General features: G+C 33.9%; 60 protein-coding genes and 1 tRNA gene (2 of these 61 cut by a window edge). 19 read left to right on the top strand and 42 right to left on the bottom strand.

Features of this window, described 5'->3' with window-relative positions; all coding sequences use genetic code 11:
- The 5 genes from CW752_RS01605 to CW752_RS01585 all read left to right on the top strand — a co-directional run.
- Window positions 1-320, top strand: partial view of a hypothetical protein gene (locus tag CW752_RS01605; protein ID WP_101238049.1) — the 3' portion only. The gene continues 100 nt to the left of window position 1, outside the view; 320 of the gene's 420 nt are visible here — the last part of the coding sequence; its start codon lies beyond the left edge, outside the window; it ends in the stop codon at window positions 318-320.
- A gap of 131 nt (window positions 321-451) precedes the next feature.
- The gene (locus CW752_RS01600; RefSeq protein WP_034694493.1) at window positions 452-919 is read left to right on the top strand and encodes a nucleoside triphosphate pyrophosphohydrolase family protein; all 468 of its coding nucleotides are present in this window, start codon (window positions 452-454) and stop codon (window positions 917-919) included.
- 3 nt (window positions 920-922) lie between these two features.
- On the top strand, window positions 923-1,486 hold the full coding sequence (locus tag CW752_RS01595; protein ID WP_101238048.1) for a TlpA family protein disulfide reductase: 564 nt from the start codon (window positions 923-925) through the stop codon (window positions 1,484-1,486).
- 3 nt (window positions 1,487-1,489) lie between these two features.
- The gene (locus tag CW752_RS01590) at window positions 1,490-2,095 is read left to right on the top strand and encodes a DUF4230 domain-containing protein (RefSeq protein WP_101238047.1); all 606 of its coding nucleotides are present in this window, start codon (window positions 1,490-1,492) and stop codon (window positions 2,093-2,095) included.
- An 87-nt stretch (window positions 2,096-2,182) separates the two neighbouring features.
- Window positions 2,183-2,386, top strand: a complete 204-nt coding sequence (locus CW752_RS01585) for a hypothetical protein (RefSeq protein ID WP_101238046.1) — start codon at window positions 2,183-2,185, stop codon at window positions 2,384-2,386.
- Window positions 2,387-2,470: 84 nt separating this feature from the next.
- On the opposite strand, the gene leuB is transcribed toward CW752_RS01585, so the two are convergent.
- From leuB to CW752_RS01565, 4 genes are all read right to left on the bottom strand, one after another.
- Complete coding sequence (leuB, locus tag CW752_RS01580; RefSeq protein WP_101238045.1) at window positions 2,471-3,595, bottom strand: 3-isopropylmalate dehydrogenase; 1,125 nt, start codon at window positions 3,593-3,595, stop codon at window positions 2,471-2,473.
- Window positions 3,576-4,184: a 3-isopropylmalate dehydratase small subunit gene (gene leuD / locus CW752_RS01575; protein WP_101238044.1), complete on the bottom strand. Its 609-nt coding sequence runs from the start codon at window positions 4,182-4,184 to the stop codon at window positions 3,576-3,578. The genes leuB and leuD overlap by 20 nt, the downstream gene beginning before the upstream one ends.
- A gap of 184 nt (window positions 4,185-4,368) precedes the next feature.
- A complete protein-coding gene (gene leuC / locus CW752_RS01570; RefSeq protein WP_101238043.1) occupies window positions 4,369-5,757 on the bottom strand; it encodes a 3-isopropylmalate dehydratase large subunit in 1,389 nt (462 codons plus the stop codon).
- Between the two features lie 31 nt (window positions 5,758-5,788).
- A complete protein-coding gene (locus tag CW752_RS01565) occupies window positions 5,789-6,952 on the bottom strand; it encodes a 2-isopropylmalate synthase (RefSeq protein ID WP_101238042.1) in 1,164 nt (387 codons plus the stop codon).
- Window positions 6,953-7,101: 149 nt separating this feature from the next.
- On the opposite strand from CW752_RS01565, the gene CW752_RS01560 reads away from it, so the two are divergent.
- Window positions 7,102-8,649, top strand: a complete 1,548-nt coding sequence (locus CW752_RS01560) for a hypothetical protein (protein WP_101238041.1) — start codon at window positions 7,102-7,104, stop codon at window positions 8,647-8,649.
- A 795-nt stretch (window positions 8,650-9,444) separates the two neighbouring features.
- Here the strand turns inward: CW752_RS01560 and CW752_RS01555 are convergent.
- Window positions 9,445-10,419, bottom strand: a complete 975-nt coding sequence (locus CW752_RS01555) for a dipeptidase (protein ID WP_101238040.1) — start codon at window positions 10,417-10,419, stop codon at window positions 9,445-9,447.
- 419 nt (window positions 10,420-10,838) lie between these two features.
- Here CW752_RS01555 and thrS point away from each other — a divergent pair, with 419 nt between their 5' ends.
- Window positions 10,839-12,758 (top strand): threonine--tRNA ligase, encoded by a 1,920-nt coding sequence (gene thrS, locus CW752_RS01550; RefSeq protein ID WP_101238039.1) that lies wholly within the window; start codon window positions 10,839-10,841, stop codon window positions 12,756-12,758.
- A gap of 134 nt (window positions 12,759-12,892) precedes the next feature.
- Window positions 12,893-13,393 carry a translation initiation factor IF-3 gene (gene infC, locus CW752_RS01545; protein ID WP_172617123.1) on the top strand — a complete coding sequence of 167 codons (501 nt, stop codon included), beginning with the start codon at window positions 12,893-12,895 and terminating at the stop codon, window positions 13,391-13,393.
- A gap of 913 nt (window positions 13,394-14,306) precedes the next feature.
- Here infC and CW752_RS01540 read toward each other — a convergent pair.
- Window positions 14,307-14,870 carry a hypothetical protein gene (locus tag CW752_RS01540; RefSeq protein ID WP_101238037.1) on the bottom strand — a complete coding sequence of 188 codons (564 nt, stop codon included), beginning with the start codon at window positions 14,868-14,870 and terminating at the stop codon, window positions 14,307-14,309.
- A gap of 226 nt (window positions 14,871-15,096) precedes the next feature.
- On the opposite strand from CW752_RS01540, the gene CW752_RS01535 reads away from it, so the two are divergent.
- A complete protein-coding gene (locus tag CW752_RS01535) occupies window positions 15,097-15,663 on the top strand; it encodes a hypothetical protein (protein WP_101238036.1) in 567 nt (188 codons plus the stop codon).
- An 80-nt stretch (window positions 15,664-15,743) separates the two neighbouring features.
- On the opposite strand, the gene CW752_RS01530 is transcribed toward CW752_RS01535, so the two are convergent.
- From CW752_RS01530 to CW752_RS01515, 4 genes are all read right to left on the bottom strand, one after another.
- On the bottom strand, window positions 15,744-16,373 hold the full coding sequence (locus CW752_RS01530) for a response regulator transcription factor (protein ID WP_101238035.1): 630 nt from the start codon (window positions 16,371-16,373) through the stop codon (window positions 15,744-15,746).
- A 2-nt stretch (window positions 16,374-16,375) separates the two neighbouring features.
- The gene (locus CW752_RS01525; RefSeq protein ID WP_101238034.1) at window positions 16,376-18,583 is read right to left on the bottom strand and encodes a histidine kinase; all 2,208 of its coding nucleotides are present in this window, start codon (window positions 18,581-18,583) and stop codon (window positions 16,376-16,378) included.
- Window positions 18,584-18,702: 119 nt separating this feature from the next.
- Complete coding sequence (locus CW752_RS01520) at window positions 18,703-19,191, bottom strand: hypothetical protein (protein WP_228401564.1); 489 nt, start codon at window positions 19,189-19,191, stop codon at window positions 18,703-18,705.
- Window positions 19,192-19,308: 117 nt separating this feature from the next.
- Window positions 19,309-19,941, bottom strand: a complete 633-nt coding sequence (locus CW752_RS01515; protein ID WP_101238033.1) for a hypothetical protein — start codon at window positions 19,939-19,941, stop codon at window positions 19,309-19,311.
- A gap of 843 nt (window positions 19,942-20,784) precedes the next feature.
- On the opposite strand from CW752_RS01515, the gene rpmI reads away from it, so the two are divergent.
- The 4 genes from rpmI to CW752_RS01490 all read left to right on the top strand — a co-directional run bounded on the left by rpmI (window position 20,785) and on the right by CW752_RS01490 (window position 24,300).
- On the top strand, window positions 20,785-20,982 hold the full coding sequence (gene rpmI, locus CW752_RS01505) for a 50S ribosomal protein L35 (RefSeq protein ID WP_002979658.1): 198 nt from the start codon (window positions 20,785-20,787) through the stop codon (window positions 20,980-20,982).
- A 119-nt stretch (window positions 20,983-21,101) separates the two neighbouring features.
- Window positions 21,102-21,446 carry a 50S ribosomal protein L20 gene (gene rplT, locus CW752_RS01500; RefSeq protein WP_050020978.1) on the top strand — a complete coding sequence of 115 codons (345 nt, stop codon included), beginning with the start codon at window positions 21,102-21,104 and terminating at the stop codon, window positions 21,444-21,446.
- 251 nt (window positions 21,447-21,697) lie between these two features.
- Window positions 21,698-22,876: a M28 family peptidase gene (locus tag CW752_RS01495; RefSeq protein ID WP_101238031.1), complete on the top strand. Its 1,179-nt coding sequence runs from the start codon at window positions 21,698-21,700 to the stop codon at window positions 22,874-22,876.
- A 245-nt stretch (window positions 22,877-23,121) separates the two neighbouring features.
- On the top strand, window positions 23,122-24,300 hold the full coding sequence (locus tag CW752_RS01490; RefSeq protein WP_101238030.1) for a M28 family peptidase: 1,179 nt from the start codon (window positions 23,122-23,124) through the stop codon (window positions 24,298-24,300).
- Window positions 24,301-24,367: 67 nt separating this feature from the next.
- Here CW752_RS01490 and CW752_RS01485 read toward each other — a convergent pair whose 3' ends face one another.
- The 16 genes from CW752_RS01485 to CW752_RS01410 all read right to left on the bottom strand — a co-directional run bounded on the left by CW752_RS01485 (window position 24,368) and on the right by CW752_RS01410 (window position 39,508).
- On the bottom strand, window positions 24,368-25,396 hold the full coding sequence (locus CW752_RS01485) for an RNA ligase family protein (protein ID WP_101238029.1): 1,029 nt from the start codon (window positions 25,394-25,396) through the stop codon (window positions 24,368-24,370).
- 82 nt (window positions 25,397-25,478) lie between these two features.
- Complete coding sequence (hisIE, locus tag CW752_RS01480) at window positions 25,479-26,063, bottom strand: bifunctional phosphoribosyl-AMP cyclohydrolase/phosphoribosyl-ATP diphosphatase HisIE (protein WP_101238028.1); 585 nt, start codon at window positions 26,061-26,063, stop codon at window positions 25,479-25,481.
- Window positions 26,060-26,812: an imidazole glycerol phosphate synthase subunit HisF gene (hisF, locus tag CW752_RS01475; RefSeq protein WP_101238027.1), complete on the bottom strand. Its 753-nt coding sequence runs from the start codon at window positions 26,810-26,812 to the stop codon at window positions 26,060-26,062. Before hisF ends, hisIE begins: the two co-directional genes overlap by 4 nt.
- Window positions 26,805-27,527, bottom strand: coding sequence for a 1-(5-phosphoribosyl)-5-[(5-phosphoribosylamino)methylideneamino]imidazole-4-carboxamide isomerase (gene hisA, locus CW752_RS01470; protein WP_101238026.1), 723 nt, complete (start codon window positions 27,525-27,527; stop codon window positions 26,805-26,807). The genes hisF and hisA overlap by 8 nt, the downstream gene beginning before the upstream one ends.
- A complete protein-coding gene (gene hisH / locus CW752_RS01465) occupies window positions 27,524-28,108 on the bottom strand; it encodes an imidazole glycerol phosphate synthase subunit HisH (RefSeq protein ID WP_101238025.1) in 585 nt (194 codons plus the stop codon). The genes hisA and hisH overlap by 4 nt, the downstream gene beginning before the upstream one ends.
- A 2-nt stretch (window positions 28,109-28,110) precedes the next feature.
- Window positions 28,111-29,205, bottom strand: a complete 1,095-nt coding sequence (gene hisB, locus CW752_RS01460) for a bifunctional histidinol-phosphatase/imidazoleglycerol-phosphate dehydratase HisB (RefSeq protein ID WP_101238024.1) — start codon at window positions 29,203-29,205, stop codon at window positions 28,111-28,113.
- Window positions 29,206-29,223: 18 nt separating this feature from the next.
- Window positions 29,224-30,258, bottom strand: a complete 1,035-nt coding sequence (gene hisC, locus CW752_RS01455) for a histidinol-phosphate transaminase (protein ID WP_101238023.1) — start codon at window positions 30,256-30,258, stop codon at window positions 29,224-29,226.
- A 4-nt stretch (window positions 30,259-30,262) separates the two neighbouring features.
- Entirely contained in the window at window positions 30,263-31,537 is a 1,275-nt protein-coding gene (gene hisD, locus CW752_RS01450; RefSeq protein ID WP_101238022.1) for a histidinol dehydrogenase, read from the bottom strand.
- A gap of 176 nt (window positions 31,538-31,713) precedes the next feature.
- Entirely contained in the window at window positions 31,714-32,571 is an 858-nt protein-coding gene (hisG, locus tag CW752_RS01445; RefSeq protein WP_101238021.1) for an ATP phosphoribosyltransferase, read from the bottom strand.
- Between the two features lie 250 nt (window positions 32,572-32,821).
- Window positions 32,822-33,919, bottom strand: a complete 1,098-nt coding sequence (locus tag CW752_RS01440) for a glycosyltransferase family 4 protein (RefSeq protein WP_101238020.1) — start codon at window positions 33,917-33,919, stop codon at window positions 32,822-32,824.
- Window positions 33,916-34,692, bottom strand: a complete 777-nt coding sequence (locus CW752_RS01435) for a polysaccharide deacetylase family protein (RefSeq protein ID WP_101238019.1) — start codon at window positions 34,690-34,692, stop codon at window positions 33,916-33,918. The genes CW752_RS01440 and CW752_RS01435 overlap by 4 nt, the downstream gene beginning before the upstream one ends.
- Window positions 34,693-35,622: a glycosyltransferase family 2 protein gene (locus CW752_RS01430; RefSeq protein WP_101238018.1), complete on the bottom strand. Its 930-nt coding sequence runs from the start codon at window positions 35,620-35,622 to the stop codon at window positions 34,693-34,695.
- A gap of 3 nt (window positions 35,623-35,625) precedes the next feature.
- Window positions 35,626-36,795: a glycosyltransferase family 87 protein gene (locus CW752_RS01425; RefSeq protein WP_101238017.1), complete on the bottom strand. Its 1,170-nt coding sequence runs from the start codon at window positions 36,793-36,795 to the stop codon at window positions 35,626-35,628.
- A 30-nt stretch (window positions 36,796-36,825) separates the two neighbouring features.
- Window positions 36,826-37,638: a 2,3,4,5-tetrahydropyridine-2,6-dicarboxylate N-succinyltransferase gene (locus CW752_RS01420; protein WP_027375095.1), complete on the bottom strand. Its 813-nt coding sequence runs from the start codon at window positions 37,636-37,638 to the stop codon at window positions 36,826-36,828.
- Between the two features lie 84 nt (window positions 37,639-37,722).
- Window positions 37,723-38,295, bottom strand: a complete 573-nt coding sequence (locus CW752_RS01415) for a methyltransferase family protein (protein WP_228401562.1) — start codon at window positions 38,293-38,295, stop codon at window positions 37,723-37,725.
- A gap of 364 nt (window positions 38,296-38,659) precedes the next feature.
- Entirely contained in the window at window positions 38,660-39,508 is an 849-nt protein-coding gene (locus tag CW752_RS01410; RefSeq protein ID WP_101238057.1) for an AraC family transcriptional regulator, read from the bottom strand.
- 88 nt (window positions 39,509-39,596) lie between these two features.
- Between CW752_RS01410 and CW752_RS01405 the strand changes: the two genes are divergently transcribed.
- Window positions 39,597-40,787 (top strand): MFS transporter, encoded by a 1,191-nt coding sequence (locus CW752_RS01405; protein ID WP_101238015.1) that lies wholly within the window; start codon window positions 39,597-39,599, stop codon window positions 40,785-40,787.
- A gap of 179 nt (window positions 40,788-40,966) precedes the next feature.
- Here the strand turns inward: CW752_RS01405 and CW752_RS01400 are convergent, their stop codons facing one another.
- The 3 genes from CW752_RS01400 to CW752_RS01390 form a co-directional block, all read right to left on the bottom strand.
- Complete coding sequence (locus CW752_RS01400) at window positions 40,967-41,344, bottom strand: DUF2255 family protein (protein ID WP_101238014.1); 378 nt, start codon at window positions 41,342-41,344, stop codon at window positions 40,967-40,969.
- A gap of 317 nt (window positions 41,345-41,661) precedes the next feature.
- On the bottom strand, window positions 41,662-41,988 hold the full coding sequence (locus tag CW752_RS01395) for a LytR/AlgR family response regulator transcription factor (protein ID WP_101238056.1): 327 nt from the start codon (window positions 41,986-41,988) through the stop codon (window positions 41,662-41,664).
- A gap of 8 nt (window positions 41,989-41,996) precedes the next feature.
- Complete coding sequence (locus tag CW752_RS01390; RefSeq protein ID WP_101238013.1) at window positions 41,997-42,569, bottom strand: C40 family peptidase; 573 nt, start codon at window positions 42,567-42,569, stop codon at window positions 41,997-41,999.
- Between the two features lie 153 nt (window positions 42,570-42,722).
- On the opposite strand from CW752_RS01390, the gene CW752_RS01385 reads away from it, so the two are divergent.
- Window positions 42,723-43,364, top strand: a complete 642-nt coding sequence (locus tag CW752_RS01385; RefSeq protein ID WP_101238012.1) for a hypothetical protein — start codon at window positions 42,723-42,725, stop codon at window positions 43,362-43,364.
- A 42-nt stretch (window positions 43,365-43,406) separates the two neighbouring features.
- Here CW752_RS01385 and CW752_RS01380 read toward each other — a convergent pair whose 3' ends face one another.
- From CW752_RS01380 to CW752_RS01345, 8 genes are all read right to left on the bottom strand, one after another.
- A complete protein-coding gene (locus tag CW752_RS01380) occupies window positions 43,407-43,775 on the bottom strand; it encodes a hypothetical protein (protein WP_101238055.1) in 369 nt (122 codons plus the stop codon).
- A gap of 446 nt (window positions 43,776-44,221) precedes the next feature.
- Window positions 44,222-44,575, bottom strand: coding sequence for a DUF4280 domain-containing protein (locus tag CW752_RS01375; protein ID WP_101238011.1), 354 nt, complete (start codon window positions 44,573-44,575; stop codon window positions 44,222-44,224).
- Between the two features lie 13 nt (window positions 44,576-44,588).
- Window positions 44,589-45,170 carry a hypothetical protein gene (locus CW752_RS01370; RefSeq protein ID WP_133121632.1) on the bottom strand — a complete coding sequence of 194 codons (582 nt, stop codon included), beginning with the start codon at window positions 45,168-45,170 and terminating at the stop codon, window positions 44,589-44,591.
- Between the two features lie 95 nt (window positions 45,171-45,265).
- Entirely contained in the window at window positions 45,266-48,685 is a 3,420-nt protein-coding gene (locus CW752_RS16795; protein ID WP_185117547.1) for a phage baseplate assembly protein V, read from the bottom strand.
- Between the two features lie 277 nt (window positions 48,686-48,962).
- Window positions 48,963-49,036: transfer RNA gene (locus CW752_RS01360), tRNA-Ala, on the bottom strand.
- Window positions 49,037-49,236: 200 nt separating this feature from the next.
- Window positions 49,237-49,860, bottom strand: a complete 624-nt coding sequence (locus CW752_RS01355) for a protein-tyrosine-phosphatase (protein WP_101238009.1) — start codon at window positions 49,858-49,860, stop codon at window positions 49,237-49,239.
- Between the two features lie 28 nt (window positions 49,861-49,888).
- Window positions 49,889-50,362, bottom strand: a complete 474-nt coding sequence (locus tag CW752_RS01350; protein ID WP_101238008.1) for a DUF6428 family protein — start codon at window positions 50,360-50,362, stop codon at window positions 49,889-49,891.
- 57 nt (window positions 50,363-50,419) lie between these two features.
- The gene (locus tag CW752_RS01345) at window positions 50,420-50,746 is read right to left on the bottom strand and encodes an ArsR/SmtB family transcription factor (protein WP_101238007.1); all 327 of its coding nucleotides are present in this window, start codon (window positions 50,744-50,746) and stop codon (window positions 50,420-50,422) included.
- A 354-nt stretch (window positions 50,747-51,100) separates the two neighbouring features.
- Between CW752_RS01345 and CW752_RS01340 the strand changes: the two genes are divergently transcribed.
- Window positions 51,101-53,710, top strand: a complete 2,610-nt coding sequence (locus tag CW752_RS01340; protein WP_101238006.1) for a TonB-dependent receptor — start codon at window positions 51,101-51,103, stop codon at window positions 53,708-53,710.
- Window positions 53,711-53,852: 142 nt separating this feature from the next.
- Here CW752_RS01340 and CW752_RS16790 read toward each other — a convergent pair whose 3' ends face one another.
- The 5 genes from CW752_RS16790 to CW752_RS01325 all read right to left on the bottom strand — a co-directional run bounded on the left by CW752_RS16790 (window position 53,853) and on the right by CW752_RS01325 (window position 56,275).
- Window positions 53,853-54,020 (bottom strand): hypothetical protein, encoded by a 168-nt coding sequence (locus CW752_RS16790; protein WP_185117546.1) that lies wholly within the window; start codon window positions 54,018-54,020, stop codon window positions 53,853-53,855.
- Window positions 54,021-54,430: 410 nt separating this feature from the next.
- Window positions 54,431-54,556: a hypothetical protein gene (locus CW752_RS17055; protein WP_262496342.1), complete on the bottom strand. Its 126-nt coding sequence runs from the start codon at window positions 54,554-54,556 to the stop codon at window positions 54,431-54,433.
- 209 nt (window positions 54,557-54,765) lie between these two features.
- Window positions 54,766-55,266, bottom strand: coding sequence for a GNAT family N-acetyltransferase (locus tag CW752_RS01335; RefSeq protein ID WP_101238005.1), 501 nt, complete (start codon window positions 55,264-55,266; stop codon window positions 54,766-54,768).
- A 38-nt stretch (window positions 55,267-55,304) separates the two neighbouring features.
- On the bottom strand, window positions 55,305-55,784 hold the full coding sequence (locus CW752_RS01330) for a MarR family winged helix-turn-helix transcriptional regulator (protein WP_101238004.1): 480 nt from the start codon (window positions 55,782-55,784) through the stop codon (window positions 55,305-55,307).
- A gap of 2 nt (window positions 55,785-55,786) precedes the next feature.
- The gene (locus CW752_RS01325) at window positions 55,787-56,275 is read right to left on the bottom strand and encodes a GNAT family N-acetyltransferase (protein WP_101238003.1); all 489 of its coding nucleotides are present in this window, start codon (window positions 56,273-56,275) and stop codon (window positions 55,787-55,789) included.
- Window positions 56,276-56,374: 99 nt separating this feature from the next.
- Here CW752_RS01325 and CW752_RS17100 point away from each other — a divergent pair, with 99 nt between their 5' ends.
- From CW752_RS17100 to CW752_RS01315, 3 genes are all read left to right on the top strand, one after another.
- Window positions 56,375-56,530 (top strand): DUF5993 family protein, encoded by a 156-nt coding sequence (locus CW752_RS17100; RefSeq protein ID WP_410493626.1) that lies wholly within the window; start codon window positions 56,375-56,377, stop codon window positions 56,528-56,530.
- Between the two features lie 2 nt (window positions 56,531-56,532).
- The gene (locus CW752_RS01320; protein WP_101238002.1) at window positions 56,533-57,099 is read left to right on the top strand and encodes a disulfide bond formation protein B; all 567 of its coding nucleotides are present in this window, start codon (window positions 56,533-56,535) and stop codon (window positions 57,097-57,099) included.
- Window positions 57,100-57,194: 95 nt separating this feature from the next.
- On the top strand, window positions 57,195-57,671 hold the beginning of the coding sequence (locus tag CW752_RS01315; protein ID WP_101238001.1) for a BtrH N-terminal domain-containing protein. It continues 504 nt past the right edge of the window; 477 of the gene's 981 nt are visible here — the first part of the coding sequence; it begins with the start codon at window positions 57,195-57,197; its stop codon lies off the right edge, out of view.

Below are 57,671 nucleotides of genomic sequence, written 5' to 3'. Positions count from 1 at the left end.
TTATCTGTGGTGATTGCAATCATCAAAATACCGTTGAAATAATTCCATATCAATCCGGATATCCAATTATTCAGATGTATCACAATGATCAGGTGCTATCCAAAAACGAATTATTGAAAAACGGACTTGCTACTGAAACATCAACCGGAATGCAACACTTTGGAGAAATAACAGTCAATAATTTACCTACCTTATATTTTGGAACAGCTTGCTCAACCTGTCATTCAAAATATATTGGCGTGTTCAGCTATGGGGAAAAACAACCGGGATTGACTATATTAAATATTTCAGGAATATGGAAATATCAGGAATTGAAATAGCTTAACTTTCTGACTTTAAAGTCCACAATTTGAGATTGTGGACTTTTTTATATGAATTATTCGGTTTCCTGCATTAATACATTTTACAAATTACAAATCGTTTTCTATCTTTGTGGTAAATAAAAAAATTCATGGATAAAATTGATAGTTTGAACCAAGTAGCAGAATTCCATACTACTTTCAAAGCCCCTATTTTAGATACCCCACAAATCCCTTCTCCGGAAAGATGCAATCTTAGAGTAGAACTTCTACAGGAAGAACTTAACGAATTGAAACAAGCTATCGCTGATAACAATATCGTAGAGATTGCTGATGCACTTTGTGATTTACAATATGTTTTGAGTGGTGCGGTATTAGAATTCGGTCTTGGCAACAAATTTGTAGAGTTGTTCAACGAAGTTCAGCGTTCCAATATGTCAAAAGCATGCGATAATGAAGAACAGGCTAAGGAAACTGTTGAATTCTATAAAGAAAAAGAAGTAGAATCTTTTTATGAAAAGTCCGGAGAAAAATTCAATGTTTACAGACAGGCGGATCATAAAGTATTAAAAAACAAATACTACTCTCCTGCCGATTTAAAATCTATTATCGAAAAATAAAATATGAAAAAATTTATTACCAATATTGTTGCCGTTTCAAGTTTATTTTTGGCTACCCAGCAGTTTAATGCTCAAAAGACAGTAGTAAACCGTGAAGTTGAAACCCAAAAAGACGGCAAAATGCTTTTGGGCCATCAGCTGAAAGAGCAATTTTTAAAAGCTCCTTACTCAGATTGGTACGTGAAAGAGCACGATGACTACGCTCTTGATCAAAAAGCCATCAGTGAACTTAGAAAAGAAAGACTAGGTACCTATGACATCATTGTTTTTATGGGAACCTGGTGTGAAGACAGTCACAGAGACTTTCCTAGGCTGATGAAAATATTGGAAGAAGTAAGTTTTCCGGAAAGTAAACTTAGTATTATTGCCGTAAACCGTAAAAAGGAATCTCCTTCCGGTGATGAAGGGCTTTATAACATTCAAAAAGTGCCTACCATTATCCTGAAAAGATATGGAAAAGAAGCAGGAAGAATTGTAGAAATGCCAACTTCAGGATATATTGAAAGAGATTTAGCAGAAATCCTGAAAAAAAATGACTCTTCTGTCATCAAAGAAATTTTTAAATAGATTTTGAGAAATTATAAAGTAATCATACCGTTTATAGCAGGCGCAGGTGCCATGCTGCTTTTGTTTTTTGGCCTTAAATCTTGTTTTAATCTTGGCGGAAAGACGGAAAAGTCAGATTATTATATTCTGACCAACCAAATTTCCAGGATGAATAAGATGGTTGTAATGGAACAGAATACTTCCAGCATGCAGAAAACCAAAATGGGATATGAAGTATTCGGGAAAGAAGTGTCAAGCAATAGCATTATTACCTATACTAAAACCAATGCACAGGTTTCCTATGATCTTAATAAAATGAAGATTGAAGTGGATTCCATCAACAAAAAACTGGTCATTACTGATCTGCCGGATGCCGATATAAGAATTACACCAAGTGTGGAAATCCAGTCTTTGGATGATTCTTTTTTTAATAGAATTTCGGAGAAGGATATTAAAAATGTAACGGAGAAAGCCAAAGAAACGGCAATTAAGTCCATTGATCAAAATCAGTTGAGAAGTGAGGGTCGTAAACAATTAATGGAAAATCTGAATAATGTTTTTGTATTGGCAAAAGCCCTGAATTATAAGATTGAAGATAAAACAGGAAAAATTGGAATCTTAGGACTCTAAAGTAGATTAAGTATTATATTTCTATTTTTGGCAAAAACTTTGAATGACTTTAATATAAAGATTTCTTGAAATTAAAAATTTAAAGTTATGAACACCAAAGGAAATAACAAAAAGAAAGAATCTGCCAATGCTGCAGAAACCAAGAAACAGAATCAGGATTTTCAGAATATTCCTGCTTCGTCAAAAAAAACCAACCCACCTGATATAAAAAAAGAAGATATTCAAAAGTCTTCAAAAATAAATCGGGGAAAACGGATAATACAAAAGGATAAACCATTAAGAATGGTTTAAAATATTTCCAATAATAAAATTGAAAGGTTCCGTCTCATAAGAGACGGAACCTTTCTTCTAACTATCTAAGTGAACTATAATTGTCTATACAATGGTTGATTTTCCGATTTTCACATTCTCAAAATTATAATAAGATTTCTCTGAATATCGGATATGATCTGCAATAAAACTTCCTACTTCGCTCGTAGAGTAATACTGTTTCGTATTAAGATCTATCGTGACATATTTATTTTCAATAGCATGTTCTACAGACTGTCTTAATTTTTCTGCGGCCTGTTTCAAATTCAGATGATCAAGCATCATGGCCACACTCAGGATAGAAGCTACCGGATTGGCAATTCCTTTTCCTTTTGCCTGTGGATAAGAACCATGAATAGGCTCAAACAAAGCATTTTTATCACCAATGGATGCAGAAGGTAATAACCCGATAGATCCTCCGATAACACTTGCTTCATCAGAAATAATATCACCAAACATATTTTCAGTTAAAATAACATCAAACTGTTTCGGATTAAGGATCAGTTGCATGGCTGCATTGTCCACAAACATATAATCTAATTGCACATCAGGATATTCCGGTGCAATTTCCTGGCATATTTTCCTCCACAATCTTGAAGTATCTAAAACATTAGCCTTATCAATAAGGGTCAGCTTTTTCTTTCTCTTCTGAGCTTCTTTAAAAGCCATATGAGCGATTGGAATAATATCCTCACGATTATATTTACAGACATCATAAGCATAAGCACCTTCAGGATCTGTAAATTTTTCACCAAAATAAATTCCGCTTACCAATTCTCTGAAAATCTGGATATCGGCACCTTCAATAATCTCTCTTTTAAGCGGACTTTTTTCAATAAGAGACGGATAAGTTTGTAAAGGACGGATATTGGCAAATAATCCCAATTCCTTACGCAGCTTTAATAATCCTTGTTCCGGTCTTACTTTAGCTTCAGGATTATTATCAAATACGGGATCTCCTATTGCCCCGAAAAGAACGGCGTCCGATTCTTTACAAATTTTCAAAGTCTCTTCCGGTAATGGTTCTCCGGTTTTAAAAATAGCTTCTGCCCCAATTAATCCATAATCAAATTGAAATTTATACTGGAAAGCCTCAGCAATTACATCAAGTATTTTGATACTTTCGCTGATGATTTCAGGACCAATTCCATCTCCTGGAAGAACTGCAATTTTAAAATAATTGTTGCTCATTTGCTTTTTGTGTTTTTAGTTCAAATTCTGTGATCGCCTGTTTTTTACTGATTAAAAAATCAATATCGTCATAGCCATTTAAAAGGCATATTTTTTTGTAAGAATCAAGTTCAAAAGTTTCGGTTGTATCTTTAAAGCTAATCGATTGTAATTCCACATCTATAGCAATTTCATTGTCCGGATTTTCATGAATTCCTTCTAAAATTTCTTTTAAAAACTCTTCAGAAACTTTTACCGGAAGAAGCCCATTGTTTAAAGCATTTCCTTTAAAAATATCGGCAAAGTAACTGGAGATAATCACTTTAAATCCATAATCCGTTAATGCCCATGCAGCATGTTCACGACTACTTCCACATCCGAAATTATTTCCTGCCACCAAAATCTCTCCTTTAAACTTTGGATTATTTAATACAAAATCGGAATTAGGTTCTCCGGTATGAATATTAAACCTCCAATCTCTGAACAAATTTTCTCCAAAGCCTTTTCTGTCAATACTTTTTAAGAATCTTGCCGGAATGATCTGATCTGTATCTATATTTTCTGCAGCTAATGGAACTGCAGTGGATTTTATAATAACTAATTTTTGCATGTACTTTATATTGAGCTTAGAACCACATTTTTTTTACACTTTAGTTCACATAAGGATGAAAATCAAAGATTTTCAAAAAACTTAAGTACTTTTTTATCCGATTAGATGATAACTTTTCTTACTTAAGTGTTATTACCTTTTGTGTCTTTGTGGTTAAAATTATATTTAAAAATTTCTTTTCATTTTAATTCAAACTTTCAAAAGCTGAAATTCTACCTTCTATAGCGGCCTTAGCAGCCGTAAGTGGACTCGCAAGAATAGTTCTTGCCCCTTGACCTTGTCTTCCTTCAAAATTTCTGTTTGAAGTGGATACACAATATTCTCCTTCCGGAATTTTATCGTCATTCATTGCTAAACATGCCGAACATCCCGGCTGTCGGATCTGAAATCCTGCTTCATTAAAAATTTTATCCAATCCTTCTTCATAAATCTGCTTAACAACCTGCTGTGATCCTGGTACAATTAAGGCTTTTACAGATTCAGATTTGCTTTTTCCTTTGATATATTGGGCTGCAGAACGGAAATCTTCAATTCTGGCATTGGTACAACTGCCTATAAATACATAATTAACTTTAATATTAGAGATGGCCTGACCTGCTTCTAATCCCATATATTGTAAGGCTTTTTCTTCAGATTCGCTTTGCGGAGCAGGAATGGTTTCATGAATTGAAATTCCCATTCCCGGATTGGTTCCATAAGTAATCATCGGATAAATTTCTGAAGCATCAAAACTGAGTTCCTTATCAAAAACAGCTTCTTCATCCGTTTTTAATGTTTGCCAGTACTCTATTTTCTCTTCCCAATCTTCTCCTTTAGGAGCGAACTTTCTTCCTTTTACATATTCAAAAGTGGTGGTATCCGGAGCGATCATTCCTCCTCTTGCTCCCATCTCAATACTCATGTTACACACTGTCATTCTTCCTTCCATAGACATTTCCTCAAATACGTTTCCTGCATATTCACAGAAATAACCAGTTCCGCCATCTGTTCCAATCTTTGAAATGATATAAAGAATCACATCTTTAGGCTGAACATGATCATTCAATTTACCATTGACAGTTATTCTCATGGATTTTGGCTTATTAAGCAACAGACATTGGCTTGCAAATACCTGCGCCACCTGGCTTGTTCCAATTCCAAAAGCAATGCTGCCGAAAGCGCCGTGTGTGGAAGTATGACTATCTCCACACACTATGCTCATTCCGGGTTGAGTAATTCCTAATTCGGGAGCAATAATATGGACAATGCCCTGGTATTGATGTCCCAAACCAAATAACTCTATATGATTTTTTGTACAGTTCTGCGTAAGCTGCTGGACCTGATTTCTAGATAATTCATCTCGAATCGGTTGTTCCTGATGTAAAGTAGGTACATTATGATCTGCAGTGGCTACAATCTGATCCGGTCTGAATATTTCCAGATTTCTTGATTCCAGTTCTGCAAAAGCCTGAGGGCTTGTCACCTCATGGATCAGATGTTTGTCAATATATATAATTTGAGGTCCGTCAGGAATTGTTTCCACTACGTGAGCGTCCCAAACTTTATCAAAAAGTGTCTTTCTATCGTTCTTCATTTTTTTACTGTATCTTGATTTAAATCAAACCCTATCCTATTTTTCTGTTAAAAGCATCCATAATCAAATTCAGATCATCGTTACAGATTTCTTTTTTCATATCGGCAACCTTTAGGAATTCCTGATATAGGTAATCTAGTTCGTTCTTAGTAACATTATATCCGATATGTTTAAATCGATATGCAAGTGCAGAACGTCCGCTTCTTGCTGTAAGGATGATAGAAGAGGCATTTACTCCTACTTCTGCAGGATCGATGATTTCATAGGTTTCTCTGTTTTTAATCACCCCGTCCTGATGGATTCCTGAACTATGAGCAAAGGCATTTGCTCCTACAATAGCTTTATTGGGTTGAACAGACATTCCCATTAAGTCGGAAACCATTCCGCTCATCTCATTCAACATTCTGGAGTTGACGTCGGTATATAGATTTAAATTTTTATGCTGTTTTAAAATCATAACAACTTCTTCCAATGCCGTATTTCCTGCTCTTTCTCCTAAACCATTGATTGTACATTCAATCTGCCTTGCTCCATTAATGGCTCCGGCAATAGAATTAGCAGTTGCCAATCCCAAATCGTTATGACAATGGCATGACAGAACAGCTTTTTCAATTCCTTTTACATTTTCTTTCAGATATTTTATTTTTTGTCCGTATTCTTCAGGCAGACAATATCCTGTAGTATCCGGAATATTCAATACGGTAGCTCCTGCTTTAATCACCGCTTCGCATACCTGAGCCAGATATTCATTATCTGTTCTTCCCGCATCCTCTGCATAGAATTCTACATCTTCCACATAGCTTTTAGCATATTTTACAGCTTCGGCAGCACGTTCAATAATATCTTCTCTTGTAGAATTGAATTTATATTTGATGTGAGAATCCGAAGTTCCGATTCCTGTGTGAATTCTTGGTCTTTTAGCAAATTTCAGGGCTTCAGCAGCAGTATCAATATCTTTTTTATTCGCTCTTGTCAGTCCGCATACTTTAGCATTTCTTACCAGTTTTGAAATTTCAGAAACCGATTCAAAATCTCCCGGACTGGAAATTGGAAATCCTGCTTCTATGATATCAATCCCTAGCTCATCAAGCCTTTCAGCAATCATCAGCTTTTGTCCCGTATTCAGTTTACATCCCGGAACCTGTTCCCCATCCCTCAGTGTCGTATCAAAAATTTCAATTTTTTCGGAATTCATAAATAAAAGTTTTTTACTTAATTTTGATCCAAAACTACAGCATGCAATATTTTTTCATTTTCATTTTTCTTGAAAATTACAATATTCAACTGTTGAAGAAATAGACATATCTATCTATTAATCAAAATATTAAAATACAAAAATTTACAATGGCAGAATTGCAGAAAGATTTTTTGTTTGTACTGGTAAAGTCATTGAACACTTCGGAAAAACGACAATTTAAGTTGTATGTAAATCGTCTCGGGATCAACGTAGATGCCAAATTTCTATTGCTTTTTTCTGAAATGGACAAAATGAAAGAATACGACGAAAGCATTATCATTGAGAAAAAAATTTCCACGAAACAACAGCTTTCTAATCTTAAAGCGCATTTGTATAAACAAATTCTGGTAAGTCTTCGCATGAATCCAAGCCATCAGAATTATAGAATACAGCTTAGAGAACAGCTTGATTTTGCCAACATTTTATATCAAAAAGGACTTTATAAACAGGCATTAAAAATATTAGATAAGACAAAACAAACAGCCCTGGAACTGGATGAAAAAAGCATTGCCTCCGAAATCATAGACCTTGAAAAAGTAATTGAATCTCAGTTTATTACAAGAAGTATTGTAGGACGTGCGGATGAACTGATCAGACAGTCACAGGAAATAAGCAGACAAAATCGTTACACAACTAAATTATCTAATCTTTCCTTGAAATTATACAGTGAAATGCTGACTCATGGTTACGTAAAAAATGATACGGACAGAGAGGAAGTTCTGGATATTTTTAATCAGGAAATCAAAAAAATTAAGTTTGAAAATCTGAATTTTACAGAAAAGCTATGGTATTTTAAAGCCCATGTTTGGAAGAATCAGCTTCTTCAAGACTATAAATACACTTTGAAGTATGCTTACCAATGGGTAGATCTATTTCATAAAAAGCCGGAAATGATCTTTAGCCATCCGGTTTGGTACATTAAGGGAAATACTTATTTGTTGAAAATCCTGTTCCTTTATGGAAACATTGATATTCTTGAGGAACATTTTGAAAAATTCAGTAAAACAGTTCATGGAGAAAGTTTTGCCCAAAATGAAAACCTTCAGTCATTAATATTTCTTACACACTCTAATACTTTGATGAATATTCACTTTGTAAAAGGTGAGTTTTTCACAGGAACCAAGCTTATCCCTGAAATTGAGTTAAAAATGGAGAAACTTCGTGAAAGAATTGATGAGCATCATTTTATGATTCTTTATCTTAAGATGGCTGCGATGTTTTTTGGCAGCAAAATGTTTAAAAAATCAATAGAATATTCTATGAGGGTAATAGAATCAAAAGGAAATGTACAGGAAGACCTTCTTTTCCATACCAGAATTTTGATTTTAATGGCGAAATATGAGTCCGGAAATGATGAAGATTATGATGAATTTATTGCATCTACTTTAAAATTTGCTAAAAAGATGAAGAAACCTGAAGAATTCCATTTTGAAAGTATTAAATTTTTCAAACATCTGAACAATCAGGTTTTAGTCCAGCAACAAATGGCTTTTGAAGATTTTGACAAAAAGTTGGAAGAATTTTCTAAAAACGAATATTACAGAAGATCACTATTTTATATTGACATCCATGGATGGATAAAGTCTAAGGTTCAAAATGTAGATGTAATTGAGATTATCAAGCAGAAAGTGAAATATAAAAGGAAAAATCACTAGAAATTAATTTCAAAGGTGTTTTTATGGAAAAAGAGCAAAAATTGTGGGGCTTAGAATATTTAGATCTGTTTCATTTTAAAATGTAACGCAAAGGATTTCTATTATCCGGTCTTGTATTTTAGGAAGCAAAGGCTGAATCAATTGTATTGATTCTTTCTAAGCGTACGCATATCCATATCGCTTCATCAGCGACTTTTGTCGCTTTCTTAGCTCCCTTATCAATAATGAATTGAATATTGTCTTTGCGTTGAAATTAAATTTCAATATAAAGCTTAGAGGAGTAAAAGATAATTCATTTTTTTTCTTCAGATTAACTAATTTTTTACCCAGCCCACAACTTTTGCACCTGATCCGTTTTTATTTTTTTAAATCTCGCAAATTTTGCAGATTAAGCAGATAATATATTGTTAAAAAGAAGTTGTTATTTTATAGGAATTAAAATGCTATATAAAATAATTAGATATTTATACAACAACCTCGTTTAGATTCTTACAGAATGACAAAAAGCAATAGGTTTCATTAAATAACAAAATACATACAAATATTGTCATTCCGTAAATTAATTTTGAGGGTTTGAATACCTTTCAGAATAATTTGAATTTGATTCATTATCATCATAAGTATTTCCATTTTAACTTATCATTTGTCATCCCGCAAGGGATCCAGCCTGCATTATTCATGTTTATGGATCAATTTTGAGACTTGGATTCCTTTCCGGAATGACAAAAGCAGGTTGGTTTCATTCAATAATGTGAATGCATACAAACATTCTCATTCCAAAGAATCTAAGCCAAATTATTTATAAATATTTTCAATAAATTTCAAAGCATTTTTATGACTGATTTTTTCAACCAGTTCACGTGAAAATCTTTCTTCAATTTCTTTATTGATTGCAGGATATCGGGAAGCATTTGAATGTTCAGGAAAGAAAAACGGATGACGGGACGTATCCGGATGATTCTTCCAATAGAAATAATCCGCACCATAAGCCATACTATCCTCCCCACCCAGGTCTAAGCCATATTGAATGTGCTCATAGAACCTTTCCGGATGATGGATATCTACATAATCTTTAATAAAATTGAGCCCGATTAATCCTTTTCTATGGATTACTTCTTTGGCTAATTCATCAGGAAGATTCCTGTTATTTTTATAGACAGATCTGTAATTGGAATGGCTCGCCAGAATCGGAATTGAATACCCTCTTTGATCTATATAATTGAAAATATCGTGTGCCAGCTGATCGCTAGTATGGGCTAAATCTATTGCAATTTTTCTGTCTGCAATATAATCTATTAAAACTTTTCCATCGTCTTTTAACCCTGCCTTAGCATTATTCCCTCCTCCGAAGCGGTTTTCGGTATGATGAGTAATCCCGATATAAAGAACTTTTTGAGTATTCTGAATAATTTTTTCTAGATTTTTAAATCCGGAATCCAGACTTTCATTTTCATCACAAAATGCAGAACCATTTTCAATAGAGGCAATTACTCCTACCCGATTTCTGTTTTCAGATGTTTTGTAGTTTTCATTATTAAACAGGAAAAAATGATCGTTTTTTATAAGGTTTGAAAATATTTCACTTTGTGTTATTCCATATCGGGTACTTCCTTCTCCAGTCCCCGCATAGATAGCCATTACCTGAAGCTTTACATTTCCTTCTGTTAAATAAGGCAAAGAACACCCTATTTCTTTGTCATCAATCAAAGCTTTGGGATCAAGCAGGTAATATAACAAGTCGCAGTGCAGATCAACATTTATCGTATTCATAATCAGTTGTGGTTTGAAAATTATATTTTGGATTGAGGTTATTTATTATATTGGAATATTATGATAGAATTCTTGTTTGATTTATCATTGCATATTTCCTGTGAATTTCAGTTCCATGAATTAAGATTATTGATTGTGATAGCATCATATTTTAATTAAGTTTAAGAGATTTAAAATATCTATCATTTTTCATATTCATAATTACAAATATTTTTCCAAATATGTGGCTTTAATATCTTGGTATCAGGAATAAAAGTTTAATTTTTTTTCTTTCAAAGTAAGTAAGTGCAGAAGCCGGAAAAGTTCAAACTATAAAAATCTTCTCAATTTTAATATTAATTATCATTCTAAATAGGTGCTGATGTAGTTTATTATCCAAAAAATGCGTATTTTTGCATCTTAAAATTTCTTAGTAAACAATGATAAAAATTACACTTCCAGACAATAGTGTCAAAGAATTCGAGGGAGCAGTTACTCCCCTAGATGTGGCAAAATCTATAAGCGAGGGATTGGCTAGAAATACCATTTCCGCAATTGTTAACGGTAAACAAGTAGAGACGACCACACCTATAACCACGGATTCTACGGTACAGCTTTTGACCTGGAATGATGATCTTGGAAAGAAGGCTTTCTGGCACTCTTCTGCCCACCTTTTGGCGCAGGCGATCCTTGAGTTTTATCCTAATGCTAAGTTGACTATCGGTCCGGCAATTGAAAGCGGATTCTATTATGATGTTGATTTCGGGGATGAAAGTTTATCTGAAAAGGATTTTGAAAAGATTGAAAAGAAAATCCTGGAAAATGCAAAAAAAGGATCAACATTCTCTCTATATCCGGTATCTAAAGAGGATGCCTTAAAAACATATGCAGATAATCCTTACAAAGTTGAGTTGATCTCGAATTTAAATGATGGAGAAATCACTTTTGTAACTCATGATGATTTCACAGACTTATGTCGTGGTGGTCATATTCCTAATACGGGGATAGTAAAAGCGGTTAAGATTTTAAATGCTGCAGGAGCTTATTGGAGAGGAAATGAAAATAACCCTCAGCTTACAAGAGTATATGGTATTTCTTTCCCTAAACAGAAAGATCTTACGGAATACCTTGAAAGACTAGAAGAAGCAAAAAGAAGAGATCACAGAAAATTAGGTAAAGAATTGGGAATTTATGCCTTCTCTGAAAAGGTTGGTGCAGGTTTACCACTTTGGTTGCCAAAAGGTACCGCTTTAAGAAGAAAATTAGAAAATTTCCTTTCAGCAGCTCAGAAAAAAGGAGGTTATGAATTTGTAATGTCTCCTCACATCGGAGCAAAAGAATTATATGTGACTTCAGGTCACTGGGACAAATACGGTGCAGACAGCTTCCAGCCAATCAAAACTCCGAATGAAGGAGAAGAATTCATGCTGAAACCAATGAACTGCCCTCACCACTGTGAAATCTATAAGACTTCACAATGGAGCTATAGAGATCTTCCTAAGAGATATGCAGAATTTGGTACTGTTTACAGATATGAGCAAAGTGGAGAGCTTCACGGATTAACAAGAGTTCGTGGATTTACTCAGGATGATGCGCACTTATTCTGTACTCCGGATCAACTTTCTGAAGAATTTGAAAAGGTAATCGACTTAACACTTTATGTGTTTAAATCTTTAGGTTTTGAAGATTTTGTGACTCAGGTTTCATTAAGAGATCCTGAAAACAAAGAAAAATATATCGGATCTGATGAAAACTGGGAGAAAGCAGAAAATGCAATCATCAATGCAGCTGAGAAGAAAGGTTTAAAAACAGTAATTGAGTACGGTGAAGCCGCATTCTACGGACCTAAACTTGACTTCATGGTAAAAGATGCTTTAGGAAGAAAATGGCAGCTTGGAACTATCCAGGTAGACTATAACCTTCCGGAAAGATTTGACCTTCATTATATCGGAAGTGATAACGAAAAGCACAGACCGGTAATGATCCACAGAGCTCCTTTTGGTTCTATGGAACGCTTTATCGCAATCTTGTTGGAGAATACAGCCGGAGATTTCCCGCTATGGTTAAGCCCTGATCAGTTTATTATTCTACCAATCAGTGAAAAGTATGTAGATTATTCAAAAAATGTTTCACAATTTTTGGAAAATCACGATATTAGCGGTCAGATTGATGACAGAAACGAGAAGACCGGTAAAAAGATCCGTGATGCTGAATTGAAGAAAATTCCATTCATGCTTGTAGTAGGAGAAAATGAAGAAAAAGAAGGCACGATTTCTGTAAGAAGACGTGGTGAAGGTGACCTTGGAGTGATGAAATTGGAAGATTTTGTGACTTATTTCAAAAAGGAAGCAACAATATAAATTTAAAGATTTAAACATTAATGAAATCTTTAAACCAATTAAATTAAGTAATTAACCAATAAAATTATAATACAATAGCACAAAGATTTAACAACAGGGGCCCACAGAGACGTCCACAACAGGAGGACGCTCACTTGATCAACGATAAAATTCGTGTGAGAGAGCTTCGTTTAGTGGGCGATAACGTAGAACCGGGAGTTTATCCAATCGACAAAGCAAGACAACTTGCTACAGAACAGGAATTGGATCTAGTCGTAATTTCCGATAAAGCAGAACCTTTTATTGCGAGAATATTAGACTATAAAAAGTTTTTATACGAGCAAAAGAAAAAACAAAAGGAATTAAAAGCTAAGCAGGTAAAAGTGGTTGTAAAAGAGATTCGTTTCGGACCTCAGACAGATGACCACGATTATGAATTCAAGAAGAAACATGCTGAAAAATTCCTTGAAGAAGGTTCTAAATTAAAGACCTACGTATTTTTTAAAGGACGTTCGATTATCTTTAAAGATCAGGGAGAAATCTTACTTTTAAAATTAGCTCAGGAATTGGAGCATGTTGGTAAGGTAGATCAGCTTCCTAAGCTTGAAGGAAAAAGGATGATTATGATGATGAGCCCTAAAAAACCAGCGAAATAATTCAATTATTATTTACATATAAAACCTCAAATTACTTTGAGGTTTTTTTGTTGTAAAGTTTTATAGAAAAGTAATGGATCAGGTGCAAAACTTGGGGACTAGGTAAAAAATAGTTAATCTGAAGAAAAAAAAAATATCTTTTTACTCCTCTAAGCTTTATATTGAAATTTTATTTCAACGCAAAGACAATATTCAATTCATTATTGATAAGGGAGCTAAGAAAGCGACAAAAGTCGCTGATGAAGCGATGTAGATATGCGTATGCTTAGAAAGAATCAATACGATTGATTCAGTCTTTGCTTCCTAAAATATAACACCGGATAATAGAAATCCTTTGCGTTAAATTTTAAAATTAAACAGATCTAAATATTCTAAGCCCAACAACTTTTACTCTTGATCCAAAGTAATCAGGCTAAAAATTTGTAGACAAGACACGGATCAGTCTCAAAAGTTGGGGTTAACATAGAAATGCATGGAAGTAAATTTAAAATTATTTTTTTATTTATACTTTTGTCTTAAAATCGAAGATTCGACGAAGTCAAACAAAAGTATACAAAAATTCAAGACTGGAATCATCCGCTAAAAATTGATATTGACTCCTAAAATTTCCAAACTCGCATGGAATCAAATCCTTCTTCTTCGGCTCAAAATTCCGGCCATGGGCTCTCAAGTATAAAAGTTGGGGAGGCTGTAATATTGACGTCCATGCAATTTTGTATCATTACATTCTCAATACCTTAGCTTTCTTAATTTATTTACAAATAAAATGATTATATAATATTTGTGTTTTTATATAAGAACATCATTTTAAATGTATGTCTCTTTCAAACAAAGATTCTCCCCTAACTTTTAGACTGCTCTGCTGATTTAATTAGTATTTCATGGGTTTTTACAATAACTTTATAAGATTTCATTATCCTTCAAAATCACCGCAATCGTGTTCTGTAAAAAGCGGTAATGCTTTCGGAGTGGTAAAATATCTGGATATTCTTTTATTATTCAATTCCAGTTTTTCACCTTCTATAATTAATTCGTAAACTGGTGCTTTATCAATTTGAGTTATGATATAAGTTCTTTCCGGTGTTTTTAAAATCGTTTTATTTCCTTCGGTAGAGAATGAAAAACCATTCAACTTAAAAGTGTCCTTTTCATCACAAACATTCGTCCATACCATTTTATCTTTTGTTATGGATAAACCGGCTAAATCACACGAATAACAATTGCCAGAGAACTCTATACCATATTTTTCATACACATGAGTACTTTTACTATTCAATATGTCTATTGGTACTAACGCTGAAAGGTCATCCGGAATCTCCGCTTTTGAGATGGTATTCTTTGCCGGAATATGAGTAACAACTGTATCTGCTTTTTTTGCAACTGTAGAATCTGCCTTGTCAGCTCTTTTTTCTGTAGCAGGTGAACAGGATACTAATAGCACTACAAAAATTGAACAATTGATTATTAGTTTTTTCATCCCTGGAAAATAATTTATAATACTTAATTTATCTTTTACAAAATTGGCTAAAATACATGATTTAATATATCCCTGTTTTCAGCTATTTATCACTCATAATAATCAGCCGGGAGAAATGATCTGTTGTCATTGACATAAATTTGAAACTGGAAAAAACCCCTGAAATCAGCCAGTGTGTATGAAGATAAAGCCCAATACCTTTGCTGCAGTTATTTAAAGATGTAAAATGAAGAAAATAAGTTTAGCAGTCCTTTTTTGTTTAGTAAGTTGTATTGCTTTCGCACAATCGTTAAAAGTAATTATTAAACAAGACGGAAAAGTAATTGAGCCAATAAATAATGTGTATGAACTGAAAAAATCTACTTTCCTATTTGAAATTGCGGCTACAAATCTGGAAGGTTTTCTAATTGGGACCACTACCAATGAGGGTATCTATTCATCAGCAGTAGCTCTTTACAATCCTGAGGTTGCATGGTTCCAGAATACAGGCATGGCTGAGGAGCTGTATAATAAGGATAAAGAAATGTTTTTAATGGATCAGGCTCCATCGTATTGGTATTATACAGATATAAAAGATCATAGATTTGATAAAAATCCTAAAGGTAATTTAAAACAATGGACAGCTACACGAACCATTACGAGATTTTATGACATCATGGTGGACCAGCCTATCAATTTAAAAGACTTTAATGAAAATGCCTATGTATTAATGTATGAACCTGTATATAATGACGAATATGATTTAATAGGAAAGAAAAATCTCTTCAATGCCACATTGAAATTCAAAGATTAAATTAATTGAACACCTAATTTTTAATTTATATAGAGAAAAGGTCTGCTTCTACGATGTAAGCAGACCTTTTTGTTATAAATTTACTCAATAATCAAACCGTATTCTATGGCCAGTTTAATAGCTGAACTAAGATTAGATGTTTGAAATTTTTCAATCAGATTTTTCCGATGACTTTCTACGGTATGCGGGCTGATAAAAAGTTTTTCCGCCATTTGATTGGTCGTCAGTCCTTTTGCTGCTTCGGCTAAAATTTCTTTTTCTCTTCGCGTTAGTTTTGGAACCTGGCTTAATCCATCCTGTGATTTTTTTTCTAAAATAGACTGGGTCTGTGAACATAAAAACTGATGACCGGCATATACCGTCTTAATACCTTCCAGAATTTCGGAAACTGAAGCATTTTTTTGGATATATCCCAAAGCACCTTCAGCTAAAGTACTATTAATAACAGGCAGTTCATTGTGAACGCTAAGTATAATGATTTGAAGATTTTCGTACTTTTTCTTTAAAGGTTTTATAAGTTCAATGCTGTTGATATCTGCCAAATTAATATCTAACAACAAAATATCAATAGCTTGCTTTGCAAGACCTGTGTTCATCTCCGAAACATCTTTAAAACAATCTATCACATCTATGGTCTCACTATTTCCTAAAATATTCTTCAGACCTTCTAATAGAAGAGGATGATCGTCTGTTATGGCTACTTTTATCATGTTTAATGAATAGGGATTTGAAGTTCTATACTGGTACCAATATTCAATTCAGAAGTGATGTTCATTGTTCCTTTTAAAAATTGGACTCTTAATTCTATATTATGAAAACCTGCTGTTTTTTTCATATCTAAGCCGGTGCGGTCAAAACCTTTACCATTGTCCTCTACCGTTACATATAATACATTCTCTTCTTCACTTATCTGAATAATAATTTCGGAAGTATGGGCATGTTTTATAGCATTGTTGACCAATTCCTGAATGATTCTGTATATTATCAATTGCTTTTCCTGTGATATGGAATTATGATAATTGATAAATTCTGTATGAATATCCAGTGCAGTATTGGAAATACGGGAAGCAAACTCCTTAATGGCCACTTCTAAACCATATTTCGTTAATAAATCGGGCATTAAATTGTGTGCTACACGTCTTAGTTCTTCTACGGCACCATCAATCTGGTTGATTGATTTTGAAATATCTTCTTCTATGGTTTCAGATTGATGGGGGTTTAAATAAGATAACTGCAATTTAGTTCCTGAAAGCAAACCTCCTAATCCGTCATGAAGATCACGAGCTAAACGACCACGCTCCTGCTCCTGCCCTTCAAGCAATGCGGTAAGCGTGGATATCTTTGAATTTTGTTTCTCTTTCTCCATGGCTAAAGCATGAAGCTCTTCTTTTTGCTTCATCGACTTTACACGCTGCTTATTAGCATAAAGTAATAGGAAAATCAGAAAAATAAAAATGATAATAAAGATAATATAATAGGTATTGATCTTTTCTTTGAATGCCAGTAGTTTTTTATAGCTGTTAAGATCATTGTTCTTTTGTTCGGTTTCCAGCTTTGCCAAACGAAGCTGTTGTTCTTTTTTTACCGATTCAAGTTCTGAAAACTTTAGCCTTTCCCGTTGATTCTCTTCTACCAGTTTTAAATTATTATATACCTGTTCGCGTTGTGCCCTAAGTATATTAATCAGCTTAATTTCCTGTGCTTTTTTATCGCTTTCTAATTGCAGCTTTATATACTTTTGTTCTTGTCGCTCTTTCTCAAATTGTGACTCTAATTTTTTGGTAATATCTAATTTTTCCTGATCGTAAATGCTTCGGTATTTATCTACATAGCTTTTATAATAAGTAAGTGCTTCTTTGTAATTGCCCTGCTCTTCACTAACTCTGGATAAAGATTCAAGAATAGAGAGTTCTATATTATGATTTCTAACAGGACTTTTTCCTATTTCCATAGAAGCTTTCAGAAAATAAGATTTAGCGAGATCGTAATTTTTATTCTGTATGGCAAGCTCTGCCAGAATTCCAAATGAAGAAGCAATATGAATAGCCTCACCAGTCTCCAGACTCACCTTGTTGGCTAATTGGGCATATTGCATGGCTTTGTCCTGATCGAATTCGGTATACAGATTGGCTAGATTAATGGCCGCATATGAAAGGTTGCTCTTATTAAGCATAGTCCCTTTATTTGTATTGAAAGTCGTAATCGCCTGTACATAGTATTGTTCTGCTTTATTTCTAAACTGTATATCAGATGGGTTCTGAACATATTTTTGTTCATACATATACCCCATTCTCATATAGGCATCGAAAATCAGGTTAGGATCATTTTGCTTGGATGCTAACAGCAGAAACTGCTTGCTGTATTTTTCTTCCAGCTGAAATTCGTTCAGGTCAGAATAAATTGCGGATAATTCTTTCACTGTATTTCCATATCTCCCATAGAGTGTAGAAGTTGTGGGTGAATTTTCATAATAACTAATTGCTTTGAGGTAAGTAGCAACAGCTTCTGTGATTTTATTATTACGGGTAAGAATCCAGCCTCTTGCATATTCCAGGTATCCTTTTGCTTCGTTGCTGTTTGTTTTTAAGCTGTAAACCTTTCCCATTTCCAGACTTTTTGAAGATTCAGCATCTTTATTATCAAGCCGGTAATTCATTGCCTGAACAGCGTACAAAATAATTGCGTATTTCCCATCAGCCTGCTTTGTTGCCAAGGAAATATTAGTAGCTAAAATCTGGTAGGATTTCGGTTTAAAGTCATTGAAAAATAAGGCTGTGGCATATTTGGGTGCCAGATTGAGTCGTTCTACCGTATTGTTTGAAGCGTAGTTGTATTCTCTTTCTAATTTGCTTAAAACATCCTGTGCTCGGGCAAAAAATGGAAAAATAAGTAAAACAAATATAAATAATAACCTGTACATCAAACCCTTATCTTTATTAATTTTTATTACATTAAGGAACCTAAATATAGGTAAAATAGTTGCTATTTATTTTACTAAAAATTCTCATAGAATATTCGTCCATTTCTGTCAAATAAGGTTTACATCTTCGCAAAGAAATTAAAGGTTTGTTTTGAGATGAGTCTTGGAAGAGTATCAGATACCTCATTGATTTGATCTTCGTACAATTCGATGTTTATTACTTTAACATCATTAGGAATTGTATAGGTTTCATCTTTTGAATAATGATAACCTTTTACATTAGCACTTTCTTTACCGGGTTGTTTTTTTATCTCAACATAATATCTTAGCGTAATCGTATTGCCATTCTGTGTTCCTTTTTCCAAACGAATCTTTCTCACTTTATGAATAGAATGTCCACTAGAGCTGATGTTTCCCTGTATACGGAATTTGAGTGTTTTACTATTTTTGGAAAACATAATAATTCCCGGATCAAGTCGCTTCTCAACTTCCTTATAAGTCATAAAAGTACGGGATTCGCCTGTTTCCTGGTTTTTCCTTTTAACCTCTTTGGGTTCAGCATGAATAATGGATATTTGTAATTTCTGAGCATCAGTTTTACAGCTCAATAATGCCAAATATGATGTTAAAATTATGAGACATTTCACCACTTTATTTTCTTTAATAGATACCGAATGAAAGGTAATAAAAGATACAGGATAAAAATATCCCTGATAATGGTGATTTTAATTGATTCCTTTTTTAGCTTCTTTTAATAATTTTTCCGCTTTCAACCTTATTTCTTTGGGTAATAATTTGAAATTCTCATCTTTCACTTCACGGTATTGATCTTCTTCCTGAAACGGAATCCAACCGGTAATTTTTGATTTCGAAAATGTTTTCCCGCCTAAGCTCGTATATACAATCACTTTCAACGGTTTGGCATCCAGTCCGTCTGATTCTTCAAAATAAGTAAGATAAAACTCAGGAAATCCGTCGTTGTTGGCATCACCAATTTCACAGAAGTTAATCATATATTTAGGTTGTGCTAAACCCTCGGCAAAATCTTTAAAAGTTATTTGCGGAAGTAATCCTCCATGATCCTCCAGAAAAATACCTGAATGTAAATCTTTTGGATGATTACCCATATAAGTAGGATTTTTTGCCTTGCTTTCATTCAAAAACCAAATATAACTTCCATGATTAGGAACAAATGACTGTACAATCATCACGGGGTTTCCTGATAATGGATTTCCGACCTCTTCAATAATCTCCTTGTATTTTTTATCTGAAGAAAAATATACCCCCGTCCTCATTTGGGCAAAAGATGAAAGGCTTATTGCACACGCAAGAACAGGTAATAACTTTCTGAAAATCATAATTTGTAGTATTTTAAAATTTGTTTTATTTCTCTTTATATTCTTTTTTCCAAACATATCAATTACACTGAATCAGTCTTAATACATTCCGGTTTATTTAATCAAGATCATATAAAAATAAAATGTGGCTAAAGCTAGTCCAATAATTCCGAAAATTACAAACGAAAGAAGGTAATAAAGTCCATTTTTTTGTTTTTTTCTTACAGCATTAATAATAAAAGTAATGAGCATGCCAGAAAATCCTACTCCGAAAAAAATGATCAGGACAGAGAAGATCAAGAGTCTTTCAAGTTGTAAATCTACGGATGAAAGCATATTAGATTATATATTTAAGTTAGAATGAAATCAGGTTGATAAATCATTATGGTTAAAAACAGAAATATATACCACTGTTTTCATTATTCAACAATATTAAAGAGAATTGAAAAGTGCCGCAATCCCGGTTATCAGCTATATTTTATGAATGAAAGCTTAACATTAATCATAATATTGCGTTTATTTTATCCGTTGTGTATTTTTTTTGATAAATATATTATCTTACATCAATATGCTCCGAAAATTTTCCTTTTTTACAATGGTCATTATAAAAAATCAAATACAAACTATTCTTTGGTTATTCAGGACATAGGATAAAATTTATTTTGGGAGGAAACAATCAAAATATCAATGATGTATTTGAAGTGGATGATGAGGACAGGACTGTTTATCTATAAGACGCGATAAAATCACAAATTATAAAAGTTTGAATTGATTTTTTTTGTATCTTTGCACACTATTATTCCTAATGTCCTTAGGAGTAACCAAAACAGATATTGATAACAAAAACAATAAAAAAGCAAAACAATGCCAAAATTAAAAACGAAATCAGGTGCTAAGAAACGTTTTGCTCTTACCGGATCTGGTAAGATCAAAAGAAAAAACGCTTACAAAAGCCACATCTTAACTAAGAAAGAAACTAAGCAGAAGAGAAATCTTACTACTACTTCTTACGTAGCTAAAGTGGACGAGAAAAGTGTACAACGTCAATTAGCAATTAAGTAGTTTTTATAAATCTATATTCGGTTTATAAGAATTCAAAACAAATTCAAAATTTTAACCCTGAAACGGTGCCAATAAGCGTAACAACAGTTGCCGCCCTTTTCAAAAAAACAATTTAAATTATGCCAAGATCAGTAAATGCCGTAGCTTCAAGAGCTCGCAGAAAGAAAATTTTTAAGCAAGCTAAAGGTTATTTCGGAAGAAGAAAGAACGTTTGGACTGTAGCTAAAAACGCGGTAGAAAAAGCAATGCAATATGCTTACCGTGGTAGAAAAGAGAAGAAAAGAAATTTCAGAGCACTTTGGATCACTCGTATCAACGCGGGAACTAGAGAGCACGGAATGTCTTACTCTCAATTTATGGGAGCTCTTAAAAAGAACAACATCGAACTTAACAGAAAAGTTTTAGCAGATTTAGCAATGAATCACCCTGAAGCTTTCAAAGCTGTTGTAGATCAAGTAAAATAATGTAGAATACTATTTTTGTTATCAATATAGTCCCGGGTTTTGCCTGGGACTTTTTTGTTTATTGAACGGTGTTGTTCAAAAAATAAATAAATGTCTCCTAATCAATGAATTTTAAAACGAAATACACATAATTTATATAAAACGATACATGAGTAATAAAAATACAATTGAAATATTGGTTAACATTAAATAACACGAGTAAATAAAAGCATTTATTACTACATTAGCACTAAACAAATCAAACTTATAAAATGAAGAAAATTACTGCTTTTTTGTTGGTATATATAGTAGCACAAAATCTTCAAGCTCAAAACTTTATTCAGGCTTATAAGGATAGAGCTGAGATGGTAACTCAAACCAATATTATTAATAACCTTCAGGAGTTTGCAGGTTTGGGAGTAAAAACAACTGGGTCCCTGGCTAATACCAATGCCCTGAATTGGCTTAAAGATAAATACCTGTCTTATGGATATACTAATGCACAGATTGTAGAAAACCCTTTTCCTTATGGCGGTTCAACGTCTAAAAACCTGATTATAACGAAAACAGGAACCGTATATCCCAATACATATGTGATTATCTGTGGACACTTTGATACCCTTAACGGCCCCGGAGTGAATGACAACGGCAGTGGTACCTCCATCATGCTGGAAGCTGCAAGAATATTAAAAGATATTCCTACGGAATACTCCATTAAATTCATTCATTTTTCCGGAGAAGAACAAGGATTAATAGGGAGTCGATATTATGCTTATAATGTCGCATATCAGGGGAACACCCGCCTTTTGGATATCAAGTTGGTTTTTAACCTTGATCAAGTAGGTGGTGTTATGGGAAATAATAATAATACAATATATTGTGATGAAGATCAAGGAGGGATTTCCACAAATAACGCAGCTTCAGCAGCAGTAACCCAACAGCTTAGAAACTGCACAACACTCTACTCTCCTCTTCTTACAGCCGTAGATCCGGCAGAAAATAGTGACTATATTCCTTTTGAAGAAAAAGGGGAAGTGATTACCGGTTTTTTCGAAAGAATAAGGAGTAATAAACCTCATACTTCAAATGATACTTTTTTGAATACAGATCCTGTATATATTTATAATGTAGGAAAGGCTTCTGTAGGAGCTTTACAACATTTTGCAGTAGCTACTACCAGTTCTTTGGGAACCAGGGAAACAGATTTTAAAAATTCTCTGGAAAATGTGAAAATTTATCCTAATCCTGTAAAAGATATCGTTAATATTGAACTTCCTGATTCTAGTATAAGAAATTTCAGTTTTGAAATTACGGACTTTCCCGGTCGCTCTCTACTGAAGACGACTAATGAAGCAAAGATCAATGTTTCAGGCTTAGAAAACGGGGTTTATCTTGGTGTTTTAAAAGTTGGTGATCAAACCGTTGTAAGAAAAATATTAATCAATAGATAATCTTGAATTAAACTTATTTTATAGAAACCTTTGAAGCAGATTCGAAGGTTTTATTTTGGGTAAGAATATCCATTTTACATTTACACTAAATAGAATTAAAAATAGATTTGAAATGTTTTTAAAGTAATCGAATACTTTCGATGTATTTAATTCATACTAATAAAAAATTCAATGTTTTCCATAATAATTAGACACTTTAATGTGATATATTTATTATATTCGTAATCCACAACAAAATAAATAATATGAAAAAAATCACAACACTTTTATGTGTTTCATTAATGGCACAAGGCATTGCTGCCCAGAGTTTTATTCAGGCTTATAAAAACAGAGCCGATATGGTAACGCAAGCCAATATTACGACTAATCTTCAGGAATTCGGGAATCTGGGAATAAAAACTACCGGATCCCAGGCTAATACCAATACTTTAAATTGGATTAAGAATAAATATCTCTCTTATGGCTATACCGCAACCCAGATGGAAGAAAGTCCTTTCACTTACGGTTCAAAAACTTCCAAGAATCTTATTATTACGAAAACCGGAACTCTATACCCTAACAAATTTGTCATTATCTGCGGGCATTTTGATACGATTAACGGACCGGGAGTAAATGATAATGGCAGTGGCACATCCATCATTCTGGAAGCTGCAAGAATATTAAAAGATGTCCCTACTGAATATTCTATTAAGTTTATTCATTTCTCCGGAGAAGAACAAGGCTTAGTAGGAAGCAATCACTATGTAAATAATGTTGTTTATCAGGGAGGGGTTCGCAAGCTGGATATAAAACTTGTCTTCAACCTGGATCAGGTAGGTGGTGTAAAAGGAAATAACAACAATACAGTATATTGTGATGAGGACCAAGGGGGACTTGCCTCTAATAATACGGCTTCTGCTGCTATAACTCAACAGCTTAGAAACTGTACTGCACTCTACTCACCTCTTAAAACGGAAGTTGACCCGGCTGAGAGAACGGATTATATTCCTTTTGAACAAAAAGGTGAAGTGATTACCGGTTTTTTTGAAAGAATAGAAAGTACTTATCCTCATACCTCTAAGGATACTTTTGCAAATGTAGATCCCGTTTATGTTTATAATATCGGGAAGGCAGCTGTAGGAGCCCTACAACATTTTGCCACTGCTTCTACAACATCTACAATAACTAAAAAAGCATCTTCAGTTAATTCTCTTGAAACTGCCAAATTTTATCCTAATCCTGCCAATAGTATTTTGAATATCGAATTACCGGATCCTACCATAACCCATTTTAGTTTTGAAATGACTAACCTAACGGGAAGGTCCCTTCTTAAAAGTATTAATGAAACAAAAGTTAATGTTTCCACTCTTGAAAAAGGAGTCTATATCGGGATTCTCAAAGCTGGTGATCAAACTATCGTAAAAAATATTATGATCGATCGGTAATATTATTATTAATTGATTCAAAAAACAGAGCAATTGCTCTGTTTTTTCTTTTTATTATACATAAGTTTTATCCTTTTGCAACCAATCTGTTTTTTATTTCGGACTGTATCCTTTCTATGATCCATTCTTTATCCTCATGGGTTAATTCATCCAGTAAATTATTATTATCTTCATTAAAGTCTGTGAGGACATCCTGTAAAAATTCAGACTGAATTTCGGAAACTCTCAAAGGGTTATTGATATCAAGTGCTCCAACTTTAGATAATACACTTTCCAGCCTATTATTAGAAACATATGTTCTCAGTTCATCTGTAATAAAAGAAAGGTTTTCTGTTTTAGAGAAAATGTCCGGAACAAACGACCATTTTTCGGCTTTATGGAATTTCTCTTCTTCATCAAATTCAGGATTTTTTAATTTAATAATGGGACGGTAAGATAGGAGATCTACATCTTTTAAATTAAATGGTTTGACAACCACTCCTTCGATCAGGTTATGTTCCAATTCAGGCAATCCCATTTGTTTTGGAATAGGAGAATTGATTCTGATATTGAAATTTATGGCTTCATTAAATTTTCCAATAAATAATGGTTTGACATAAGGTATTTCAAATTGTTCAAAAAATAAGGCTACTGTCTCATAGTCAAGATAGTTTTTAACTCCCAATTCCTCTACGACTGCAATATCAAATGCATAGAAATGAATATCCGGAGTGTAATAAACACCTGTTTGTATTGCTTGTATGTTTTCAACAGCTTCAATATCGGAATGAGGATATTTCCCCCCAAATAGCTCTCCATAAATAATATACCTTGTCCCTGAAATTATGCTGCTTAAATGCTCAAATAACCGGATAACCTTGGTCTCAAGTCTGTTGGCAACAAGCTGAAAACCAAAAAAATCATCTTTCCAATTCAGATATTCTCTTCTTTTAGCATATCTTAAGCTGTTATTTTCATAGGAAAAACTAAAATTGGCACCATGTATTTTCTCTGTAACGACCCAATTCAACTTATCCATTCTTGATAAATCCTTTTCATTGAGTCCTAATTTCTTCAAAGAGTCAGGCATCTTTTCATATCCGCTGAAATCGTTCATACAGTTGATGTTTATATTGTTTAATAACTTAAGGAGGCAAATATATTATTTTGGGATAAAAAAAGAATATTCAAACAATGTACTAACTTCTACTTTGAAGAATTTTTTCAATATCCTCCAATGAAAAGCCTTTCGCTTTCAGCAAAATCAAAAAATGATACATAAGGTCAGCAGCTTCATTTCTAAAAAGATCAGCATTATTGTCCTTTGCTTCTATCACCAATTCTACGGCCTCCTCTCCTACTTTTTGGGCTACTTTATTAATTCCTCTTTGATAGAGTGAATACGTATATGAACCTTCTGTCTTATCGTCAATTCTCTGAGAGATCTTTTCTTCCAGTTCGTATAAAAACCCTTTTGGAGCCTTCTCTCCAAAGCAACTGAAACTTCCTGTATGGCATACCACATTCTTTGGAATTACTTTTATTAGAATCGTATCCTGATCACAATCGATATCAATACTTTGTACTGTTAAAAAATTGCCTGATTCTTCTCCTTTCGTCCAGAGTCTGTTTTTGGAGCGGCTGAAAAATGTTACGATTCCCTCTTGTTTTGTTTTGTCGAAGGCTTCTTCATTCATATACCCGAGCATTAATACCTGTAATGTTCTGTTATCCTGGATAATTACAGGAACCAACCCGTTGTCTTTATTAAAATCGATATTCATCGTACTGCTATTTTTTGAGTTTTTAATTCTTGTTTTAAATTCGGAATACTTATTTCATTAAAATGGAATACACTGGCTGCCAATGCTCCTGTAGCTTTAGTTTTATAAAATACTTCAATGAAGTCTTCAACTATTCCCGCACCTCCTGAAGCTATTACCGGAATACCGACATTTTCAGAAACCAATTGAGTAATCCGAAGATCAAATCCTTTTTTGGTACCATCTCCATCCATGGATGTTAAAAGAATTTCTCCGGCTCCCAACAATTCGGCTTCTTTAGCCCATTCAACAGTTGTCAAAGTTGTAGCTTCCCTACCTCCTTTAATATGAACAAGGTCGGATGTACCTATCAATCGCGTATCAATCGCCACTACAATACACTGGCTTCCAAATTCGTTGGCCAGATCTGCAATAAGTTGCGGGTTCTTTACTGCTGAAGAATTGATGCTAATTTTATCTGCTCCCACTTCCAAAAGCTTTCTAACATCTTCTATGGAAGAAATTCCGCCTCCTACAGTGAAAGGAATACTTATTTCTTTAGCTATATCTTTAACTAATTCTACGAATGTTTTTCTATTTTCAATCGTTGCGGTAATGTCAAGAAATACAAGCTCATCGGCACCCTCTTGTTCATATCTTTTTGCCAATTCTACAGGATCACCGGCATTTTTAAGGTCTTCAAAATTAATTCCTTTTACGGTACTTCCATCTTTAATATCAAGACACGGAATAATTCTTTTTTTAAGCATTTTCAATAAAATTTTGAAGTTGTAGTAAACTTATTTTTCCTTCATAAATAGCCTTTCCGATAATCGTTCCTGCGCATCCTATATCTTTCATTTTGTACACATCTTTGATACCGGAAATTCCCCCGCTTGCACTTAGCTGAGTTGTCGTCTTATATAAAATCTCAATATATAAGCCTGTTGAAGGGCCTTCCAACATTCCATCTTTTGAAATGTCAGTACATATGGTTTGACAAATACCTTTGTTCTGATATTCCAGAATAAAATCAATAATATCTTTATCGCTTTCTTCCTGCCAACCGGAGGTCTTAATCTTCCTATTCTCACAATCTGCTCCTAAAATAACTTTTTCCGAACCATATTTTTGAATCATTTCAACACAAAATTCAGGATTCTGAACGGCGATACTTCCTAATGTAATTTGCTTTGCCCCGGAATTAAAGGCTGTTTCTATATCCTGTTGAGATTTTAATCCACCTCCAAAGTCAATATGAAGTGAGGTAGAGTTTGCAATATTTTCCAAAACTTTCTGATTCACAATGTGCTTTGATTTTGCACCGTCAAGGTCTACCAAATGAAGAAACCGGATGCCAAAGCTTTCGAATTCTTTAGCCACTTCCACAGGATCCTCATTGTAGATTTTCTTTGTGTTATAATCTCCTTTTGACAAGCGTACACATTTGCCGTCAATAATATCTATAGCCGGAATAATTTTCATAATGGTAAATTGATAAAGTTCTTTAATAACTGGTTTCCAACTTGTCCCGATTTTTCCGGGTGAAACTGTACTGCATAAAAGTTATCTTTTTGCAAAGACGCACTGAATGGCAGAATATAGTCGCATACAGAAGTTGTAAAATCCGATAATTCACAATAATAGCTATGAACAAAATATACGTCATCCTCCTGTTCAATTCCTGAAAATAATGAAGAATTTTGATTGGAAACAGTATTCCAGCCCATATGGGGAACAATATCTTCTGACGGAAATTTTCTCACATTGATATCAAAAATTCCCATTCCTTCGGTATTCCCTTCCTCATTTTTTTTGCACATCAGCTGCATTCCCAAGCATATTCCTAATACCGGTTGTTGTAAAGTTGGAATAAGTACATCAAGTTTTTTTTCTTTTAATAGCTTCATGGTTGAAGATGCTTCTCCAACCCCCGGGAAAATTACTTTATCAGCTTTTAAAATCTGCTTCGGATCATCTGTAATGATAGAATCTACATTTAATCTGTTCAGTGCATTCTGTACTGAGCTTACGTTTCCGCCATTATATTTTATTATTGCAATCATATTTATAAACTTCCTTTGGTTGAAGGTAAACTGTAATTAGCATCAGATTGATTTACCGCCATTTTAATAGCTTTTGCAAATGCTTTGAAAATGGATTCTATTTTATGGTGTTCGTTATCTCCTTCTGATTTTATATTCAAATTCGATTTTGAAGAATCTGTGAAAGATTTAAAGAAATGAAAGAACATTTCTGTAGGAACATCTCCTATCTTTTCTCTTTTAAATTCTGCATCCCAAACCAGCCACGGTCGCCCTCCGAAATCAATGGCCACCTGTGCCAGACAATCATCCATAGGGAGCAAAAAACCATATCTTTCAATTCCTTTTTTCTTTCCCAAAGCTTTGATAATAGCCTCACCCAATACGATTCCTGTATCTTCAATCGTATGGTGCTCGTCTACATTAAGATCTCCTGTTACTTTGACACGAAGGTCCATATTCCCGTGTTTGGCAATCTGATCCAACATGTGATCAAAGAAATGAAGTCCTGTTGAAATTTCAGATTTTCCGCTTCCATCGATATTGACTTCAATCTCGATTTCGGTTTCGTTAGTTTTTCTAGAGACTTTAGCCTTTCTCATTTCACTTTTTAAAAACTGATAGATTTCTGCCCAATTAGTAGTGGTTAAATCAGCTTTATCATTTAAACCCGGGCTTATAAAAATAGCCTTTGTCCCTAAGTTCCGGGCCAATTGAATATCTGTAACACGATCTCCTATAACAAAAGAATTCTCGAGATCATAATTACCATAGATATATTTTCCCATCATCCCTATACCAGGTTTTCTCGTAGGTAGATTTTCGTGTTCAAAACTTTTATCAATTAAAATATCATTAAAAATTATTCCTTCATTTTCAAATGCTTTCAACATTTTTTCATGAGGTTTTGTAAAATCTTCCAATGGAAAACTTTCGGTGCCCAATCCGTCCTGATTGGTTACCATCACTAATTCATAATCCAGTTCATTGGCAATTTTTGAAAGGTTTTGAAATACCCCCGGATAAAATTCCAGTTTTTCCAAGGAATCGACCTGAAAATCCGTAGGGGGCTCAATAATTAGAGTGCCGTCACGGTCTATAAATAGTACTTTTTTCATATATTGCTATTTGTTTAGTTATCCTATATTTTTTAAAAGGTTGATTAATTTTTCATTCTCCTGACGATTTCCTATATTGATTCTAATACATCCCGGGATAGCAGGATCTCTTCTGCTTGTCAGAACTTCTTCTTCCAACATTCTTTCATATACCTGATCTACATTATTCATTGTAATCAAAAAGAAATTGGCGTCTGTCGGGTATACTTTTGAGATACATTTAATATCTTTAAACTGTTCTTCAAGCCATCTTCTTTCCGATAGAATTTGGTCCAGATTTTCATTGAATATTTCTTGCTTATCAAGTGTTTTCAGAATTAGCTCCTGGCTTAATGCGTTGACATTGTAAGGTGCTTTTACGGTATTGATCAACGTAATAATGTCTTCAGATGCGTAAGCCACCCCAACTCTTGCTCCTGCAATTCCCCAAGCTTTCGAAAAAGTCTGAAGAACGATCAGATTTGGATATTTCTCAAGAAGTTCAATACTTGATTTTTTTCCTGAGAATTCAATATAAGCTTCATCCACCACAACAATTCCATTAAAGTTTTGAATGTAGAACTCAATATCATCAATACTATTTCCGGTCGGATTATTAGGTGAACACAAAAAGAAAATCTTTATAGCCTGTTCTTTTGTAATATTTAAAAAATCTTCTTTTAAGATATCAAAGTTTTCATTCAGATTAAGCTTTAAAACATTGTTTTCATTGATTGCAGCATAAAATGCATACATCGCAAAAGAAGGATTCATCATCAGGATAGCATCCTTTTTGGGCTCACAAAATATTTTAATAATCAAATCGATAAGTTCATCACTTCCGTTTCCTATTGCCATTTGAGATGGAGATAGATTTTTAAGTTCTGACAGTTTACTTTTCAGTTTTTTCTGGGTAGAATCCGGGTAACGATTATATTCACCGAAAGGGCTTTCATTGGCATCCAAAAGCACAGGAGCACTAAATTCATTATGATCTCTAAAGCTTATATAAGGCTGTAGTTTTAAAATATTTTCTCTTACTAAAGTATTGATATTGACAATTGTATTGTTCATTCTATTATTTTAATCGTATTGATACTGCATTTTTGTGGGCAAACAGGCCTTCTGCTTCTGCCATTGTTTCTATCGTTTTTCCTAAATTTTGAAGTCCTTCTTTGGAAAGATGCTGGAATGTTATTTTTTTTACAAAACTATCCAGGGAAACACCACTATAATTCTTTGCATAAGCATTGGTAGGAAGGGTGTGATTGGTTCCACTTGCATAATCGCCGGCACTTTCACAGGAATAATTTCCGAGGAAAACAGATCCTGCATTCTGAACCTTTGAGATATATTTTTCAAAGTCTTTCATGGCAAGAATAAGGTGTTCGGGAGCATATAAATTGCTGAACTCAATGGCCTCTTCAAGAGTGTTAAGCAATATAAAGTTGCTGTTTTCCAACGCCTGATTGGCAAATTCATTTCTAGGCAATACCTTGACTTGTTGTTCAACAGCCTCAATTGTATCATTAAAAATGGTAAGATCTGTTGTGATAAAAACAACCTGACTATCACTTCCATGTTCTGCCTGTGAAAGAAGATCCGCTGCACAGAAATCAGGGACAGCCTGCTGGTCTGCTATGACAAGGACTTCACTGGGGCCGGCCGGCATATCAATAGCAACTCCATAGCGTTGGGCATATTCTTTTGCGGCAACAACAAACTGATTTCCCGGACCAAAAATTTTATAGACTTTCGGAATGCTTTCTGTTCCCAACGCCATTCCGGCAACGGCCTGGGCTCCTCCTGTTTTAAAGATTTTAGAAATTCCACAAAGCTTGGCGGCATATAAAATAGCCGGATTAATATTTCCATTTTTATCTGGTGGTGTACACAGTATAATTTCTTTGCACCCGGCCAAATTTGCAGGAATAGCAAGCATCAATACGGTTGAAAATAAAGGAGCTGTTCCTCCCGGAATATAAATTCCCACTTTCTCAATAGCTCTATTCTCTCTCCAGCAAATCACTCCTTTTGTTGTTTCAATTTTTTGAACTTCCGTATTTTGTGTAGCGTGAAATTTAGAAATATTTTCCCTGGCTTGTTGAATAGCTTGTTTTAAATCTTCATTAATTTGATTAATGGCATTTTCAATTTCAATTTCCGCAACCTTAATACTTTTTGTATTGGCCTTATCAAATTTTCTGTTGAAATCTATCAAAGCTTTATCTCCATTCTTCTCGACTTCGGAAAATATCTGTGCGATAAGCCCTGAAATCTCTTCTCGTTCAAGAACGGGGCGCTGTACCAGATCAGCCCATGTATTTTTCGTTGGATATCTGTATATTTTCATTTGTATTATTTTTCTTAGTGTGACATTTTTTTAACCATTAAGAGTTTTTAAGTGATTAAGAATTATTAAGATCATAGCTAAAGCTATTGATTCAGCTACACGCTTAATCAATTTTCTGATAAAGCTTAATGTTCTTAAAACCTTCATTTCCTTAATGATTCATTACGTATTTCTTTTTAAATAACCATTTTATCAATTGGAATGATGAGTATGTCTTGTGCTCCGTTCTCTTTCAGTTCATCAATAACTTCCCAAAACCGCTCCTGATCAATCACTGAATGAATACTGCTCCAACCTTCTTCAGCTAACGGAATCACGGTAGGGCTTTTCAGTACAGGAAGGACACCGGCCACTTTTTGAATCTTATCATTAGGAACATTCATCAGGATGTATTTTGAATTTTTAGCTTTTAAAACCGCTTTGATCCTGAATAAGAACTTTTCAAGAATGGCTGTTTTTTCGAGTGATAATTGTGGAGTTTGTGCCAAAACAGCTTCCGATTTCAGTAAGGTTACGGTTTCTCTTAATCCGTTTTTGAATAAAGTACTTCCGGAGCTCACAATATCGCAGATTCCGTCCGCAAGGCCAATATTAGGAGCTATTTCTACAGATCCGGAAATAACGTGAATATCTGAAACAACCCCTTTCTTTTCTAAAAAATTTCTAAGGGTATTAGGATAAGAAGTGGCAATTTTTTTCCCTTGAAAATACGTCAGATCATCGGTTTCCACTTCCTTTGGGACAGCTATGGAAACCCGGCATTTGGAGAAACCAAGTTTCTCGATAATTTGAATGTTTTTCTGTTTTTCAACCAGAAGATTCTCACCTACTATGGCAATATCCACTACTCCGTCTTCAAGGTATTGCGGAATATCCGAGTTTCGCAGATACATGATTTCCATCGGAAAATTATCTACTGAAACTTTAAGCTGATCTTTTCCATTATTGACGAAAATTCCGCAATCTTTGAGAAGTTGTAAAGAATCCTCATAAAGTCGACCACTTTTTTGAATTGCAATTTTTAATTTACTCATTTCGCTTTTTTTAGTCCGAGCAAATAAAAATTGATCTGTTTTGAAAATTTCCGAGGAGAATTCAGGAAACAAAAAAACCGTCTATTTACTCAGACGGTTTTAATTATTTTTTGATTTTAGCACATACAAATATCAATCAATTCCGTCTAACAGAGATGATGATAATAATGATGTAATGCTAAAAAATTCGGTTTCATTGTATTGAATTATGGTACAAATGTAGGATTTATTTTTAAAATGCAAAGTTTTTTTAGATAATTTTTTGATAAAGATTCATCAATTCCTTTGCAATCGGTTCGTCATTAAACTTCTGAACAAACTCAAAACCCTTTTCCTCACGGCGTTTTCTTTCGGATGCATTTTCCCAAAGAAATTTTATTTTTGCACGAATATCAACATAGTTATTCGGGTCGATATATACCGAATCTGGTCCTCCTGCTTCTGGTAAACAACTCGTGTTGCTGGTTACAACAACCGTTTTAGAAAAAAGGGCTTCAATAACCGGAATTCCAAAACCTTCAAAAAAGCTTGGATATACAAAGATATCAGCCAGTTTGTAAATAACAGCCAATTCGTCCATAGAAACTCCTTCTAAAAATAAAATCTGATTTTCCATTTTATTCTTTTTCAGGAAATCTGCAATTTTTTGGTAATATTTGGTCTTTCTTCCTACCACAACCAGTGGTATATTAGTCTCATGGATGGCCTTTACAATATTCAACAGATTCTTTCGGTCTTCAATGGTTCCTACATTCAGGATAAACCTTTCCGAAAGTTTAAATTTATCCTGAGTCACCTGAATAAAGTCCGGGGACTGCTGTTCTTTGAATGCTTTATGGCAGCCTTGATAAATGACTTCAATTTTAGTTTCCGGAACTTTTAAAAACTGTATAATATCTCTTTTCGTCTGTTCTGAAATGGCAATAATTTTGTCTGCCATTTCAGCCGCTTTCCTGAATTTCCAGAAATGAATCTTTCTATCAAAAAAAGAATAATATTGCGGATATCGTACAAAGATCAGATCGTGTATCGTTACTATTTTTTTGATTGGTTTTTTATCCCATTTTAAAGGAAGTTCTCCGGATAGACCATGGAAAATATCAGCCCCTTGTTTCTGGGCATCTTTTCCCATCTTAAACTGACGCGAAAAGTTACCTTTAGACGTTTCAACAAATTCAACATTGGGACGTTCCAGAATATCTTTTCCTCGCTCGGATTTATTTTTGTTCAGGAGTAAATACTCATTATCCGGCTCATATTGAGAAAGTATTCTTACAAGATCTCTTGAGTAATTGCCCAAACCGGATGTATTATGGAAAAAACGTTTGGCATCAAAAGCTATCTTCATGAGCATATCTTTTTTTGAAATTCCTGAAATGTCCCAAATGTATGGCCTTTATCTTTCAACCAGCCTACAAATGAGTCAAATCTTTCCACCATATCGTCTCCAGAATTTTTCACAGTAAAACCTGGTAGTTTAAAAGCTTCGTCTTTAATTCCGGCAAACTCCCATGGGTGGAAATAGATATTCAAATATTGATCTTTTTTCAAAGTATCGGAAGCCAGTTTTTTATAAAATGCCAGTGGAAAGTTATGGAAACTTAACCAAAATAAGGGAATTCTGAAATTAGGAGATACTGACGCCGGAACCTGCATTACATTTCCTTCTTTAAAATAGGTTCTTGAAACTTTCAAATTATTATATCGGCCCGGAAGAAATGTAGGATTGATGGATGAGTTGTAGGAATATCCTGCTTTTTCCACTTCTTTTTCATCTACAGGCATCATTCTCGGCATTCTTAATCCTGTTACTTTCGTTGAGAATAATTCTTCCAGTTTTTCTCTCGATTCTTTAAGGTGTTTTTCTTCAAATTCCGAATGGAACCAAGTGTGAGAGGCCAATTCATGCCCTTCATTTAATAATCTTTCGATAAGATGTTTACTATTTTCTGCAAAAACTACTGTGGAAAAGAAAGTTGCTTTTGCATGATGCTTTTTAAGAATATTTAAAATTCTTTCAAGCCCATATTGAGATATAGAGATTTGTTTATCAAAAGAGATTTCTCCTTTATATTCTAAAGGCATATCAAACTCCTCGATATCAAAACTTAATAAAACCATTTAAAAATTTTTGTTTTTAATAATATAATTAGGTCTTTCTTTTACCTGTTTAAAGATTTTTCCTAAATAAATGCCGATAATTCCCAAAATAATAAGTTGAAGACCTCCAAAGAATACGATGGTCATAATTAATGATGCCCAACCTGATATTTCAGTGCCGGCAACAAATGCATACACAACATATCCAACATATCCTATCACGGAAAGAAGAGAAAAGATAAAGCCCAGATAAGCTGCTAAATAAAGAGGTTTTACGCTAAAGGCAGTAATTCCTGTAAATGCAAAAGTGAGCATCTTTTTAAGGTTATAACTGCTTTCTCCGGTCATTCTTTCTCCGGCAACAAACTCAATTCCGGTCTGTTTATATCCCATCCAGCTGGTAAGGCCTCTTAGAAATAAATCATCTTCTTTAAAGCTTCTCATTGCCTGAACGGCATTGGCATCCATCAATCGGAAATCAGATCCTCCTCCTTTGGTAAGGTTGACATCTGAAAGGCTGGATAACAATTTATAAAACCCGTCGGAAGTTTTTCTTTTAAAATAGGAAATCTGTTTAGGATAGGTTCTTACCGTATAAACAATATCATAACCTTCTTCCCACTTTTTAATCATTTCCGGAATAAGTTCAGGAGGATGTTGAAGATCTCCATCCATTGAAATGACTGCATTTCCATCAGCATTATCTATCCCGGCTTTTACAGCCGGCTGGTGTCCAAAATTTCTGGAAAACTCAATAAACTTTACGTCTTCATATTTTTGAGATAATTCTTCAAGCTTCTGCTGTGTATTATCCCGGCTCCCATCATTCACAAAGATGATTTCATAATCATAGTTTTTTAATCCTGAAAAAACTTCCTTTATTTTTTCATGAACTAAAGCAACATTGCCTTCTTCATTATGAGCGGGTATGACAATAGAAATTTTCTTCATACATTAATTTAAAGTATAATCCTTTTCAAAGTCTTTTGTCAGAAGTTCATAAATCACTCTGAACCAAACGACGATACAAGGTACAGCTTTCAAAGAATATTTAATAATATAATTTTGCTTGATGAATTTTGGAAATAAATCCGATGGCGAAAAGCATGTAAGAATGATTACAAATACCAATAACCCTATTACAAGTGGTGTTTTTTCTTTTTGAAGGGTAAACCAGATCATCACTCCTGCTACGGCAATAATGTAGGTTGGCGATTCCGAACCTGAGCTAAACAAAACCAAAAAAAGTAATGTAGACGCCAGAATCATCAATTGGAACGCGTAATTTTTATATTGCTTTATTCTAATATATGGCAATGCAAACAACGGAACTCCAAAGGCTAAAAATGTAAGGTTTGAAATAGAGGCATCTCCTAAAATTCTTCTTACAAAACCCATCAAGGATATATCCTGCATATTTCCAAGCACTTGATTGTCATTATTTTTAGAAATCAAAGAATGTGACCAATCCAAATAACTCTGGATAACAAACTGCGGACTGGAATAGATCATCGGAATGCACAAACATAATGCAGCAACAATAATTCCTGCTAGAATAAACTTAATTTTGTTTTTAATAAAGAAAAACTGTGACAATCCTACGATTCCATACAGCTTTACAAAAATTCCAACGACAATGGCTGTTGCAGATTGTACTTCTTTTCTTTCGTAAATATATATTGCGGAAAGCATTAAAAGCCCTACCAATGCGACATTAAACTGTAAGCTAACCGCTGCAGTAATGTATTCCTGTAAACAAAGCAAGGCAAAAAGGGCTTTCTTAGGATCTGAAAATGGAAGTTTATGAATGGCATACAGGAAAATTCCTGTATTGGCAACATTCCATAATGAGATTCCCAACCAATCCGGCATTACGGCAAAAGGAGCAATTAGTAAACTGAAAAACACGCCATAATGATTCATATCAGAATAGCGTTCAGGATATTGTAAATACAGATTTTTCTCGTCAAGTGTATTAAAAAATACTCCTTTGAAAATCAGATAATTATTAATCGCCTGATATCCTCTTGAGAATTTAGAAAGCGCAGTGGCTACTGCAACAATAAGATAAACCCCAAATATATATTTAGGGTTTAACAGTATTTTTAAAAATTTTTCTTTCAAAATTGTGCGGTATTAGCTTAAAAATCAATCTTAAACAGCTACGTTATTATCTCTCAATGCATCATTCAGAGAAGTCTTTTTATCGGTAGATTCTTTTCTCTGGCCAATGATCAATGCACATGGAACCTGATATTCTCCTGCAGGATATTGTTTTGTATAGCTTCCAGGAATCACCACAGAACGGGCAGGAACTCTTCCTTTGATTTCGATAGGCTCGCTTCCTGTTACATCAATAATTTTTGTAGATGCTGTCAATACAACATTAGCTCCCAGTACTGCTTCTTTTTCTACATGAACTCCTTCTACAACGATACATCTTGAACCGATGAAACAGTCATCTTCAATGATTACAGGAGCAGCTTGTAATGGTTCTAATACACCACCAATACCTACACCACCACTTAGGTGAACATTTTTACCAATCTGTGCACAACTTCCTACAGTAGCCCAAGTATCTACCATGGTTCCTGAATCTACATAAGCACCAATGTTTACATAAGAAGGCATCATAATTACTCCTGAAGCTACGAAAGATCCTTCTCTTGCAATAGCATGAGGAACTACTCTTACTCCTTTTTCCGCATAATTTTTCTTTAAAGGAATCTTGTCATGAAATTCAAACGGACCTACTTCAATAGTTTCCATCTTTTGGATTGGGAAATACATTACTACTGCTTTCTTCACCCATTCATTTACCTGCCATCCGTTTTCTGTAGGTTCAGCTACACGAAGTTCCCCGGAATCTAATAAAGAAATTACCTCTCTTATCGCTTTTTGGCTGTCTTCATTTTGTAATAGATCTCTATTATCCCAAATGTTTTCAATAGTTTGTTGTAACGACATGTTTCTTGTTTAAATTAGTTTGAAAAATTATACCCGCCAAAGATACAAAAAAGTTCAGCAAAAATATTTTTAAGTTAGCCCTTATTAGCAAAGGCTCAACATGCGTCTGACCCGCTTTTTATAAATTAGATATTTTTGCCCGTGTTCATTCAGCAAATGTTCTTCTTCAAGTCGTATTTGAATTTGCATTAAAAGGCTTCCTACTAATAAAAAAATGAAAACAATTCCTGTTGGAAACACCAGAAAAAATCCTATAAGACTTGCAGTCATTCCCAAAAATATCGGATTCCTGGAAAACCCGAATAATCCATCAGTAATTAATTCTGTTCGCATTTTGCGGTCGATACCGATCCGCCACGAATCTTTCATTTGCAGTTGCGCAATAATAACCCAGACAAAGGAAAAGATCATTAAAGTTATGCCTATATATTTTAAAAGTTCTACGTCCAAAAAATGAATTTTAAAAACTGAAAAAATATGATGTGGAAACAATAGAATAAGGATCGTATAGATTAATAAAGCTAAAATAATCAGTTTAAAATGCCATCCGATAAAAGCATAGACAGGATCTCCTTTTGGAAGCACATTAGGATTTTTACCGATTCTCTTAGCTATAGTAAAACTTACCCCTACAAAAGAAGTTATAAAAAACAACATAAAATATAAGGGGATAAAGAACCGGATAAAATTCACCATTTAATAATTATTTGTAGCAAATTTCATTACTTCTACAATGCAATCCTATGACAATAATACAATACACTAATAGCATAAGTCACAAAGTTTAAAACACTTAAGCATTTCATTTGTTCTTCAGATTATTAGAAATAAAATCAGTAATTTGAGTAAATATCCCAATAGTAAGAATAATTAAGAATGAGGCAATGGTTTTCAGAGCGTCAAAAGCTAAACTAAGTAAAAATCAATTCGTATTAATTTTTAACAAATGGACTAGATTTCTTTTATATTGAATGTTTTAAAATAAATAAACTACTTGTTTTCAATTGTATGTAAAATTCATTTAAACTATAGCTTTAGAGATTCCTTTTGTCTTTTTAAATTCTGTAAGACTCACTTTATGTTGTTTTTTAAAAAACTTGTTCAGATGGCTCTCATCAGAAAAACCGAATTCAGTGACAATTTCATTGATTCTCATATCACTGAAAAGAAGCCTGTGTTCAATCAACCTCAATTTATAATTCAGAATATAGTGGGTGATTGTTTCCCCGCAATGGTTTTTAAAGTAACTGCCAAGGTAAGTCTCAGAAAGTCCAAATTCCCGGGCAATCACAGCGACCTTTAAAAGAGCCGGATCATGGATGTTCCCCTGAATATAATTAATGATATCCAATATTCTTTTATCGGTGTTAGAACCTACACTTTCAGCTCGCATCTTTGAAATATTTCTTGCTGCAATTACGATTAAAGCATTCACATAATGCAATGTTAATTCCTCCTGATAGATATCCGGATGATTTAAACCATGCAGCAATGAAGTTACAACGGAATCCACCAGAACGACATCAGGTTTATTCTGTAAAATACAGCCGGAAAGGTAAGACGCACCATATAATAAACATCCAATGGAATTGATAGTATTCCATTTATAATCTTTTATATACCGTTCACTGAACTTTACAAGCAGAAGTTCAGTTTTATCTTCAATTTCCAAATGATGATGATCATCTGGAGTGAGCAATATCAGGCTGCCTGTGCTGTAAGAAGCAATATTATTATTTATTGTAAAAGATCCCTTCCCGGAAATGACATATATGATCTGGAAAAAGGAAAACAAATTACCTTTTAAAGGGCAGCTTTCGGCGTTATGATATTCAACTTTTACCAATTGATCTATGTTCTCTCTTTTCATAAGGTAAAAATACTTATTTATCCTTAAAATATACTGATTTTTAATATTATTTCTGTTCAAATTTGCTATATCAAAATTTTTAAAATCAATGAAAAAATCAATTTATGTCCTGGCGCTTGGTGCTTTCGGTATTATTACTACCGAATTCGGGGTTGTTGGAATTCTTCCTACCATCAGCAGACAGTTTGGGGTGTCAATAGATACGGCAGGATGGCTGCTGAGTACTTTTGCTATTACCGTTGCAGTTTCTTCTCCGTTTATTACTTCTTTTACCAGCAAAATAAACCGTAAGTTCCTTCTATGCCTTGTGATGAGCATATTTGTACTTTCAAATCTGATATCTGCTTTTTCCACCAACTTTACAATGTTGATGATAGCCCGTGTATTACCAGCAGTATTACATCCGCTTTTCTGGAATATCTCCATTGCCATTGCATTCAAAGAAAAGGGAGCAAAAGGAGTATCTACCGTTATGTTAGGGTTGAGTCTTGCTACTGTTCTTGGTATTCCGATGACGACCTATGCAGCTGATCTTTTTCATGATTGGAAGGCCTCATTTTTTCTGAGCAGCATTATTAGTTTCATAGCGTTTATCGGATTATTGTTTTTCATTCCCTCTCTTCCTGCAGAGAAAGAAAAATATGAACAGAATCAATTCACCATACTGAGGAATCCTTTTTTGTGGATCAATCTGATTTCCACCATTGGTACATTAGCAGCGATGTTTTCCAGCTATACTTATCTCACCGCTTATCTTGAGGAAATCACCAAAATGAATGGCGCTCAAATCAGCATTATGCTTCTTCTTTTCGGAGGCATGGGAACACTGGGGAACTGGCTGATGGGAATCGCTTTAAGCCGAAATATAAAACTCACAACAAGATTGTTTTTATTATGTCTTATTTCGGTGCAAATTCTGGCTTATTTCCTAGGCAGCGTTTTCATTCCTATGGTTATCATTGTGTCTTGTTGGGGAATGATTCATACGGGTGGTTTTTTAGTTTCAAATATCAGAACTACACAAAACATTCCTCATCATGTTCTGGAATTCGTTAACAGCTTGCTTACATCGTCTTTTAATATCGGAATTTCATTAGGTGCCTTTCTTGGCGGAATCGTGAGCGCCTATTATGGAGTCCAACATGTTCTGTCAGTAAGTATATTACTTCTTACAGCTACATTTCTTCTGAGTTTCTTTTCTTTTCCTAAAAATACGGTAACGGATGAAGAAAGCGAAGAAGAAAAAGAATTTGGAACCACTGTATGTGAACATATTTAACGTATTTTATACATTTGAAAGAGACTGTCTCCTACATTTATATTGTCAAATGTAGGAGACAGCTTCTTTTTATTAGATTTTAGCCAGACCTTTTCCTATTGAATTTAAGAGTCTCATCCACAAAAGAAAATTTTAATTTCACCTTTATATCATTTCAGAAATGAATATGATGTCTGTATTTATTTTTCATCACCAATAACAAACTCCATCGTTTTTTCAATATGTTGGGTTTCAATAATTCCTGTTGCATATTTTCTATTCTTTCCCGAATTATATTTTGTAAGATAAGCCTTGTTAATTTCATCGGTTAATTCAGCTATGTCTTCAGGAATTACCGCTGTTATAGTATACACCACATCATTACATTTAATCTGCCCTGCTGAACATTTCAAAAAAGTATTATACCAGCTCTTTTCGGCAAGTCCCCAGGATCTGGCAAAGATTCTGTTTTGAATAGTAACCATCCAAATTTCCAGGAAATCCGGTCTTTGATTTCCCGCTTTTATTCCGATAAGATTATTGTTATTGATATAATCCAGAACATTGTCTTTATTCATTGTAATATGTTTTTGGTAAAACTAGAATATAGAAAGTTGAATAAAAACTTTTTTATACAGAAATACAAAAATTTGATGCAGATCATCATTTTCTAAGTACCTGTTTAAATTTTAAGAATTTTATTTTATGAGTTAATTTACCATGTTTTGTTACGAATAAATTTAACCATTAAGGTTTTTAGAATATTAAGTCTGAGCTTCGCTTTAAGGCATCTTACTTATAAAAAATCTTTGATTTTTTCTTAATTAATCTCAACAACTTAATGGTTCAAAAAAATTTTCAATAAAACTTAAACAGGCTCTACATGTAAACGATTTTAAAGCATCATGGAGCTAATCGCATTCAAAAGACATTCTTTATAACTTTTAGCAACTGTTATTTTTAAATCGCCGCACAAAAGCTGGTTGTCTTCAAAAGATTCAACATTTGTTAGGTTGACAATATATGAATGATGAACCCGCATGAATTCCTCAGGCAAATTTTCAACCAAATCTTTAAGATTCCGGTAATAAATATATCTTTTCAAATCGATGGTATGAACTTCAACATAGTTTCCCAGTCCTTTGATGAAATTGATATCTTTAAAGAAAAGTTTTATCAGCTTTTTATCCGTTTTAATAAAAGCAAATGTCCGGTATTTCATGGAAATCATTATAAAACCCTTTGAGCACGTAGATATGCTTTATTCCAATATTTTTCGTTTAAGGATGAAATGATGACTCCTTTTGAAGTAGAAGCATGAATGAACCTTACTTCACCTTCAGGACCAATATCATGTACGATTCCTACGTGGGAAACCCTACTTCCTCCTGCAGTCGCAAAAAATAAAAGATCTCCTGGTTTTACGTCGGTAATATCAATATTTTTTCCTGTATCAGCCTGATCGGAAGATCTTCTGGGAAGGGTAAAATCATTTTCTTCAAAAACTTTTACGGTAAATCCGGAACAATCAAATCCTGATGATGTATTTCCTCCAAATCTATAAGGAGTACCTAAATATTTTTCAGCATCTTTTAAGATATCGTTTACAGATCTTGGAACTTTTCCGTCAAATTTAGAATCAAGCTTTCTGAGATTTTCAGACTTCGTTACCGTTCTGGTACCCGATTTCTTGCTGGCGGAAACTTTTTTTGAACTTCCGCAGGAAACTACAAAAGCAGATGCGATCAGTAAAACAGACAGCTGCTTTATTCTCATTTTGTTTTTAAATATTCCCGATTTCATACTCCACTGATTTTTACCTAATTAAGTAATTATGCACAAATATACATTTTATATTTTAATTATAATATAACTATACTACAACTATATTATAAATATATGTTAAAATTTTGATTTTCATTATTTATTGCTATATTTGAGTTCAATTTTGGCAATATGGCAACCTACGAAAGCATCATAAAAATTACAGGATCTGTCGGCGATCTGGTTTTTTATAATCTGAACGGAAAAAATGTGGTTCGGAAGAAAAGCGGGTTTAATAAAACTGCTTTTAAGAAAAATCCTTCCTATGAAAAAGTTCGGCAAAACAGTTCGGAATTTGGACACTGCTCAAAAATTGGGAAAATAATCCGGGGAAGTCTGGATGTTTATATTAAAGAAACCGGAGATCCCCTCCTCTATCAGAAGTTCGCCAAATTGATGACCGCTATAAAAGATTGTGATAATATTTCCGAGAGAGGAAAACGGACTGTTGAAAACGGATTAAAAACTGAAGACGGGAAAAAGCTTCTTAAGGAATTCAGGTTTGGAGATAAAGACAATCTGGCGACCGGAATTGAAATCCGGGAAAATTTTCTTTCTGTTGATAAACAATATGATACTGCCGATCAGCTCATATTATCAACGATTAAACTGGATAGTGAACATTATACTGCTGAGCATCTGGAAGAAATAATATCTTTGCACCAGCAGGAAAAATTACCTTTCAAAAAGCATTTCTCAACTAGTGATATTCTGCTTCATTGTATAATATTGAAGAATAAGAATAACGAAATTACCCGTATGGGATTTGTTTAAATAAAAAGTCTGCAGATACTCTCGGCAGACTTTTTATTTATTTTATTTTTTCTCTCCTTTCCAGGATCCGGATTTTGCAGGATTTGGGAGAGCATTGGACCATGTTCCATTTCCTTTTTTATCCTTGCCAAGCGTTCCTCTGATCTCTCCTTTTGAAGGAAGCCCTACTACTCCGTTTAAATCACCTGAAGGACTTAGATTGGCTGAAATGTTGTAGTTTTCATTATTAACATCAGAATGCATGGTTCCTGACACTTTTCCATTGGTCTCTACCACAAAGTTCCAAACTCCTTTGTCACTGCCGTCATACGTTCCTGACCACGTTCCTACATAGTCGTAAATGGTATCCTCGTCAGAGCTGCAACCGATACATAAAAATGTCATTAAAAAAAGTAAAAATAGTTTCTTCATAGTTTCAGTAGTTTTATAAGCTAAAAACCTGTTAATATCTTTCAGCATTACATTCTAAAAAGTAATACTGCAGAGAGAAATACTTAATATTTATTATTTTTTGTTCCGTGCAAATCTACTAATTTTTTTATTCAGATTATCTGAATTTTAATGAGCAGACAATATGTTTGTTAAAATCAAACACATTTCGGCTAAAATACAATTATTTTTCAAATAAAAACCACTTCATGAAAATTTGAATTAATCTGTCAAAAATGAATTGAAAGCTTTCTTTCGATTCTTTAATTTATGTTTCAGAAGCCTATCAAAGGGACTTTAGAGCTAAAATTATCCTAATTGCAATAGTAAATTTGTAAAATGAAGTATGTTTGTCCGTTTAGACTATCTTATTTCTGTAGAACAATCTAAGGGTTTATAATATGGATATTACTTCTGGTTTATTTTATTTATTGTATGTCATGTTTTTCTCCATGCCCTTTATCTGCTACTTCAATTTTTCCGCCCGTTCCACACATGCAAAATGAATCTTCTGTAAGGATTTTGTAACCGTTGATAGTGTCTTTCTCAGTTGTTTTCTCCCAAGCAACTGGTGCAGGAATACATGGTAAATATCCGCCTGAAATAGGCTTTAATTTACATTGTCCAAAAGGTTTAATATTTACATTTGCCTGTTTATCCTGCTCTGTAGCAATATATTTTCCTTCAGCCGTAGAAAAGTTCTGGCTGGTAACACTTAGATTACTTGGTATTGTTCCCTGATTACAAGATAATTGAGCAGTATCAGTGATTTTTTGTGGCATGATTCAGAAAAATTTATTTATTTCCAGCATTTCCATTTTTAACACCTCCAACTTTATTTAGCTTCTTTGATATAGTATCTCCAGTTAGTGCATTTATCTCCAAAACAATAGGAGTCCCTTTATCACGAATTGAAACCTGATACATAGGAACATTTTTTTTGTAAATACTCCAATCTTCTTTATATCCTAACCATCTGTTAACCATTATTTGGGTTTTATCAGAATCCTTATAATCCCCAACAATATCTACATCATATTCTTTCTTTATTTTATTTATCAAATCATCAATTGAAAATTTATAAGGAGTATCATTATTCACCTCTCGAATCAATTTGCCAGATTCGTCATATTCTTTGAAAATTCCAACAGGGAAAGAATAGAAAATTTTACTTATTGATTTTGGGCTGCTATTCTTATGATATGTTTTTATTGTTTTGTATGGTGAATTTGGCTTTCTTATTTCTACATCTGGTCCGCCTGTGAGATTTCCCATGATTCTAATTTCATCTCCATTATTATCTATATAAAATCCTTGTCCTGAATATTTTGGATTTGGTTTTAAATCTTTATATCTATTTATATTAAAATATTCCATAGTATCTTTTTTTACGTTGTTAAAAATTGTTCTGCGTGTTTGCCCTTTGCAACCGTTCACTAACAGTGAAAAAAGAGCACTGATTATTAATTGCTTCATTTTACATTTCTTTTAATTATTTTCCATTGCCAATGCCAAGAAGTTATTTTTTCATCCGATGGATGTGAAGAGTCTGCATAAGACATAATATTTGTTGTCTCATATTTCTGGAAAGTAAATTTAACATCTTTATTAAAATAAGTTTCATGTGTATGGTATAAACCTAATCCATGCAATACTTCATGGTTTAAAGTAGTATCATTTCTAGGATCAAACAATACTACATTTTTAGCGCCTATTTTTTGAACCTGTCCTAAAGTTCCCGAATATCCACCTGATGGGTAAATTACCATATCATAAGGAATCGCTCCAAAACAAAAAGCAATGAAATAATCAGAATATTTTGCATTTCCCGTTTGTGCTAAAAATTTAGCCTTAAGAAAAGTAAAAAATTCCTGATTTGGACTTGCTGGATCTGGATAATCTTCAAAGAGTCCACCATCAGAAGTATCAGTAGGATTTACTGTACTAGCAAATAAAATATCATGTTTTGCTTTTTCATAAATGAACTTACCGTACACTTGCGTTGTTCCTACCGTTTTTATCTTAAATTCATCAATATTGCTTAAGTCAAAGTAGTCAATAGCGGTACCACTAACAACATCTAGTAATGGCTGTCCTTTTACGTCTCTTGCTACATAATCCTCGAATTCCCCATGTATTAAAGCTTGATGAAGAGCATTTTGCAAATTTTCTTTTTCAGCATTAGTGAATGTACCTGTTAATGGGCTTGAACCATTAATATTTGTTTTAACCTGAACCAAAACAACTTTTTGAGTCTTTCGATTTTTTATTCCAGATTTCCCTTTAGAAGCTGGCATATTTTCATTTGGTTCCAGTACTATTTTTCCTGCCACTTTACGAAGAACAAGTTGTTCTGCCTGAGTTTTAGCAAGTGAACCTTTAGGATAAGCATAAACAAGGATTTCTTGTCTTGTTGAAAATTCTTCAATACATCTTATTTTTACTGTTTGCCCAGTATCTCTTTTAGCTCCAATAACTTTGTCTGTTATTAGTACCGGATTAGCATCTGTTCCATCCTTCCCATCAATTACAAAATACTTTTTATCAAAAATCATTCTTATTTGATCTGGTTCTTCAGTTTCCACATCAACAAGCACTCTCAATTCAGCTTCACATGGTGGCTTGATTGCTGAAGTTGAAGCATTACTAACAGCTTCAGGATACAAATTTAGCCAAGGAATGTAATATTTTTTGAGATTTGGATTGCTTATTCTTTTTATTGGAAGATGTAAATATTCTTTTTCTAACGCTTTGAACGCCTCATCTTTTGATTCATATTCTGTGTTACTATCTCTACGAGGTGGTTTCCCATTTGGAGCTTCATAACCATTTACCAAGCAATCATAATATGGAGTGTCTGTAGTTACTCCGTTATCATCAATTCTTAACCAATCAAAACCAAACTGCCCTGTATAAGTTCCATCTTGTTTTGTTCTAAACTCAACAATAGTATTAATTAAAGTAGCAGTAGGAGTTGTGCCAATTTTTTTTGCTTGATTACCTAGCTGATTACCGCTTTCCCCGTACATTTCCGCTGTCCCCTTGCTATTAACAATAGCTTGTTTATCTGAATGTATAATTGTTTTATCAGTACCATGAAGTTTTGTTTCTTTCGCCTCAATATCTAATGTATTACTACTACTGAACAACGCTTTGCCACTAAAAAAGCTCATAAATCCACTTACAACTTGTTTCATAAATGGTGTAAATACAAAAAATTTAGACATTGCATTAATGATTACATTATTAGAAACATTCATTTCCAAATTATTGTAAGCATTCATTTGGATATCAGTAGCATTCATGATTATTTTATTTGGAGCAGTAACATTAATATTTCCCTGTCCGTCCATAAAATAAACGTTTCCGCTCGGGTCTTCAATCGTTACACTTCTTTCTGTATCATTCATTAAAACCTTGATGCCACTTCGTGTTTGTATTGATTTTAAATGATTATCCATACCTCCACCCAGTCCGACTTTTCCATGAAACATTCCTCCCATTGCAAAAGGAAAATCTGGATTGTGATACTCAAAGCCTACCATTACCTGATCTCCGATTTCAGGAACTGCAACAAATCCTCTGTTTTGACTTATAGCGTCTGTTCCGCCTGCATCAGGACTCATCATTCGGATAAAATGGGTGGTATCATTCAACTGCCAGTCAAATCTTACCTGTATTCTTCCTTGGTTTAAAGGATCAACGTTGGAGATTACAGTTGCTACTTGTGGCTCAGCTTTTGGCACAACAAAAAAAGGTTTAGGCATAAAACCAGTTCCTTCGGCTATAGCTTCAAAGCTTCCTGTGTAGTATCCCCTTGCATCAACCTCATGATTTACTTCTGTCATCATCAATGTAGTGAAGTGTGAGGTTTGGTTACTATCTGGTTTTCTCATAGCTAGATCTGCAACACAACCTGTAAACAGAAATGGTACTGTCGTTTTTCCTGAAACGGAAAAAACATCTACAGCTTTACTCCCTCTCACACTTTTCTGTGAATCATCTATATCAAGAAACATATTAGGATTTACAGGAGCAGGAGTCAGTGAGCGGGTTTTAAATATATTGTTGTTAAGCTCGTAAGTTTCCGATGATAGTTGACCAAGATGTTTGATCTTATTATCAACTCCGATCATCTTTACATGGTTACTGCTATTATAGCCAAAATATTCAGGCTTGATATGTATCGCATTTAACTCTATCTGCACATCACTGGCATTACTGCCTTCAATAAGCTTAATGGATTTTTCATGAGGTGGTAACTTTCCAAAGTGAAGCACTTCTCCATCGTAATAGAATTGTTCTCCATAAGCCTCTGCAATTCTGGTTAGATAATTATAATGAGTTTCACAATACTGCGAGCTATAATTAATATATCCTTTATTTTGTGTATCTATTCTAAAATCAAAGTTATTAGTACCCAAAGATTCTTTAATTATCCTATCAGCAATAATTGAAGTATTGACTGGCTGACTCCCTCCAAAACTTTGAGTATGTGGGGCAGAATCCATGAGTATTGTTGGGCTGCTTCCTTTCAGGACAATGTTTCCCAGACTCATCTTTTCCTGACTGAATGCGACCTTCATAATAACTCCTACAAATGTCCGTTCTGGACTTTCGTTTTCAGGATCTTTATACTTGAAAGTAACGGTTAATCTTTTTCCGAAAAACTGTTTTGCCTGCTCTAAATTATGGTTTTGCGCTTCACCTAAAGAATCATGCGCTAGAGTAAGCTCAAAATAATGATGGGTTTTGGCACTTTGTTGTAGATGGAAGTGCTTAAAATGGCTGATAGGTTTTCCATCAATCACAATATCAAGCTTTACCACACGGTTAATGCCCGATATATGATTCTCTGATATTTTCTCTGCATTGGATGTGTTTTTTTTCATGATAATTTTTGTGTTTTCTGACATTAAATCACTAAAGTTAGATAAAAAACAATGCCAAAGGTAGAATTTTGGATAAAATTTTAGAAATTGTAGTAAAACTACGATTTACCGAAATTTACCCATTATTTATTATGGAATAATTTAAGAAGGAATGAAGTAAAGATAAATGTCTTTACACTTAAATAAAACATTTTCTGTTTAAGAAAAAAGGACTAAATTGGATAGTATCTAATTTAGTCCTTTATGTTTGTAAACCATTAATTGATAGGTTTTTTCGTGGAGAATACGGGATTCGAACCCGTGACCTTTTGACTGCCAGTCAAACGCGCTAGCCAACTGCGCCAATCCCCCATTTGAAGAGGTACAAAAGTAAGTATTTAAATGATATATGCAAATTTTTTCTTGAGTTTTATGTTGAAATTTCCATTCTTCGAATAATTGATGTCATATAAACATATTAATTATTGAACTTTCATTTAATAATCCTATCTCAAAAATATCCAAAGAGTAAGGTATCTATCCGGAAGTTTTAATTTGGGCTGCATTAATTTCTATTCTTTTTTTAAATTACTTACCTGTGAAAAAACATAAAACATTTCTGCTCCTATCTGTAAACTTCTTTCATTATAAATTTTTGCTTGTTCAGGAGTACCATCTGAAATTTTAGGATCATCAAAAGTAATAGGGATTCGTTGATCAGCTCCTGCAATAAAAAGGCATTCTCCATCTGCCTTTGAACAGGTCATTACTGCAGCAAAACTATGTGCAGGATTAAATGGGCTATCATATTTTTTAGAAAAACCTATCATTGGATGTAAGTCTTCATCATACTTAATAGCATATACAGGATTTTCAGTATCCGAAATTTTTAGGATAAAAAAACCTTGCTCCATTAAAGTTTCGACAACTTTAGAAAACACTGCGGTTTCTTCTGTTCCTCCCGAATAACAAACCACGTCAGGAATATCAAAATATACGCTCGCTGTCTGAGCCCAAACTTGTGATAAATGGCTTCTTCTTGAATTGTGAGTGCAGATGAAGTTAATATTAATGGTTTTCTTGTCTTTCAGATTTTTCTGAATAAAGTCGATTAATGGTTTTAATACTGCTTTTCTATCATCACTAATTTCTTGTTTTTTTAATAAACCAATTGTTTCTAATAATTTCGGATACATGATCTACTTAATTTTAATTGTGGGAATTTTAACAGCACCCGGAATTTGGTGAACAGCAAGAAGTTTCTTTAGAAGATCGTTCAGCCAGGTTTATTTTCTGTTTTTCTGTAGGAATACCGCAAGCATCCTGAGCTAAACAAGCGGTTGTTTTATTTTTAAGAACAAAAGTTTTTCCGTTAAACTCTAAATCATATTTTCCAATCGTTGTATTTTGATATTCGACTTCAATTTCACCGTCTTCAATCCCTAGTTTTTCTTCTGAAAGTTTAATAATATTTAAAAGCTTTCCGGGTTTTAATCTATGTTCAAAATCATTGGCATTCCATAATTGAAAATTAACCACCTTTTCATTACGGACTACCCCGCCACAATCAATAAAATGTTTTGTTACAGTCCCTACTTCCGTAACATGAAAATGTTCGGGAACAAAAACCCCGTTTTCTAATTGGAATTCTACATTCTCTAATGTTGGTAAAATTTCTTTGATTTCAGATAATTTCATTGTTTTTTCATTTATTGGTTAAACGCTATATTACGATAAATATGAATAAAAAAATGCTTAACAGCACTTCTGATTAGAAACAGTCAGTATTATTTTTGAAAAATAGTCTTTTAGTATTCCGAAAGTATTTTCGTCAATACAATAGCAGATAGCAGTCCCTTCGATATTTCCTTTTATCAAACCTGCATTTTTTAATTCTTTTAAATGTTGAGAAACTGTTGCCTGAGCCAATGGAAGTTCATTAACAATATCTCCACATATACAAGTATCCACTCTTAGCAGATATTCAATAATGGCTACTCTGGCAGGATGCCCTAATGCTTTTGCAATTGTAGCAATCTTATTTTGTTGGTCTGTGAAATGATCCGTTTTCGTTGCTCCCATAGCTTTGATAATTATATCGCAATATTACGATTAAATATTTAAATGCAAAAGTTTTTTATATCTTGTATTCAAATCTTAAGATGATGTATTTCTTAAGAAAATAACTGATATTTCTCAATAATTTAAAATAAACAAAAGCTTGTATTATTCTTAAAACAAACTCAGTTTACTTTAATTTATTCATGCAATTAACTGCAAATTAAACTGTTAAATAAAGTTAATATGATGAAAATAATTCGCAATCATACGCTCTATTAATGGTTTACAAAATCACGTAAAAAAGATTTAATACTCAATTCAAAAATAAATTTTGATCTTTGCAGCCTTAAAAACTTAAACACGCTAGTTTATTACATGAGCATTATTTTGAAAAAGCGACTTCTTATAGCGCTTGTATTACCAACGGCCGCCTTATATTATGGGCAGAGTACGAAGGATTCTTTAGAAAAATCTAAATCTATTGATGAGGTGATGTTAGTGGGACGAAACCTTTCCCAGACAGCCAAAGAAAGAAAAACCCCTGTTGCAGTTTCTACGATTAAGGCAGCTGAAATTCAGGAAAAATTAGGAAATAGAGAGTTTCCTGAAATTATGAAGTCTACTCCATCCGTGTATGTCACTAAAGTAGGTGGTGGATTTGGAGACAGCAGAATTAACATGAGAGGTTTTGACGGAGCCAACATTGCAGTGATTATCAACGGACAACCCGTTAATGATATGCAAGGAGGTACTGTTTACTGGTCCAACTGGACAGGTCTGGCAGACATTGCAAGTTCTATTCAGATTCAGAGAGGTTTAGGAGCTTCTAAATTTGTAGTGCCATCTGTTGGTGGAACCATAAACATCACAACAAAAGCCACTGATTCTGAACAAAAAGCAATGGTAAAAGGAGAAGTTGGTAATAACAACTATTCCAGATTATCTGCGCTGTATTCTTCCGGATTAAAAAACAAGTGGGCAACAACAGTTTTGCTTTCTCGTTGGCAAGGTGACGGGTATATCAACGGAACCAAGGGAGAAGGGTATTCTTGGTTTTTCTCTACAGGATTTAAGCCTAATGAAAAGCATGCATTCAATTTAATTGCAACGGGAGCACCACAAGTACATGATACAAGAAGATCTTCTGCAACAGGTGCCAATGTAGCAACACTACAACAGTTTGAAACCTATGGAAGGAGATATAACCCGCAAACAGGAATGCTTAATGGTTCTCAATTCAATTTAGCTCCTAACTTCTATCATAAGCCTATTGCTTCATTGAACTGGGACTGGACAATTAATGATAACCTGAAATTATCCACAGTTCTTTATGGTTCTTGGGGTCGTGGTGGCGGTGGTACCGGACTTAACGGTTCTATCAAAAATGCAGGCGGACAAACCATGAATTTCATGAACTATGGTCCGGGCGGAGATGGTACGATCAACTGGGATATGATATACCGTTATAACAAAGGTGGCATGGTAACTGATTACAATGGAAACACTTTCCAAAAATCAACTTTCAATGCTCCTGCAGGTTCCCCTACTGATTATAATGGACAGTATGTAAGTACTTTAAACGGAACAAGTGGTATCGTAAGAAAACAGAGCATCAATGCTCACGACTGGTATGGCGTAATTGCTGACCTTAATTATCAAAAAAATAACTGGACTTTCAACGGAGGGATTGATCTTAAGACTTACAAAGGTGCATTATATGATATTGTTACCGATATGTTGGGATCTGATGCATTATTTGTTCCTAGTACAGCAAACGCACCAAAAGGATATTATATTGATCGTACCGTAAAACCTGAACCTCTTACAAAACTTAATAATGCTCAGAAAGTATCTATATACAACGAAGGCTTGGTAAAATGGGCTGGTATTTATGGAATGGTTGAATATAGTTCTGAAAAGTTAAGCGCATCCGTTCAGGGATCGGTTTCCGAACAATATTATAAGAGAAGAGACTATATGTTGTATACTCCCGGAAATCAGGAAACCAAATGGTATCACAAAACCGGTTATATCGTAAAAGGAGGAGCCAATTACAATATAGATGAGCATCATAATGTATTTTTCAATACAGGAGTAATTTCCAGACAGCCATTATTCAATGCTTTATTCCCTTCCAATCAAAATATTTACAATGACGCGAAGAATGAAAGAATTTTCTCAATGGAATTGGGATATGGCTTCAAATCCCGTTATATAGATATTAATATTAATGCCTATAGAACGCAATGGGACGATAGATTTATTACAAGAACATTCAATGCCGGAGCTGCAGATGTTGCTAACTTCCCTCAATTAAAACTTGGAAACGCATACTATTATAATGCTTTGAATGTTGGACAAGTACACCAGGGAATTGAGTTGGAAACAAAAGCAAGACCTTTTACGAACCTTAGACTGAGAGGGATGTTATCACTGGGTAACTGGAAGTATAAAGGAAATGCCAATTTCAATATTGTTGATGTTCAGAGCAATCAGGAGGTTTCCGGAGCTACGGGAACGATCAACATTAAAGATCTGAAAGTTGGAGACGCTGCACAAACAACGGCAAGCATCGGTGCAGATTATAACATTACCAAAGCTTTCAGTATTGATGCCAACTGGGAATATTATGACAAATTATATGCTCAGTTTAACCCGATCAATTTCCTTACTGAAGCAGCAAGAGAAAAAGGAATTGTAAAGCTGCCAAGTTATCATTTATTTGATGTAGGTGCTTCTTATAAATTTACATTTGATCAGAAAAAATCTCTAACCTTAAGAGCGAACGTATATAACTTATTCAACAAATATTATATTTCTGAATTGAGTTCTAACATTTTTGCCGGTGACAAGATTGCCAATGGTCCCGATGCAGGAAAAACATATCAGGAAGCTGGTAGAGTTTATCAGGGAATTGCAGATGGTAATACCGGATTCCTTGGGTTTGGAAGAACGTGGTCTATTGCGGCTACCTTTAAATTCTAAGACTATATTATTTCAATAATAATTTCAAAATTAAACCCGCCGTTTGGCGGGTTTTTAAGTTGTTCAGTTGACGAACATTATTTAGACAGATAATCACTGCATGACCAACCCACTTGTAAGGTAAGTTACCCTAAAAAATAGGTTATTGCTCCTCACACAATGGTACTCCTACCTTGCAATCTCCAGCGCTTATTGTACAACATTCCGGCTCTTCAGAAGAATCATCGTCATATCCCCCTCCTTTAATAGTTCTTTGTTCGTCTCTTTTTAACTTTTTTGCATTTTTTAACGCTTCTTTTCTCGTGTTCATGATTTTGTTGATTTGGTGTTAATATAGTCTCTAAAGTTCACAAGCAATTTCGTTTTTTAAGCAAAAACAAATATCAAGATCTGGATCGCAGCATTCTCTAGAACCAGGCTCGCAAGTAAGGCCTAAATTTCCTCCTCTAATTGTTTTTAACTCGTTTCTTTCTAATTTTTGTGCATTTCTTAGCACTGATTTTTTTGTGTTCATGATTTTGTTGATTTGATGTTAATAATTAATTTTTATTGATTATAATTTCGCGAAAATTATTTCACTAATATAGGAATAATATTTACTGTTTTTTAAAATATTAAAAAATTAACATTCAAAACTTTATTTTATACAAATACTTAAATAAAAATAAGACCGCTCAATATGAGCGGTCTTATTTTTATTTGAAGATAAAGCTAGCTTATTTATTTCTTACAAGATTGCCACCATTCTACAATATAACAAGTACTGTCTACCCCATTTCCATTTGGACAACATAGTGTTCCTCCATTAATAGTTCTTAGTTGATTTTTTTCTAGTTTTTTTTGCATTTTTCAGTGTTGTTTTTTTTGTGATCATAATTTTGTTGATTTGGTGTTAATAATTAAATATCTTTAAAAACTATTTTGCAAATATAACAATAACACAATATAAAATATCACTACTAAATGAAATATTTTTAAAATTCAATTTATTATTTATGTATCAATCACTTTATTTAAAAGGGAACAGCTCAAAGCCCATATTTTATTGGAAACTCTTAATAAGAAAGTATTGCTTTTTCATAACAATTAAATATTCCTTTGCGGAAACGAACGGTTCCTACAAGATCGTACCCTTTTTTAAGATAAACAGCATTGGCTGTATCATTCAAGGAAAAAGCATCAAAACGGATGGATTTATATTGATGTTCAAGTGCAAATTCTTCTGCATATCGAATCATTTTGCTTGAAATTCCTTTTCCTTGGGCATCGGGTTTTACATATAAACGATGAATCACAAGAAACGGAGTTGCTGTTTTCCAATTCAAATCGTTATACTCTTCATCGCATAGCTCATTAAGCGCCATGTACGCTAATACATTACCATCCTCTACGTACACAAACCCTTCCCTTTTTTCAATATCTTCTGTAAGGACTTTTTTATTGGGATATTCCTGATCCCACTGATCAATTCCTTGATCAAGCATATGTGTTTTTACTTCTTCAAGCACTTGGGTAGCCTGAGATACATCGTTCTGAACTGCTTTTCTAATGATCATTTTTCAATAAGTATTTGTATGAATTGATTTGTCAATATTTACTTTGAGTTTTTCAGTTGTAAGGCCCTTTGGTAAAAAGATTGATTGGCAAGTTTATCTTCAGCTTCATCAATGGCTGTCAATAAATTATTTTTATTATCTGCAATATCTCCCAAAACCTGTGACATCAGTTCCCAAACCGGTTTCATTTTCTCGATAAGTTCATTACCTTTTGTCGTTAACATAAAGAGTCTTTTACGTTCATCCTGCATATCTTTTTCCCATTGGATTAACCCCTGTTTCTCAAGCTCTTTGAGTAGTGCTATTGTAGAAGGATGGGTATAGCCGATCTCATTAGCAATCTCAACAACACCTGCAATTTTTTTCTGATAAATAGTAAAAATAACCGGAAACCATTTGAGTTCAAAATCAATTCCAAAGGCTTTGTAAATCAAAGCGCCATCTTTCCTCAGTTGCTCACTGAGTCGATGGAGCCTGGTGGATATGGCAAGAATTCCTGCTTCGTTGATGACATTCATATTCAGTCAATTTTTAAATGATAAAAAATATCGTCGGCACTCATTAGTGGAAAACGTTCCGGAAGGTATTCTTTTTCAATTTTTGTAAAAAGATTTCGTTCATAGAAACGTTGAGCAGCTTTAAATACCGTTATAGTTCCCAAATATAGATCACCAATTCTGTTTTCACGACAGAAAGAGATTAATATTTCCAGCAAAATTTGAGCAATATTGAATTCTCTCCCTCTATATTCTTTTTTAACAAACATTTTTCTTAGCGCTCCTGCCCTTTCATCAAACTTAATCAAAGCAATAGAGCCTACCAGCTCTCCATCTATAAAGGCTCCCCAAAAATTACCTCCACCTTCTTGGTAAAAACTTTCAATCTGCTTCAGATCAGGCTGGTCTTCTATAGTAATGGGAGTATTAAATTCTTTCTGTTGGATATTCAGAATCAATTCAATGGCCTGTTCAGAATAAGAATTTCCTATAGGTTTAATCTCTAATTTCATAGATTTTTATTTTTAAAGTATAAAACTACGTAGTTTACTACATATATGCAAGTTAAATTTTTATAGTATATTTAATTATTCAATTTAAATTTTAAACACATGATGGCACTCCCGTTTTTTACGTTTGCTTTAGCGTTCTGGCTAGGCTGGAAAAATCGCAGAAAACCTGCAATAATATTATTTTCGATAAGTTTACTGCTCATACTTCTTCTGGCAAAATTGCATATTACTAACGCATTAAATCTCCAGTTTTAACAATGAATAATCAACCTATTGCCTATATTAATTTTGCAGGAATACTTATTATTTCTGCCATTCTATCGGGTGCTTATTATTTCCAGTTTGCTATGAATGAATATCCATGCCCTTTATGTTTATTACAGAGGTTATGTTTCTTTGGCATTATGATCGGATTGTTTTTGAATCTAAAATTCGGATTTAGTTCAACACATTACGGATTATCCATCCTCAGTGCTTTACTGGGAGCCGGGATATCTTATCGTCAGATTTTACTTCACATATGTCCCAGTCCTACAGATCATGGCTACGGAACTCCTGTTTTCGGTATGCATCTTTACAGCTGGGCCCTTGTTGCATATCTTGTAAGTATATTGTGTATTGCTTTTTTATTACTTTCTCCAAAGCAATTTGAAAAAGGAGATAAACAACATGTGCCCTCATTCTCATTATTAGCCGGTATTGCATTCGGAATTTGTTTCTTATTGGCACTCACCAACGGAATCGCAACTTTCTTTGAATGCGGCTTCGGAATCTGTCCGGATGATCCGGATTCTTATATGATCTTCAATGGAAAATGGTGGTAATCCCTAGCATCTAATGCTTTATTTTCCGGTGAAGATTTATTTGTGTAATTTTCTGGTATCGAAACAACTGAATAACCAGCTCAATACATATTGCTATGAAAATAGAGAATATAAACCCTTTTGAGGGACAACATTGTGAAACCACAGCAACCGGAACTTTGTTGAAACGCATGGGAATCGAACTTTCCGAACCTATGCTTTTTGGTCTGGGTGAAGGACTTGGTTTTATCTATTGGAGTATGAAAACAATGGATTTTCCATTTATTGGTGGACGAATAAAACCTGATTTGTTGACTCAAAACATAGCCAGAAATTTAAATTTAGAATTAACTACTAAAGAAACGTCTTCCCAACAAAAAGCCTGGACCCAGGTAAAAGAACTTCTTGATAATGGACAGGCTGTAGGATTGAAATTAGATTGCTACCATTTGGAATATTTTTCAAATCCTTTTCATTTTGCCGGACATTACGCTGCCATTTATGGCTACGATAATCAAAGTGCATTTTTAGTAGATACAAAACAACAGGGTGGATTGGTACAAACATCTTTAAATAGCCTAGCTTTAGCTCGA

The organism is Chryseobacterium sp. PMSZPI (assembly GCF_002835665.1).
In the GTDB taxonomy this organism is placed as follows: Bacteria; Bacteroidota; Bacteroidia; order Flavobacteriales; family Weeksellaceae; genus Chryseobacterium.
Note: the sequence above shows the minus strand (reverse complement) of the source record. Positions and strands in the feature narration are given on the sequence as shown.

Coding starts and splice junctions, on each gene's coding strand:
- CW752_RS01600 (WP_034694493.1), top strand. CDS start 452: ATGGATAAAATTGATAGTTTGAACCAAGTAGCAGAATTCCATACTACT.
- CW752_RS01595 (WP_101238048.1), top strand. CDS start 923: ATGAAAAAATTTATTACCAATATTGTTGCCGTTTCAAGTTTATTTTTG.
- CW752_RS01585 (WP_101238046.1), top strand. CDS start 2,183: ATGAACACCAAAGGAAATAACAAAAAGAAAGAATCTGCCAATGCTGCA.
- leuB (WP_101238045.1), bottom strand. CDS start 3,595: ATGAGCAACAATTATTTTAAAATTGCAGTTCTTCCAGGAGATGGAATT.
- leuD (WP_101238044.1), bottom strand. CDS start 4,184: ATGCAAAAATTAGTTATTATAAAATCCACTGCAGTTCCATTAGCTGCA.
- leuC (WP_101238043.1), bottom strand. CDS start 5,757: ATGAAGAACGATAGAAAGACACTTTTTGATAAAGTTTGGGACGCTCAC.
- CW752_RS01565 (WP_101238042.1), bottom strand. CDS start 6,952: ATGAATTCCGAAAAAATTGAAATTTTTGATACGACACTGAGGGATGGG.
- CW752_RS01560 (WP_101238041.1), top strand. CDS start 7,102: ATGGCAGAATTGCAGAAAGATTTTTTGTTTGTACTGGTAAAGTCATTG.
- CW752_RS01555 (WP_101238040.1), bottom strand. CDS start 10,419: ATGAATACGATAAATGTTGATCTGCACTGCGACTTGTTATATTACCTG.
- thrS (WP_101238039.1), top strand. CDS start 10,839: ATGATAAAAATTACACTTCCAGACAATAGTGTCAAAGAATTCGAGGGA.
- CW752_RS01540 (WP_101238037.1), bottom strand. CDS start 14,870: ATGAAAAAACTAATAATCAATTGTTCAATTTTTGTAGTGCTATTAGTA.
- CW752_RS01535 (WP_101238036.1), top strand. CDS start 15,097: ATGAAGAAAATAAGTTTAGCAGTCCTTTTTTGTTTAGTAAGTTGTATT.
- CW752_RS01530 (WP_101238035.1), bottom strand. CDS start 16,373: ATGATAAAAGTAGCCATAACAGACGATCATCCTCTTCTATTAGAAGGT.
- CW752_RS01525 (WP_101238034.1), bottom strand. CDS start 18,583: ATGTACAGGTTATTATTTATATTTGTTTTACTTATTTTTCCATTTTTT.
- CW752_RS01515 (WP_101238033.1), bottom strand. CDS start 19,941: ATGATTTTCAGAAAGTTATTACCTGTTCTTGCGTGTGCAATAAGCCTT.
- rpmI (WP_002979658.1), top strand. CDS start 20,785: ATGCCAAAATTAAAAACGAAATCAGGTGCTAAGAAACGTTTTGCTCTT.
- rplT (WP_050020978.1), top strand. CDS start 21,102: ATGCCAAGATCAGTAAATGCCGTAGCTTCAAGAGCTCGCAGAAAGAAA.
- CW752_RS01495 (WP_101238031.1), top strand. CDS start 21,698: ATGAAGAAAATTACTGCTTTTTTGTTGGTATATATAGTAGCACAAAAT.
- CW752_RS01490 (WP_101238030.1), top strand. CDS start 23,122: ATGAAAAAAATCACAACACTTTTATGTGTTTCATTAATGGCACAAGGC.
- CW752_RS01485 (WP_101238029.1), bottom strand. CDS start 25,396: ATGAACGATTTCAGCGGATATGAAAAGATGCCTGACTCTTTGAAGAAA.
- hisIE (WP_101238028.1), bottom strand. CDS start 26,063: ATGAATATCGATTTTAATAAAGACAACGGGTTGGTTCCTGTAATTATC.
- hisF (WP_101238027.1), bottom strand. CDS start 26,812: ATGCTTAAAAAAAGAATTATTCCGTGTCTTGATATTAAAGATGGAAGT.
- hisA (WP_101238026.1), bottom strand. CDS start 27,527: ATGAAAATTATTCCGGCTATAGATATTATTGACGGCAAATGTGTACGC.
- hisH (WP_101238025.1), bottom strand. CDS start 28,108: ATGATTGCAATAATAAAATATAATGGCGGAAACGTAAGCTCAGTACAG.
- hisB (WP_101238024.1), bottom strand. CDS start 29,205: ATGAAAAAAGTACTATTTATAGACCGTGACGGCACTCTAATTATTGAG.
- hisC (WP_101238023.1), bottom strand. CDS start 30,258: ATGAACAATACAATTGTCAATATCAATACTTTAGTAAGAGAAAATATT.
- hisD (WP_101238022.1), bottom strand. CDS start 31,537: ATGAAAATATACAGATATCCAACGAAAAATACATGGGCTGATCTGGTA.
- hisG (WP_101238021.1), bottom strand. CDS start 32,571: ATGAGTAAATTAAAAATTGCAATTCAAAAAAGTGGTCGACTTTATGAG.
- CW752_RS01440 (WP_101238020.1), bottom strand. CDS start 33,919: ATGAAGATAGCTTTTGATGCCAAACGTTTTTTCCATAATACATCCGGT.
- CW752_RS01435 (WP_101238019.1), bottom strand. CDS start 34,692: ATGGTTTTATTAAGTTTTGATATCGAGGAGTTTGATATGCCTTTAGAA.
- CW752_RS01430 (WP_101238018.1), bottom strand. CDS start 35,622: ATGAAGAAAATTTCTATTGTCATACCCGCTCATAATGAAGAAGGCAAT.
- CW752_RS01420 (WP_027375095.1), bottom strand. CDS start 37,638: ATGTCGTTACAACAAACTATTGAAAACATTTGGGATAATAGAGATCTA.
- CW752_RS01415 (WP_228401562.1), bottom strand. CDS start 38,295: ATGTTGTTTTTTATAACTTCTTTTGTAGGGGTAAGTTTTACTATAGCT.
- CW752_RS01410 (WP_101238057.1), bottom strand. CDS start 39,508: ATGAAAAGAGAGAACATAGATCAATTGGTAAAAGTTGAATATCATAAC.
- CW752_RS01405 (WP_101238015.1), top strand. CDS start 39,597: ATGAAAAAATCAATTTATGTCCTGGCGCTTGGTGCTTTCGGTATTATT.
- CW752_RS01400 (WP_101238014.1), bottom strand. CDS start 41,344: ATGAATAAAGACAATGTTCTGGATTATATCAATAACAATAATCTTATC.
- CW752_RS01395 (WP_101238056.1), bottom strand. CDS start 41,988: ATGAAATACCGGACATTTGCTTTTATTAAAACGGATAAAAAGCTGATA.
- CW752_RS01390 (WP_101238013.1), bottom strand. CDS start 42,569: ATGAAATCGGGAATATTTAAAAACAAAATGAGAATAAAGCAGCTGTCT.
- CW752_RS01385 (WP_101238012.1), top strand. CDS start 42,723: ATGGCAACCTACGAAAGCATCATAAAAATTACAGGATCTGTCGGCGAT.
- CW752_RS01380 (WP_101238055.1), bottom strand. CDS start 43,775: ATGAAGAAACTATTTTTACTTTTTTTAATGACATTTTTATGTATCGGT.
- CW752_RS01375 (WP_101238011.1), bottom strand. CDS start 44,575: ATGCCACAAAAAATCACTGATACTGCTCAATTATCTTGTAATCAGGGA.
- CW752_RS01370 (WP_133121632.1), bottom strand. CDS start 45,170: ATGGAATATTTTAATATAAATAGATATAAAGATTTAAAACCAAATCCA.
- CW752_RS16795 (WP_185117547.1), bottom strand. CDS start 48,685: ATGAAAAAAAACACATCCAATGCAGAGAAAATATCAGAGAATCATATA.
- CW752_RS01355 (WP_101238009.1), bottom strand. CDS start 49,860: ATGTATCCGAAATTATTAGAAACAATTGGTTTATTAAAAAAACAAGAA.
- CW752_RS01350 (WP_101238008.1), bottom strand. CDS start 50,362: ATGAAATTATCTGAAATCAAAGAAATTTTACCAACATTAGAGAATGTA.
- CW752_RS01345 (WP_101238007.1), bottom strand. CDS start 50,746: ATGGGAGCAACGAAAACGGATCATTTCACAGACCAACAAAATAAGATT.
- CW752_RS01340 (WP_101238006.1), top strand. CDS start 51,101: ATGAGCATTATTTTGAAAAAGCGACTTCTTATAGCGCTTGTATTACCA.
- CW752_RS16790 (WP_185117546.1), bottom strand. CDS start 54,020: ATGAACACGAGAAAAGAAGCGTTAAAAAATGCAAAAAAGTTAAAAAGA.
- CW752_RS17055 (WP_262496342.1), bottom strand. CDS start 54,556: ATGCAAAAAAAACTAGAAAAAAATCAACTAAGAACTATTAATGGAGGA.
- CW752_RS01335 (WP_101238005.1), bottom strand. CDS start 55,266: ATGATCATTAGAAAAGCAGTTCAGAACGATGTATCTCAGGCTACCCAA.
- CW752_RS01330 (WP_101238004.1), bottom strand. CDS start 55,784: ATGAATGTCATCAACGAAGCAGGAATTCTTGCCATATCCACCAGGCTC.
- CW752_RS01325 (WP_101238003.1), bottom strand. CDS start 56,275: ATGAAATTAGAGATTAAACCTATAGGAAATTCTTATTCTGAACAGGCC.
- CW752_RS17100 (WP_410493626.1), top strand. CDS start 56,375: ATGATGGCACTCCCGTTTTTTACGTTTGCTTTAGCGTTCTGGCTAGGC.
- CW752_RS01320 (WP_101238002.1), top strand. CDS start 56,533: ATGAATAATCAACCTATTGCCTATATTAATTTTGCAGGAATACTTATT.